The 57,671-nt window shown below is 63.6% G+C and carries 49 protein-coding genes and 1 pseudogene (2 of these 50 only partly in view); 21 read left to right on the top strand and 29 right to left on the bottom strand.

Annotation, left to right across the window (positions count from 1 at the left end; genetic code table 11):
* The 3 genes in view from AC1D1B_RS29925 to AC1D1B_RS29915 are tightly spaced (at most 28 nt apart) and all read left to right on the top strand, a layout consistent with a single transcriptional unit that may run on beyond the window.
* Positions 1-1,921: the 3' portion of an MGH1-like glycoside hydrolase domain-containing protein gene (locus AC1D1B_RS29925; RefSeq protein WP_477336967.1), read on the top strand. 308 nt of this gene lie to the left of the window's left edge; the window shows 1,921 of its 2,229 coding nt (coding positions 309-2,229); the start codon falls outside the window, past its left edge; its stop codon occupies positions 1,919-1,921.
* Positions 1,918-4,638, top strand: a complete 2,721-nt coding sequence (locus AC1D1B_RS29920) for a glycosyl hydrolase (RefSeq protein ID WP_477336965.1) — start codon at positions 1,918-1,920, stop codon at positions 4,636-4,638. The genes AC1D1B_RS29925 and AC1D1B_RS29920 overlap by 4 nt, the downstream gene beginning before the upstream one ends.
* 28 nt (positions 4,639-4,666) lie before the next feature.
* Positions 4,667-5,794 (top strand): serine hydrolase domain-containing protein, encoded by a 1,128-nt coding sequence (locus AC1D1B_RS29915; protein ID WP_477336963.1) that lies wholly within the window; start codon positions 4,667-4,669, stop codon positions 5,792-5,794.
* Between the two features lie 43 nt (positions 5,795-5,837).
* Here AC1D1B_RS29915 and doeB read toward each other — a convergent pair whose 3' ends face one another.
* The 10 genes from doeB to ehuR all read right to left on the bottom strand — a co-directional run bounded on the left by doeB (position 5,838) and on the right by ehuR (position 15,667).
* The gene (gene doeB / locus AC1D1B_RS29910) at positions 5,838-6,842 is read right to left on the bottom strand and encodes a N(2)-acetyl-L-2,4-diaminobutanoate deacetylase DoeB (RefSeq protein ID WP_477336961.1); all 1,005 of its coding nucleotides are present in this window, start codon (positions 6,840-6,842) and stop codon (positions 5,838-5,840) included.
* 2 nt (positions 6,843-6,844) lie between these two features.
* Entirely contained in the window at positions 6,845-8,023 is a 1,179-nt protein-coding gene (doeA, locus tag AC1D1B_RS29905; protein WP_477336959.1) for an ectoine hydrolase DoeA, read from the bottom strand.
* 132 nt (positions 8,024-8,155) lie between these two features.
* Positions 8,156-9,148, bottom strand: coding sequence for a cyclodeaminase (locus tag AC1D1B_RS29900; protein ID WP_477336957.1), 993 nt, complete (start codon positions 9,146-9,148; stop codon positions 8,156-8,158).
* Positions 9,145-10,131 (bottom strand): hydroxyectoine utilization dehydratase EutB, encoded by a 987-nt coding sequence (gene eutB, locus AC1D1B_RS29895; RefSeq protein WP_477336955.1) that lies wholly within the window; start codon positions 10,129-10,131, stop codon positions 9,145-9,147. The genes AC1D1B_RS29900 and eutB overlap by 4 nt, the downstream gene beginning before the upstream one ends.
* Before the next feature lie 5 nt (positions 10,132-10,136).
* Positions 10,137-10,916, bottom strand: a complete 780-nt coding sequence (gene eutA, locus AC1D1B_RS29890; RefSeq protein WP_477336953.1) for an ectoine utilization protein EutA — start codon at positions 10,914-10,916, stop codon at positions 10,137-10,139.
* A gap of 8 nt (positions 10,917-10,924) precedes the next feature.
* Entirely contained in the window at positions 10,925-11,584 is a 660-nt protein-coding gene (gene ehuD / locus AC1D1B_RS29885) for an ectoine/hydroxyectoine ABC transporter permease subunit EhuD (RefSeq protein ID WP_477336992.1), read from the bottom strand.
* 16 nt (positions 11,585-11,600) lie between these two features.
* A complete protein-coding gene (ehuC, locus tag AC1D1B_RS29880; protein WP_181061064.1) occupies positions 11,601-12,260 on the bottom strand; it encodes an ectoine/hydroxyectoine ABC transporter permease subunit EhuC in 660 nt (219 codons plus the stop codon).
* A 190-nt stretch (positions 12,261-12,450) separates the two neighbouring features.
* Positions 12,451-13,302, bottom strand: coding sequence for an ectoine/hydroxyectoine ABC transporter substrate-binding protein EhuB (ehuB, locus tag AC1D1B_RS29875; protein WP_477336951.1), 852 nt, complete (start codon positions 13,300-13,302; stop codon positions 12,451-12,453).
* 69 nt (positions 13,303-13,371) lie between these two features.
* The gene (ehuA, locus tag AC1D1B_RS29870) at positions 13,372-14,157 is read right to left on the bottom strand and encodes an ectoine/hydroxyectoine ABC transporter ATP-binding protein EhuA (RefSeq protein ID WP_210285109.1); all 786 of its coding nucleotides are present in this window, start codon (positions 14,155-14,157) and stop codon (positions 13,372-13,374) included.
* A gap of 124 nt (positions 14,158-14,281) precedes the next feature.
* Complete coding sequence (gene ehuR, locus AC1D1B_RS29865) at positions 14,282-15,667, bottom strand: MocR-like ectoine utilization transcription factor EhuR (protein ID WP_477336949.1); 1,386 nt, start codon at positions 15,665-15,667, stop codon at positions 14,282-14,284.
* 81 nt (positions 15,668-15,748) lie between these two features.
* Between ehuR and AC1D1B_RS29860 the strand changes: the two genes are divergently transcribed.
* From AC1D1B_RS29860 to AC1D1B_RS29840, 5 genes are all read left to right on the top strand, one after another.
* Positions 15,749-16,240 (top strand): Lrp/AsnC family transcriptional regulator, encoded by a 492-nt coding sequence (locus tag AC1D1B_RS29860; protein ID WP_477336947.1) that lies wholly within the window; start codon positions 15,749-15,751, stop codon positions 16,238-16,240.
* 129 nt (positions 16,241-16,369) lie between these two features.
* Positions 16,370-17,863: an NAD-dependent succinate-semialdehyde dehydrogenase gene (locus tag AC1D1B_RS29855; RefSeq protein ID WP_477336945.1), complete on the top strand. Its 1,494-nt coding sequence runs from the start codon at positions 16,370-16,372 to the stop codon at positions 17,861-17,863.
* Between the two features lie 32 nt (positions 17,864-17,895).
* Positions 17,896-19,275 (top strand): aminotransferase, encoded by a 1,380-nt coding sequence (locus AC1D1B_RS29850; RefSeq protein ID WP_477336943.1) that lies wholly within the window; start codon positions 17,896-17,898, stop codon positions 19,273-19,275.
* Between the two features lie 9 nt (positions 19,276-19,284).
* Entirely contained in the window at positions 19,285-20,394 is a 1,110-nt protein-coding gene (locus AC1D1B_RS29845; protein WP_477336941.1) for an alcohol dehydrogenase family protein, read from the top strand.
* A 177-nt stretch (positions 20,395-20,571) separates the two neighbouring features.
* Entirely contained in the window at positions 20,572-21,330 is a 759-nt protein-coding gene (locus tag AC1D1B_RS29840) for an SDR family oxidoreductase (RefSeq protein WP_477336939.1), read from the top strand.
* Positions 21,331-21,385: 55 nt separating this feature from the next.
* On the opposite strand, the gene betI is transcribed toward AC1D1B_RS29840, so the two are convergent.
* Complete coding sequence (betI, locus tag AC1D1B_RS29835; RefSeq protein ID WP_477336937.1) at positions 21,386-22,111, bottom strand: transcriptional regulator BetI; 726 nt, start codon at positions 22,109-22,111, stop codon at positions 21,386-21,388.
* A gap of 44 nt (positions 22,112-22,155) precedes the next feature.
* Between betI and choX the strand changes: the two genes are divergently transcribed.
* The 3 genes from choX to AC1D1B_RS29820 all read left to right on the top strand — a co-directional run bounded on the left by choX (position 22,156) and on the right by AC1D1B_RS29820 (position 25,110).
* Entirely contained in the window at positions 22,156-23,085 is a 930-nt protein-coding gene (gene choX, locus AC1D1B_RS29830; protein ID WP_477336935.1) for a choline ABC transporter substrate-binding protein, read from the top strand.
* Positions 23,086-24,123, top strand: coding sequence for an alcohol dehydrogenase catalytic domain-containing protein (locus AC1D1B_RS29825; RefSeq protein WP_477336933.1), 1,038 nt, complete (start codon positions 23,086-23,088; stop codon positions 24,121-24,123).
* Between the two features lie 81 nt (positions 24,124-24,204).
* The gene (locus tag AC1D1B_RS29820) at positions 24,205-25,110 is read left to right on the top strand and encodes an AraC family transcriptional regulator (protein ID WP_477336931.1); all 906 of its coding nucleotides are present in this window, start codon (positions 24,205-24,207) and stop codon (positions 25,108-25,110) included.
* 6 nt (positions 25,111-25,116) lie between these two features.
* Here AC1D1B_RS29820 and AC1D1B_RS29815 read toward each other — a convergent pair.
* From AC1D1B_RS29815 to AC1D1B_RS29785, 7 genes and pseudogenes are all read right to left on the bottom strand, one after another.
* Positions 25,117-25,227: pseudogene (locus AC1D1B_RS29815) on the bottom strand (SDR family oxidoreductase); the annotation flags it as partial.
* A 50-nt stretch (positions 25,228-25,277) separates the two neighbouring features.
* On the bottom strand, positions 25,278-26,399 hold the full coding sequence (locus AC1D1B_RS29810) for an NAD(P)/FAD-dependent oxidoreductase (RefSeq protein WP_477336929.1): 1,122 nt from the start codon (positions 26,397-26,399) through the stop codon (positions 25,278-25,280).
* A complete protein-coding gene (locus AC1D1B_RS29805; protein WP_477336927.1) occupies positions 26,380-26,796 on the bottom strand; it encodes a hypothetical protein in 417 nt (138 codons plus the stop codon). Before AC1D1B_RS29805 ends, AC1D1B_RS29810 begins: the two co-directional genes overlap by 20 nt.
* Before the next feature lie 2 nt (positions 26,797-26,798).
* Positions 26,799-29,447, bottom strand: coding sequence for a LodA/GoxA family CTQ-dependent oxidase (locus AC1D1B_RS29800; RefSeq protein WP_477336925.1), 2,649 nt, complete (start codon positions 29,445-29,447; stop codon positions 26,799-26,801).
* 41 nt (positions 29,448-29,488) lie between these two features.
* Positions 29,489-31,489 carry a tyrosinase family protein gene (locus tag AC1D1B_RS29795; RefSeq protein WP_477336923.1) on the bottom strand — a complete coding sequence of 667 codons (2,001 nt, stop codon included), beginning with the start codon at positions 31,487-31,489 and terminating at the stop codon, positions 29,489-29,491.
* Complete coding sequence (locus AC1D1B_RS29790) at positions 31,476-33,575, bottom strand: multicopper oxidase family protein (RefSeq protein ID WP_477336921.1); 2,100 nt, start codon at positions 33,573-33,575, stop codon at positions 31,476-31,478. Before AC1D1B_RS29790 ends, AC1D1B_RS29795 begins: the two co-directional genes overlap by 14 nt.
* A gap of 370 nt (positions 33,576-33,945) precedes the next feature.
* The gene (locus tag AC1D1B_RS29785) at positions 33,946-38,511 is read right to left on the bottom strand and encodes a putative Ig domain-containing protein (protein ID WP_477336919.1); all 4,566 of its coding nucleotides are present in this window, start codon (positions 38,509-38,511) and stop codon (positions 33,946-33,948) included.
* Between the two features lie 471 nt (positions 38,512-38,982).
* Between AC1D1B_RS29785 and AC1D1B_RS29780 the strand changes: the two genes are divergently transcribed.
* From AC1D1B_RS29780 to AC1D1B_RS29765, 4 genes are all read left to right on the top strand, one after another.
* Positions 38,983-39,513 (top strand): phage tail protein, encoded by a 531-nt coding sequence (locus AC1D1B_RS29780; protein ID WP_477336917.1) that lies wholly within the window; start codon positions 38,983-38,985, stop codon positions 39,511-39,513.
* 75 nt (positions 39,514-39,588) lie between these two features.
* Positions 39,589-40,119: a phage tail protein gene (locus AC1D1B_RS29775; RefSeq protein WP_477336915.1), complete on the top strand. Its 531-nt coding sequence runs from the start codon at positions 39,589-39,591 to the stop codon at positions 40,117-40,119.
* 61 nt (positions 40,120-40,180) lie between these two features.
* Positions 40,181-40,714, top strand: coding sequence for a phage tail protein (locus AC1D1B_RS29770; RefSeq protein ID WP_477336913.1), 534 nt, complete (start codon positions 40,181-40,183; stop codon positions 40,712-40,714).
* Complete coding sequence (locus AC1D1B_RS29765) at positions 40,714-41,253, top strand: GNAT family N-acetyltransferase (protein WP_477336911.1); 540 nt, start codon at positions 40,714-40,716, stop codon at positions 41,251-41,253. Before AC1D1B_RS29770 ends, AC1D1B_RS29765 begins: the two co-directional genes overlap by 1 nt.
* Before the next feature lie 34 nt (positions 41,254-41,287).
* Here AC1D1B_RS29765 and AC1D1B_RS29760 read toward each other — a convergent pair whose 3' ends face one another.
* Together AC1D1B_RS29760 and AC1D1B_RS29755 are read right to left on the bottom strand one after the other, a co-directional pair.
* Positions 41,288-41,581 carry a DUF6916 family protein gene (locus AC1D1B_RS29760; RefSeq protein ID WP_477336909.1) on the bottom strand — a complete coding sequence of 98 codons (294 nt, stop codon included), beginning with the start codon at positions 41,579-41,581 and terminating at the stop codon, positions 41,288-41,290.
* A 348-nt stretch (positions 41,582-41,929) separates the two neighbouring features.
* Positions 41,930-43,438: a winged helix-turn-helix domain-containing tetratricopeptide repeat protein gene (locus AC1D1B_RS29755; RefSeq protein ID WP_477336907.1), complete on the bottom strand. Its 1,509-nt coding sequence runs from the start codon at positions 43,436-43,438 to the stop codon at positions 41,930-41,932.
* A 135-nt stretch (positions 43,439-43,573) separates the two neighbouring features.
* Here AC1D1B_RS29755 and AC1D1B_RS29750 point away from each other — a divergent pair, with 135 nt between their 5' ends.
* Entirely contained in the window at positions 43,574-43,804 is a 231-nt protein-coding gene (locus AC1D1B_RS29750) for a DUF1127 domain-containing protein (protein WP_477336906.1), read from the top strand.
* A gap of 103 nt (positions 43,805-43,907) precedes the next feature.
* Positions 43,908-45,074 (top strand): MFS transporter, encoded by a 1,167-nt coding sequence (locus tag AC1D1B_RS29745; protein WP_477336904.1) that lies wholly within the window; start codon positions 43,908-43,910, stop codon positions 45,072-45,074.
* Positions 45,075-45,081: 7 nt separating this feature from the next.
* On the opposite strand, the gene AC1D1B_RS29740 is transcribed toward AC1D1B_RS29745, so the two are convergent.
* Positions 45,082-45,720 carry a TetR/AcrR family transcriptional regulator gene (locus AC1D1B_RS29740; RefSeq protein WP_477336902.1) on the bottom strand — a complete coding sequence of 213 codons (639 nt, stop codon included), beginning with the start codon at positions 45,718-45,720 and terminating at the stop codon, positions 45,082-45,084.
* Between the two features lie 165 nt (positions 45,721-45,885).
* On the opposite strand from AC1D1B_RS29740, the gene AC1D1B_RS29735 reads away from it, so the two are divergent.
* Both AC1D1B_RS29735 and AC1D1B_RS29730 read left to right on the top strand, forming a co-directional pair.
* Entirely contained in the window at positions 45,886-47,082 is a 1,197-nt protein-coding gene (locus AC1D1B_RS29735) for a TCR/Tet family MFS transporter (protein WP_477336900.1), read from the top strand.
* Positions 47,083-47,162: 80 nt separating this feature from the next.
* On the top strand, positions 47,163-47,585 hold the full coding sequence (locus AC1D1B_RS29730) for a hypothetical protein (protein WP_477336898.1): 423 nt from the start codon (positions 47,163-47,165) through the stop codon (positions 47,583-47,585).
* 136 nt (positions 47,586-47,721) lie between these two features.
* Here the strand turns inward: AC1D1B_RS29730 and AC1D1B_RS29725 are convergent, their stop codons facing one another.
* Together AC1D1B_RS29725 and AC1D1B_RS29720 are read right to left on the bottom strand one after the other, a co-directional pair.
* Positions 47,722-47,886 (bottom strand): DUF3309 family protein, encoded by a 165-nt coding sequence (locus AC1D1B_RS29725; protein ID WP_477266441.1) that lies wholly within the window; start codon positions 47,884-47,886, stop codon positions 47,722-47,724.
* A 225-nt stretch (positions 47,887-48,111) separates the two neighbouring features.
* Positions 48,112-49,086 carry a GlxA family transcriptional regulator gene (locus AC1D1B_RS29720; protein ID WP_477336896.1) on the bottom strand — a complete coding sequence of 325 codons (975 nt, stop codon included), beginning with the start codon at positions 49,084-49,086 and terminating at the stop codon, positions 48,112-48,114.
* Between the two features lie 131 nt (positions 49,087-49,217).
* Between AC1D1B_RS29720 and AC1D1B_RS29715 the strand changes: the two genes are divergently transcribed.
* Both AC1D1B_RS29715 and AC1D1B_RS29710 read left to right on the top strand, forming a co-directional pair.
* Positions 49,218-49,856: an HD domain-containing protein gene (locus AC1D1B_RS29715; protein WP_477336894.1), complete on the top strand. Its 639-nt coding sequence runs from the start codon at positions 49,218-49,220 to the stop codon at positions 49,854-49,856.
* 186 nt (positions 49,857-50,042) lie between these two features.
* A complete protein-coding gene (locus AC1D1B_RS29710; RefSeq protein ID WP_477336892.1) occupies positions 50,043-50,441 on the top strand; it encodes a hypothetical protein in 399 nt (132 codons plus the stop codon).
* Positions 50,442-50,482: 41 nt separating this feature from the next.
* Here the strand turns inward: AC1D1B_RS29710 and AC1D1B_RS29705 are convergent, their stop codons facing one another.
* The 6 genes from AC1D1B_RS29705 to AC1D1B_RS29680 form a co-directional block, all read right to left on the bottom strand.
* A complete protein-coding gene (locus tag AC1D1B_RS29705) occupies positions 50,483-52,369 on the bottom strand; it encodes an ABC transporter ATP-binding protein (protein WP_477336890.1) in 1,887 nt (628 codons plus the stop codon).
* A complete protein-coding gene (locus AC1D1B_RS29700; RefSeq protein WP_477336888.1) occupies positions 52,369-54,258 on the bottom strand; it encodes an ABC transporter ATP-binding protein in 1,890 nt (629 codons plus the stop codon). The genes AC1D1B_RS29705 and AC1D1B_RS29700 overlap by 1 nt, the downstream gene beginning before the upstream one ends.
* 212 nt (positions 54,259-54,470) lie before the next feature.
* Positions 54,471-55,085, bottom strand: a complete 615-nt coding sequence (locus AC1D1B_RS29695; protein ID WP_477336886.1) for a hypothetical protein — start codon at positions 55,083-55,085, stop codon at positions 54,471-54,473.
* Between the two features lie 139 nt (positions 55,086-55,224).
* Positions 55,225-55,998 carry an SDR family NAD(P)-dependent oxidoreductase gene (locus AC1D1B_RS29690; protein ID WP_477336884.1) on the bottom strand — a complete coding sequence of 258 codons (774 nt, stop codon included), beginning with the start codon at positions 55,996-55,998 and terminating at the stop codon, positions 55,225-55,227.
* A gap of 10 nt (positions 55,999-56,008) precedes the next feature.
* Positions 56,009-57,370 carry a dihydroorotase gene (locus tag AC1D1B_RS29685; protein ID WP_477336882.1) on the bottom strand — a complete coding sequence of 454 codons (1,362 nt, stop codon included), beginning with the start codon at positions 57,368-57,370 and terminating at the stop codon, positions 56,009-56,011.
* Positions 57,345-57,671 carry the 3' portion of a polysaccharide deacetylase family protein gene (locus AC1D1B_RS29680; RefSeq protein WP_477336880.1) on the bottom strand. It continues 597 nt past the right edge of the window, so only the last 327 of its 924 coding nucleotides appear in the window; its start codon lies beyond the right edge, outside the window; the stop codon is at positions 57,345-57,347. The genes AC1D1B_RS29685 and AC1D1B_RS29680 overlap by 26 nt, the downstream gene beginning before the upstream one ends.

Here is a 57,671-nt window from a genome sequence, read left to right as displayed (position 1 = left end):
CTACTGGGTCGTGCTTTGCCTGTCGGCGGAGGGTGGGGAAGAGGTCACCTACAGCCATGAAGAAGGCGCCGCGACCCTGGCCGTCGGACAGCGATACGTGTCGCTGGTTTCGCGCGACGCACCGGTACAGGTGACCGGTCACGAAAGCATCGAAGCCCTGGTCGCCGACATGGACGCCAACGGCTATTTCGATCTCTCGAGCCGTTCGAATTCGGCAAAAATCATCGCGCTGCGCTTCAACCTCGAAATGATGCCGGAGGCCCGGTTTGCCGCGGCGGTGGCTGACAGCCGCGTGCTTGCGGTGAAGACGGCGAAGAGAGCGCTGGTGGTGGACGCAGCACCCGCCGCGCCGCTTCACACCGGGCGCAACGAGGGCGCGCTCGACGCGGTGCGCGACGTGATCGGCTGGAACACGCTTTATGACCGCATCAACGCCCGACCTTACACCGCGATCAGCCGAATCTGGAATCTCGGTGGCTTCGCCGTCTGGTTCAACGACCAGACCTTCGCGGCGCTGATGGCGGGTCTTTTCGATCCATCTCTTGCGAGTGAAAATTTCGACGTCGCTATGGCCAGCGCGACCCCGCAGGGCAATTTCGCCTGCCTGCTGACATCGCGCGATTCCTGGGTCGACCGTAGCCAGGCGCCGCATGGTGCCTTTATCGCGTGGACGATGTATCTGCGCAGCCGCAACCGGTCCTTACTCGAAAACGCCTACGGCCCATTGCTGCGGAACAACCGGTGGTGGCGAGCCAGCCGCGATCCGGACGGGCGCGGGCTGGTTTCCTGTGGCACCTCGGACGTCGGCGACGCCCTCTACAAAGGCACAGCTTTCGGCGCGCGCAACGAAACCGGCATGGACAATTCCGCGACGCATGATGAGGCGGTCTACGATCCCGCCACACGCTCCCTGTCGACGTTTGACGTCGGGCTCAACTGCGCGCTGGCGCTCGACACCGAAATGCTGGGAAAGATCGCCCGCGAGCTCGGCCACGTCGACGATGCCGCAAGGTTCGAGGCTCTCGCGCAGGATACGCGCGACAAAATCCGGACCGAATTGTGGGACGAGGCGCGCGGGCTGTTCGCCAACCGGCAGCGCCATGGCGGTTTCGTCTCCAGCGTCGGCCCGACAACCTTCTATCCGCTGTTGTGCGGTGCAGCCAGCGAGGCGCAGGCAGCCCGGCTTCTTGAGCATCTCGCCGATCCCGCTACATTCGGCGGCCAGTTCGTTCTGCCCAATGCGTCGCGCAACGATCCCGCCTACAAGGAAAACGTCTATTGGCGCGGGCGCATCTGGGCGAATGTCAATTATTTCGTCTGGCAAGGCCTGCGCCGTTATGGATTCGAGCCGGAGGCGGCCGAACTTGCTCGCAAAAGCCTGGCTATGTTCGAGCAGTCCTGGACGACCGCGCGGCTTTGCGGTGAGAACTACAATGCCGAGACCGGCGAGATCGTCGATCAAGGCGATGCCGATCCCTTCTACACTTGGGGCGCCATGCTGCCGCTGCTCGGAGTCAGCCAGGTCATGGACATCGGCCCGTGGCACGGATGGGAGTTGGCAAACAGCGGCGAAACCGTGCGGCTGGGTCCCGTATCGAGCCCCGCCGGTGATGTCGTTGTCACTGTCGAAGCGGGGACGCTCACTCTCTCGGCTCGAGGCGCTGTGCTGTTTTCCACCGACTACAGAGGCCGCATCAGCCAGATCGTCGTGGAAAGAGGGCTGCTGTCAGTCCGTTTCCCGGAGGGCTGCTCGGGCAGTGCAAGCTTCCGGCTCGGGCCGGACATGGCCGCGCGCCTGGTATCAGCGCGCCTCGATGGGCAGGAGATCGCGACGGTGCCGGACGACGGATGCCGCGTCGTGGATATCTCGGGGGCAGGGGCCGGCGCGCGGCTTGACTTCCACCTCACGCCGACGCCGTGAGCGGCAAATTGCTTGATGGGCTCGAATGGTTCCGCAAGCCGGGGCCGAATTTTTGGCCGGCTGTCTTCTGGTTCTGGCACCGCATTCCGAACGTATCGGAGATTCGCCGGCAGTTGGCGGATATGCGCGAAAAAGGCGTCGGCACGGTGATGATCCAGGCGCGCCGCGCGCTTGCGCTCGAATCCTACATGTCGCCTGCATATCTGGACGCGTATTGGCGCGCGACCACCGAGGCGCAGCGGCTGGGCCTCAGGGTCACCATCTATGACGAGTATGGCTGGATGTCCGGCCATGGCGGAGGACGCACCGTCAATGGCGCGGATCATCTGCGCGAGCGCCATCTGTTCTGGACGCGTGGGGTGGTGAAGGGGGCGCGTACCGAACTCACGATTTCAAACATCCACTCGCCGTTCCTCGATTTCCTCGGCGAGGCCGGCCGCACCTGGTGCTACGAAGACGGCGTGCCGCGCTGGGGCGACTGGCAGGTGGTGCTCGCTGTCTCGCACCCGGACGACCAGACGGCAATTGCGGCCGAAAGCCCCGTCCGGCCAGTGATGGGTACGATGACGATCGAGGAAACCGGTGATGCCGCGTGCCGCATCGTGATCGAGCATGATGGCGCCGTTCCGGCTGGCAGCGCGGTTACCGTCTTTGCATCGGCGCGGTGCCTGACCTCCCGGCTCATCAATTATCTCCTGCCGGAAGCGGCGCAACGGTTCGCCGAAACCGTCTATGCGCCGCTGCTGGACGCCGCAGGTGGCGCGGCGGACGGCTTCTTCTTCGACCACCCCTATGCCGGGTTCCACGTCTGGGATGAGCACCATGGCAATCTCGGCAACAGCCTGCTCTGGGACGCTGCCGACCCGGCCGACCCAATGCAAATGCTGTCGCTGCTGCGCGATGTCGGTCCGCGCACGGCCGCGCTGCGGGCCGGCTTTTTCGAAGCCTATAGCCGACGCATGCATGAAGCCTTCTTCGGAACTCTATCGCGCTGGGCCACCGAGCGCGGCGTCGATTTTACCGGACACGAACTTCTGACCCATGTTGGCGCCTGGGGGCTGCATGCCGGCCTCACCGGCTTCGATCCGCGCAGCATGCCGGGCGTCGACTATTTCGGCGTCGACGCCTATCGCAGCGCAACGGCGGTCGACGCCGCCGACTATGCGCCGCAGCTTTCCGCCAAGCTCGGCGACAGCGTAGCGCGGGCGCATGGCCGCCGGCGCTGCATGATCGAGCAATATTCGACCGGGCGGGAAACCGGCGCGCCGGGCCTTGCCGGCCAATGGGGTCTGACAGCCGAGCGCTTACGCGCGCAAGCGATCCGCCATCTCCTGTTCGGCGCGCGGCAGATCCTGCTGCACGCCTGTAACGTCACCGATGGCGACAAGGGCGACGGGCTGCTCAGCGCACGTTTCGATTTTCCGCCAGCTTTCAACTTCGAGCCGTGGTGGGAGGACTGCCCTGCGATCTTCGCGGAACTGGCGCGGCTCTCGGCTTTTCTGGAGGATGGCGAACCGCTGCGGCCAGTGGCGCTTCTTTATCCGCTCGAGACGATCCGTGCAGAGGCGATGGCACCGGCCTGTGGGGACCATTTCGGCTGGTGGGCGGAAGCGCTGGCCCGCGCGGGGCTCGGCTATGACATTGTGGACGAGCGCTTGCTTGACACGGTGCTCTGTGCAGAGCCGCGCTATGAGACGCTGGTGCTGCCTGCGGTGACGACATTCGCCTCGATTGACACGGCCGAGATCATCGCCGCTTTCGTGCGAAACGGCGGCCGGCTGCTGGCGACAGGCCCGCTGCCGCACAAGACCAGAACCAAGGGAGACGAGCCGTCCGCGCTGTTGACCAGCTTTGCCGCGGCGTGCGGGCGTGTCGTGCATCTGCCGGATGCGGCACAGCTAGACATTGCGCGCCTTGTCGCGGCCGAACCGCGCGCGCTGCCTGACATCAGCTTCGAAGACGGCCCTTCCTGGAGTTCGGTTTCGCGGTGCGGCGACAGTTGGCGGCTGGCGGCTTTCAACGATCAGGCGATCGCGCAGCGTCTTAACATCCGATTCGCCGAGCCGGCGCCGGAAATCTCGTTCTGGAATTCCGAGACGGGCGAAGTAGCCGCCATGCCATACGCGATGATCGACGGAACGCTGACCCTTGATGTTGGTGCCCAGCGCCTGGTGTGCCTGTCGATCCGGAATGGCGACCAGGCATCATATCAGCCGGTCGATGCCGGCCGGCGTCACGCCGCCACGCTTGCCAATGCGCCGGCGCCGATCGTCCTTGCCGATGGCTGGACGCTGGAGATCGACGGTGGCGAACCCAGTCCGGTGGCCGTCGATCGCGGATGGGAGGTGCAAGGCCATGCCACTTTCGCCGGCACCGGGATCTACCGCCGGCAAGCAAATCTGCCTGACCTCGCCGACGGTCTCGTCTGGCATCTGCTGCTGCCAGGCCTGCATGAAACGGCGGAGCTTTGGCTCGACGGCGCGTTTATAGGCCGGCATGTCGCGGGAGACGCGCGCTTCGCGCTACCCGTCGTGCAGGGCGAGGTTGCAATCGAGCTTCGCGTCAGGAACACGGCGGCAAACCGCTATTATGCAGGCACGCCCTTTTGGGGCGGCACGCCACTGCCCTCGGGACTGACTGCGGCGCCATATCTCTGTGCTGGTCGCCACAGCCTGGTTGCCAATCCAAGGCCAGCCATTGAAACTGGGTTGCATTGAGGACCTCCTACCAAGTGAGAATTCGCGTATGAACATTGAGGGTATCTGCGATCCACGCTTTGCCGGCGTGCGCGAGGCGTTTGGTAGGTCTTTCGCACAGGGACTGGAGCATGGCGGCGCCGTGTCGGTTGTGGTTCGCGGCAAGACCGTCGTTGATCTGTGGGGAGGTCACGCTGATGCCGCGCGCACCCGCCCGTGGCGGCAGGACACGCTGATCAATGTCTGGTCCTGCACCAAGGGCGTTGTGGCCTTGGCCATCGCCATGCTGGTGGAGCGCGGCAAGCTCGATTATGCCGCCCCCGTTGCGCGCTACTGGCCGGAATTCGCGGCCGGCGGCAAGGAGCGCATCACGCTCGATCAGGTGATGTCGCATCAGGCCGGGCTGAACGGTCTCGCCGTGCCTATGGACGAAGCAGGGCTTCTGGCGTGGACGCCCTTTGTCGATGCGCTGGCGGCCATGCCGCCCTTGTGGGAGCCGGGCAGCCGCTGCATCTATCACGCCCTTACCTACGGCCACCTCGCTGGCGAAGTGTTGCGTCGGGTTGACGGACGCAGCATTGGCCGCTTCATCGCGGAAGAGATCGCAGGCCCGCTTGGCGCCGACTTTCATGTCGGTCTGCCGGCCAGCGAGGATCCCAGGGTCGCCGAGATGATTGAAGGTCCAAAGACTTCGGACTGGGTCGAGTTTGTCCGCGCCTCGCCATTTCCCCACGCTGGCGACAATCCCACACCCCGGGCATCGGCGCCCAACGACCGCGCCTGGCGCGCCGCCGAGGTGCCGGGCGGCAATGGCCAGTCGACCGCTCATGCACTGGCGCGCATCTACGGCATGATGGCGGCCGGTGGCGTCTGGAAGGGCAAGTCTCTGATCGGCCGTACCGCAATCGAAGAAGCAGCAAGACTTCGCATTCGCGGCATGGACGACAGCTTCGCGTTGCCGACAGCCTTCGCCGCCGGCTATCAGATGGAGGATCCCACCTATGCCGGCCGCGCGTCGCCGCAAACGTTCGGTCACAGCGGCTGGGGCGGCGCCATCGGCTTTGCCGATCCCGCCGCCGGTGTCGGGTTCGGCTATGTCACCAACCGTATGCTCGGTTTCGACGACCTCGATCCGCGCCGCAAGGGTGTAATCGACGCCGTTTACGACGCGCTCTGATGTAAGCACACACGCTGGCCGCTGATTTCGCTGACTCCGAACATCAGGAGACCAGAGCGCCAACCACCGCGGCACAGTCACCGGCTTTGACCAGGCCCGGAAAATGCCGCGCCGCCAGCATGCCGGACATTTTTGCCCTGATCTCCAGCGGAGCGATGCCGGTGCGGCCGGTGGAATGGATGCGCGCCAACACCGAGCCTTCTTTCACAGGCTCGCCGAGATCGACCATGGTTTCGATCATGCCGTCCTCCTCGGCGAAGGAGAAGCAATCGCCGGACGGCATGTCGAGCCATTGCGTCGGGCTCTTCTCGAGTGCACCCTCAACGATGCCGGCATGGCGCAGCACATTGAGGATGCCACGCCGCGCAATCCGCACGGTCTGGGCACGCGAGGTGCCGCCGCCGCCAAGCTCGGTGCTGACGAAGACCTTGCCCATTTCCTCCGCGGCCGTGTCGTACATGCCGACGGAGTCGATCTCGATCATGCGCATCGAGAACGGTGCGGAGAACGCTGCGACCGCGTCGAAGGCTTTCTGCTCCAGCGCCTTGTCGGGCACAGTGTGCGCGGCGCAGAACGGCACGAAATCGAGCGTCCTGCCGCCGGAGTGGAAGTCGAAAACGAGGTCCGCGCGCGGCAACAATTCGCGCTGAAAGTAATCAGCGATCTTTTCGGTCACCGTGCCGTCCGGCCTTCCTGGAAAACTGCGGTTCATGTTGCCCTTGTCGATCGGCGACGTCCGCGTGCCGGCACGAAATGCCGGATAGTTCATCGCCGGCACGATGATCACCGTGCCGCTGACTTGCTTCGGATCGAGGGTGCGGGCGAGATCGTAGAGCGCCAGCGGCCCCTCATACTCGTCGCCATGATTGCCGCCCGAGAGCAGCGCCGTCGGCCCCGCGCCATTGCGGATGACACAGATCGGGATCATCACCGAACCCCAGGCCGAGTCGTCGCGGCTGTAGGGCAGCCGCAGGAAGCCATGTTGCACGCCATCCTTGTCGAAATCGACGGTCGGCGCGATCGGCGATGGGCGGAGACTGGACGTCATTTTCAATTCTTCACCACCAGTTTGCGCGGCACATTTGCCAGGCACTCTACACCGGTTTCGGTGATCAGGATGGACTCGGTGATCTCCAGCCCCATCGTCTCCAGCCACAGACCGGTCATAAAATGGAAGGTCATGCCGGGCTTGAGTTCGGTGCGGTCGCCGGGGCGCAGGCTCATCGTGCGCTCGCCCCAATCCGGCGGATAGGACAGGCCGATCGGATAGCCGGTGCGGTTGTCCTTGACGATGCCGTATTTCTTCAAAACGGCGAAGAAGGCGTTGGCGATGTCCTCGCAGGTGTTGCCGGGTTTAGCAGCCGCAAGCCCTGCTTCCATGCCCTCCAGCGTCGCCTTCTCGGCGTCGAGGAATTCCTGCGTCGGCTTGCCCAGAAAAACGGTGCGCGACAGCGGGCAGTGGTAGCGGTTGTAGCAGCCGGCGATCTCGAAGAAGGTGCCTTCGCCCGACTTCATCGGTCTGTCGTCCCAGGTCAGGTGCGGTGCCGAAGCGTCGGCTCCCGACGGCAGCAGCGGCACGATCGCCGGATAGTCGCCGCCGATCCCGTCGACGCCGCGCGTGCCGGCATCGTAGATCTCGGCGACGAGATCGCATTTGCGCATGCCGACTTCTATCTTGTCGACGATGCGCTGGTGCATGGCCTCGACGATGCGCGCCGCCTTGCGCATGTAATCGATTTCGGTCGCGCTCTTGACCGCGCGCTGCCAGTTGACCAGCGCGGTCGCATCGACGAAACGGGCGTTGGGCAAATGCTTCTGCAGCGACGCGAAGGCGGCCGCCGAGAACCAGTAATTGTCCATCTCGACGCCGATGGTGAGCTTCCCCCAGCCGCGATCACTGAGCACGCTGGCCAAAAAATCCATGGGGTGGCGCTCGGTCGACTGCACGTAGTGGTCGGCATAGCCGACGATGTTGTCATGCGCGAGATAGGCGGTGCGCTTGGCGCCGTTGGCATCCTGGCCGCGGCCGTACCAGACCGGCTCGCCCGATGGCGGCACGATGACCGCCTGGTGCACATAGAACGACCAGCCGTCATAGCCGGTCAGCCAGGCCATGTTGGAGGGGTCGCTGACGATCAACAGGTCGACGCCCTTTGCCGCCATGGCTTGGCGAGTCTTGGCGAGGCGTTCCGCAAATTCGCCGCGCGAGAATTTCAGGTTCGGTTGCATTGTTCTTAGGTCCTCGTTTGTTGGGCCTCGAGCCTGTTTTCAACTGTGTTGAAACCGGCTCGTCGTTTTTGTTTGAGCGTGATCTTTTCGGAAAACCGGTTCCCACTTTTCCGGATCACGCTTTGGCCAGCATCAGCTTTCGAAAATGGTTCCGGCATTGGCCGCCCGCGCCCGGTCGCGGGCGAGCGTGGCGATCGCGGTATCCTGCACGCCGGTGCCGGTGAGGTCGGCGATGGTGATGTCGCTAGCCGAGCGCCTTCCGTGCTTTTCACCGGCGATGATCTGGCCGAGCTCAGTGACCTCGGCGTCAGCGCTCATCACGCCCGCCGCGATGGCGTGATGCAGTTCGCCAAGACGCCGCGTTTGCTTGGCGCTGTCGGCGACATAGAGATCGGCCATGCGCAGGATCGCCGGGGCGATCTCGTTCTTGTGCTCGGCGTCGGATCCCATGGCGGTGATGTGCTGACCGGCAACGACAAAGCCGGCCTTGATCAGCGGCTCGGTCGACGGCGTGGTGGTGACGATAATGTCGGCGCCGCCAACCGCCGTTGCCGCGTCCGGTTCGGCACGCACGAGGATGCCAAGCCTTTCACGCAAGGCGCGTGCAGTCGCCTCCGCCTTGACGGCATCGCGCGCCCAGATGCGTGCCTCGGCAATTGGCCGCACCAGTATGAGCGCTTCGAGCTGCAGGCCAGCCTGCACGCCGGCGCCGAAGATTGCGGCAACAGAGGAATCCGGCCGCGACAGATGTTTCGCCGCGACGGCGCCCGCCGCAGCGGTGCGGACATCGGTGAGGTAGCCATTGTCGAGCAGCAGCGCCTCGACCACACCGGTTCTTGCCGATAGCAGCACCATCATGCCGCCTCCGCTGGGCAGACCGAGTTTCGGATTATCGAAGAAGCCGGAACTTATCTTGACGGCGAAACCATCTATGCCAGGCACATAGGCCGACTTCACATCGACCTCGCCGCGATGCTCGTGAATGTCCAGCCGCAGGATCGGCGGCATCGCCACCGGCAAAGTGGCGAGCGCGCGGAAAGCGTTTTCGACACAGGCGACAGCGTCGAGATCGAGCCTCACGATTGTGCGCAGTTCTTTCTGGGTAAGGATCGTCATCCGGCTCATGCGTCGCGCTCCGCGGCTATCTCGCCGCAAACGACCTTGCGGTGCGTGTTCATGTCGATGTTTCGTCCGGACAGCAGCACAACCATCGGCCCGCTCGCCTTGACCTTGCCGGCGAGCAGCGCGGCGATGCCGACCGCGCCGGCGCCTTCGACGATCTCGCGTTCCTGTTCATAGGCGTGGCGGATGCCGGCTGCGATTTCGCCCTCGCTGAGCAGGATGACATCGTCGAGCAGATCGCGGCACATGGTAAAGGTCAGCCGGTTGTCGAGGCCGATGCCACCGCCGAGCGAATCCGCCAGCGTCGGCAATTCTTCCACCTCGACCGGCCGGCCGGCATCGAGGCTCGCCTTCATCGCCGCGCCGCGCGCCATCGAAACGCCGATGACTTTTGCCCCGGGGCTGACGCCCTTGAGGGCGGCGGCGATGCCCGAGGCCAGCCCGCCACCGGAGAGCTGCACCAGAACGAGAGCGGCGTCCGGAACCTGCTCGATCATCTCCAGCCCGAGCGTGCCTTGCCCTGCTATGATGGTGGGATGGTCGAAGGGTGGCAGCATCACCAGTCCCTCTTGCGCCACCAGCCGTTCGACCTCCTGTTGCGCCTCATCCTGGCTGTTGCCGATGATGCGGACGTCCGCGCCAAGCCGACGGATTTCGTCCAGCTTGTTCCGCGGCACCAGCCGCGACATGCAGATCACCGCGCGCATGCCTTCCAGCTTCGCGGCATGGGCAAGCGCCCGACCATGATTGCCGGTCGACGACGCAACCACGCCGCGCGCCTTCTCCTCGGCGCTCAGCGAAGCAACGGCGTTCGAAGCGCCACGCAATTTGAAGCTGCCGGTTGTCTGGCGGTGCTCAAGCTTGAGGTAGACGGGGACGCCTAGCTGCTCGGAAAGGCTCTGGGATAGCACCGTCGGTGTGCGCTCGATCTTGCCGGCAATGCGCTCCCGCGCGGCACGAATATCGCTGAGGGCAACTGTCGCCATGATCGTCAATCGCGCGGCAACGGCAGTGTCATCAGCCGGCCGAATTCGGGACGGGATGTCTCGTCACCGAAAAGGCGCAGGCAGTTCCAGGCGCTGGCCTGGTTGCTGGTCACGACCGGGCGGCCGATGGCCTCTTCCATGCCGGGAACCGCGAGCGCACCGCGCAGCGCGGTGCAGGACACGAACAGTGCATCGGCCTGCGCATGCGTTGCCTCCCGCGCCAGATCGACGATCGCTGCTGGCGCAATGCGCGCCATCTCGCGGTCGTCCTCGAAGCCGAGGCAGGTGAAGCTCAATATCTCGAAGCCACGCGCGGCGAAGTAAGCCGCCATCGGCCTGGAGGTTTCGACGGTGTAGGGGGTGAGGACGCTGATCTTCTTTGCGCCCAGCGCCTTCAGCCCCCGCACGCCGGCCATCGGCGGCGTGACCACGGGAACACCTGGTTTGGCAGACTGGATCGCCGCCTCGATCTCAGCATCGCCGATCACCACCGAGGCCGAGGTGCAGGAATAGCAGATGGCGTCGAGCTTCTCGTCGGGCAGGATGAGGGCGGCGCCCGCCGCCAGCTCCGGCTGCATCTTGCGAAGGTTCTCGGGCGTCGTCGGGTTCTTGTAGGGGATGCGCGCGACATAGACGCCGACCTGCTCGCTCGCCACCATGCGGCGGAAGTCCGGTTCGCTGGTGTGGTCGGTGGCAAGGATGATCAGGCCGACGCGCGCTTCCAGCGGACGCACGTCGAGCACCGGCCTTGTCGGCATCAGCCTGATTTCGGGCAGCGGTTTCATGCAAAAAATTACCTTTCGATCTTGCCGTAGCGATGTTCCAGCCAGCGCAGCAGCACGACCGAGAAGAGGCTGATGACGAGGAAGAAAGCGCCCACCAGCGTAATCGGCTCGATGTAGCGATAGTAGGTGTTGGCAACGCTCTTGGCCTGGTTCATCAGCTCCAGCACGGTGATCGCCGATAGCAGCGGCGTCTCCTTGAACATGGCAATGAAATAGTTGGCCAAAGCCGGGATCATCGGCGGGATCGCCTGCGGAATGATGATGTTGGTCCAGGTCTGCGTGGCGCTCAGATTGCAGGCCTTGGCCGCCTCCCACTGACCGCGCGGCACGTTGTCGATGCCGGCGCGATAAACTTCGGCTGTGTAAGTGCCGTAGTGCAGGCCAAGCCCAATAACGCCGGCGACCAGCGGCGGCAAAAGGATGCCGAAATCGGGCAGCACATAGAAAATAAAATAGAGCTGAACCAAAAGCGGCGTGCCGCGGATGAATTCGGCAGCCAAGCCGACGGTGCGCGACAGCACCTTGTTGGGCGAGCGGCGCGCCAGGGCGATGCCCAAGCCGACAATCGCCGCCAGCACGGAGCCGAGCAGCGTCGCCAGGATGGTGATCTTCACGCCCTGGATCAGCGTCGGCATGAATTCCCAGACGAAATTCCAATCCCAATCCATCATAGGGCCCAATCCATCAGACGCGCACCCCGTCTAGGCCGCGCGCCATACGGCGTTCCAGAGAACGCACGCCCCACGAGATGATCAGCGCCAGCGCGAAATAGATGATGAGAATGGTGGTGAACGGCACCAGCGTGTTGCCGGTCTGCGAGCGCACGACCTGCGCCTGGAAGGTGAGATCGGCGAGCGAGATCAGCGACACGACGGAGGTTGCCTTGAGCAGCTCGATGGCGTTGTTGCCGAAGGTCGGCAGCATGATCAGCAGCGCCTGCGGCAGGATGACGTGGCGCATGCCTTGCCAGCGGCCGAGATTGAGCGCGATGCAGGCCTCGTATTGTTCACGGCCGACCGACTGGATAGCGCCGCGCACCACTTCGGCCGCATAGGCGCCGACATTCAAGCCCAGCGCCAGCACGCCGGCTTGCAGCGGGGTCAGTTCGAGGCCGATCAACGGCAACACGAAATAGGCAAAGAACAGCTGCACGAAGATCGAAGTGCCGCGGAAGAATTCGATATAGACGGTCGCCAGCCAGCGCAGCGCGAAGAAGCGCGACACGCGCCCCATGCCGGCGAGGAAGGCCATGATCAGCGCGAGCACCGACCCCATCAGCGTCAGCTCGATGGTGACAAGCGCTCCCTGCAATATCAGGCCGAGATAGCCGGACCACTGGGTCATTGAATCGGAAACTTCCCACGTTTGCGGTTGTGCGAGGCGGCGACGAAGCTTCCTTCTCCCCGTTCACGGGGAGAAGATGCCGGCAGGCAGATGAGGGGCAGCGCTAGCCTCGCAGAAGTTGGCGCCGCCCCTCATCCGGCCCTTCGGGCCACCTTCTCCCCGTGAACGGGGAGAAGGTAGAAAGTGAGTGCTACTTCGCGGCGCAGAGCTTGTCGCGGGTCGTCGACATCGCTGCCGCCGCCGAGAAGCCATAGGGTTCGATGATCTTGGCGAACTCGCCGGATTTCTTCATCTTGGCGAGCTCGACGTCGAAGGCATCGCGCAAGGCCTCGTCGCCCTTCTTGAAGGCGGCGCCGTCGCAATAGACCGGCGCGCCCTGGACCGGTGCAATAACTTCGAGGTTCGGGTCGTTGGCCTTCTTGACCAGGTCATTGATCGACAGGACGGGCAGCGAGTAGGCGTCGATGCGGCCATCCTGCAGCATCTTCAGACCGCTCTGGCCGTCCGGAACGACGATGACGCGCTCGCGCGGCACACCGGCGTTGAGCGCCAGCTTCTCTTCGGTGCCGCCACCGGGCGCACCGATCGTGGCTGACGTGTCCTTGGCGACGTCCTCGTAGCTCTTGAAGCCCTTCGGATTGCCCTTCTTCACCAGCATCGCCTCGGCGTCGCACAGCACCGGTTCCGAATAGACGACCGCCGCGCAGCGCTCCGGCTTCATGAACAGGCCGGCGGTGACGACGTCGAAGCGGCCGGCCTGCAGGCCGGGGATCATCGCGCCATACTCCGAGATCGACGCGACGATGTCGCCAACGCCGAGACGCTTGAAGACCTCGCGCGCCACATCCGGCGCCGCACCCGAGACCTTGCCGTCGGCGGCGACCGCCGTATAGGGCGGCTCATTGGCGATCGCAACGCGGGCAAAGCCCTGTGCCTTAAGCTGCTCGAGCTTGCTGTCATCAGCCGAACCGGTGCTTGAAGCGGCCAGAACCGCCGTCAGTGCGAGACCGGCAACGCCGGCCAGAATGCCAAGTTTCTTCATTGTTCCCAACTCCTTGTTGTCTTCTTGGTTTTGTCGTTTCGGGACGACTGCGTCGCCTCGGCAAAGCGGTCAGACACGATGTCCGGCCGCGATGATCTTCTTCAGGAAGCCTTGCGTGCGCTCCTGCTTGGGATGGCGGAAAATCTCGTCGGGCTTGCCTTCCTCGACGATCCTGCCGCGGTCGAAAAACAGCACCCGGTCGGCGAAGTCATGGGCAAAGCCCATCTCGTGGGTGACCAGCAGCATGGTCATGTCGGTCTCGGCGGCGAGCTTGCGCATGACGTTGAGCACCTCCTCGACCAGTTCCGGATCGAGCGCCGAAGTCACCTCGTCGAACAGCATGATCTTCGGCGACAGCGCCAAGGCGCGGGCAATCGCCACGCGCTGCTTCTGGCCGCCGGACAATTGCGCCGGCATCGACTTCGCCTTGTCGGCCATGCCGACCATGTCGAGCAGTTCCATCGCCCGCTTCTCGGCAGCGGCGCGCGGCGTGCCCTTGGTCAGCATCGGCGCCAGCGTGACATTGTCCATGACGCATTTGTGCGGGAAGAGATTGAACAGCTGGAAGACCATGCCGATCTTCTGGCGCATCTTGGTCAAATGCCGCTCGTCGGCGGGCAGCAACTGTCCGTTGCGCTCCATGTGGTAGAGCTGTTCGCCATCGATCTGGATATGGCCGCCATCGATCTTCTCCAGCGTCATCAGGATGCGCAGGATTGTCGTCTTGCCCGAGCCGGACGGGCCGATCAGCGCCAGCTTCTCGCCGGGCATGACCTGCATCGACAGGCCGTCGAGCACCTTGAACGAGCCGAAGCTCTTCGAAATGGCGTCGACCTTGATGATGGGTGTGGACAAATGAATTTCCCCTGCTGGAGAAGCCTGTGCCCTTAACGATGCGGAACGCGCCAAATCATGTCAATTGGGAAAATAAAATCATGACAATATTTCCGAGGTCGCACAATTTCAGGGCAATTTCCGCTCAGATCGCGAGCAGCAAATGCTCCGGATCGCCAAGCAGCAGCTTGGTGACAACGCCAAGGCCGGCGCGCAGTTCCCCCTCGGTGGTCGAGCCCAGTGAAATGCGCACCGCCGGATGCCATGGCGCATCCGAGATGCGGAAGGACGTGCCGGGCGCGATCGCCACGCCTTGCAGACGGGCCTGGGCGACGAAGCTCTCTTCGGCACGGTCGGCGGGCAGCTGCAGCCAGACATGCAGCCCGTCGCGCCGGGCACGGTAGTCGACACCGGCCAACACTTCGGCTGCGATGTCCTGGCGCCGCCGCAAGGCAGCGCGCTGCCAGCGCACGAGCTCCATCGCGGTGCCGTCGGTGACCCATTTGGTGGCAATCTCGGCCACCAACGGCGTCGCCATCCAGTTGGACACCAGATGCCGGTTGGCCACCGCCGCGACATAGCGGTCGGGCGCCGCGAGGTAGCCGATGCGCAGGCCAGGCACGGTGATCTTGGTGAAGGACGTCACGTAGAGCGTGCGCTCCGGCGCAAAGGCAGCAACCGGTGGCGGCCGATCTTCAACCAGCGGACCCAGCACATCGTTCTCGATGATGGCGATGTCGTGCTTGCGCGCGACCGCGGCGATCTCTTCGCGCCGCCTCGCATCCATCAACGTCGCCGTCGGATTGATCACCGAAGGTTGCACGAATACCGCGCGAATGTCGGTGAGCTGGCAGGCCTCGTCGAGCGCTTCAGGGATCAGGCCGTTGCCGTCGATCGGCAAGCCTTCGAGGTTGAAGCCGAGATAGCGCGCCAACGGCACCAGCGTGTGGTGGCCGATGGCCTCGGTGGCGACGGTCGAGCCCGGCGGCGCGACACTCATCAGCGCCACAGTCATCCCGGCGGTGGCGCCGTTGGTCAGGCTGATGTTCTGCGCAGAGATATCCAGCCCACACAGTTTCAACCACTCCACCGCCACTGCGCGGTGGCGCGGAAACACCATGTTGGGCCGGAACGACAGCGCCGAGCTCGACGGCAGGTTTTCGGCCAGCCAGCCCAGCGCCTGCTTCAGCCGCTCCAGATGCATCGGCTCGCAGACCGGCTTCAGGATCGAGAGATCGATGACCTCGCCGAGGCGTTCGGGCAGATAAGGCGGCTCCGGTTCGCGGCGCTGCGTCTGGACGAAGCTGCCGCGGCCGATCTCGCCCGAAATCAGACCGCGCCGGATAAGTTCCTCATACGCACGGCTCACCGTCTGCACCGACAGTTTCAGATCGTCGGCCAGCCGGCGATGCGTCGGCAGCCGCGCGCCATTGGCCAGCCGCCCGTCATGGATGGCACGCGCGAACTGGTCGGCCAGCGATTGATAGGCTGGCCGGCGAAGGAGCGCGGGATCGGGTTGCCACAATGTCATGACTTATTAGGATCGAAATCAGTGCAATTGACAATCGAAATAATGCGCCGTCATGGTGATGCCGACAAAAAGTGGACGCCGATGACATCAGCGAAACTCGACGCGATCGACCTCAAAATCCTCGACGCCATCCAGCGCGACGGGCGCATCACCAAGCTGGCGCTGGCCGAACAGGTCGGCCTGTCGCCGACGCCGTGCTGGATGCGGCTGCGCAAGCTGGAGAAGGCCGGCATCGTCTCGGGCTATCACGCAAGGATCGCCATGCGTGTCGTGGCGCCGGTCGCCACCGTGCTGATGGAGGTGACGCTGGCCAGCCATCGCCAGGCCGATTTCGACCGTTTCGAGCGCGTCATCCGCGACATCCCGGAAATCGTCGCTTGCTGGTCTGTGGGTGGCGGCGTCGACTATGTCTTGAAGGTGATGGCGCGCGACATCGACGCCTATCAGCGGCTGGTCGACGGCTTGCTCGAGCGCGAGATTGGCATCGACCGCTACTTCACCTACATCGTCACCAAGACGGTGAAGGATGAAATCATTCTCCCGGTGGCCGACCTGCTGCCAGCATCGTCGTGAAGCCGGAGAGATTGTCTGCCGCGACGGCGCAATAGAGAGAGTCTCTCTCCTTCAAGGCGTGCAAACAGCCTCTCTGTCTGCTGACGGCAGATAGTCTTCCCGCATCGTCCGAACCGGGAGGCCTCGACCATGTCCGCGCATTTCGCCCGCTCGCATCGCCATGAAGCGCTCGACCGGCTCACCGATCGCCGGCTGCTACGCGAGCTTGCCTATGTCGATGGGCACTGGATGGCGAGCGAAGCGGCCGAAAGTTTCGAGGTGACCGATCCGGCGACCGGCAGCACGGTTGCGTTCGTCGCCGCCCTTGATGCGCACCAGACGACCAAGGCGATCGATGCCGCCGCGCGCGCCTTCCCGGCCTGGCGTTCGCTGTTGCCGCAGGAGCGGTCCAAGATTCTGCGAAAATGGTTCGAGCTGATCATCGCCGCGAAAGACGATCTCGCTCTGCTGATGACGCTGGAACAGGGCAAGCCGCTGCAGGAGTCGCTCGGCGAGATCGACTATGCTGCGTCCTTCGTCGAGTGGTATGCCGAAGAAGCAAAGCGCCTCAACGCCGAGAGCGTCACCAGCCATCTGCGCAACGCGGAAATGATGGTGCGGCGCGAGCCGCTTGGCGTTGTCGGCGTCGTCACGCCGTGGAATTTTCCGTCGGCGATGCTGACCCGCAAGGCCGCCGCCGCCCTTGCCGCCGGCTGCACCGTCATCGCGCATCCGTCATCGGAGACACCGCTGTCGGCGCTGGCGCTGGCTGAACTTGGCGAGCGTGCCGGCCTGCCCGCCGGCGTCTTCAACGTCATCACCGGCAAGGCGGCGACGATTGTCGGCCGGATGTGCGAGGATGCGCGCGTCCGCGCCATGAGTTTTACCGGTTCGACCGAGATCGGCCGACTGATCGCCGCGCAAAGCGCGCCGACGATGAAGCGGCTGGTGATGGAACTCGGCGGCCACGCACCGCTGATCGTCTTTGCCGATGCCGATCTCGACAAGGCAGTGAACATCGCCATCGATGCCAAATTCGCCACGTCGGGACAGGATTGCCTCGCAGCCAACCGTATCTATGTCCAGCGCCCGATCTACGATCGCTTCTGCGCCGCCTTCGCAAAGCGCATCGAGGCGCTGCGGACCGGCAACGGCCTTGCCGCTACGACCGACATCGGGCCGCTGATGCATGAGCGCGCTGTCACCAAGGTCGAAGAACAGGTCGCCAATGCCATCGCATATGGCGCGCGCTGCCTCACAGGCGGCAAGCGGCATCAGGCCGGGCCGCTGTTCTACCAGCCGACATTGCTGGCCGACGTCAGCGACGAAGCGCTGATCATGCGCGAGGAAACGTTTGGGCCGGTCGCCGCGGTGACGCCCTTCGACAGCGAGGACGAGGTGGTCGCCCGCGCCAATGCCACGGAGTACGGCCTCGTCGCCTATGTCGTCACCGAGAACGGCGCCCGCCAGCAGCGCATGGGTCGGGCCCTCGACTACGGCATGGTCGCCATCAACCGCGTCAAGATCACCGGCGCGCCGATCCCGTTCGGCGGCGTCAAGCAGTCCGGCATCGGCCGCGAAGGTTCGCGCCACGGGCTCGAAGCTTTCACCGATCTCAAATATCTCTGCCTGGACGTCGCATAAGTCCGTCCGGCTATCGCTCAAGGAGTCCAAAAATGCTCGACCAGTCCAACGAACTCAACGCCTGGGATCGCGACCACTTCTTCCACCCCTCGACCCATATGGGCACGCACGCGCGAGGTGAATCACCGACCCGCATCATGGCCGGCGGCGAAGGCGTCACCGTCTGGGACAACAATGGCAAGAAGAGCATCGATGCCTTTGCCGGGCTCTATTGCGTCAATGTCGGTTATGGCCGCCAGAAGATCGCCGATGCGATCGCCACCCAGGCCAAGAACCTCGCTTACTACCACGCCTATGTCGGCCACGGCACCGAAGCGTCGATCACACTGGCCAAGATGATCATCGACCGTGCGCCGAAGGGCATGAGCCGTGTCTATTTCGGGCTGTCGGGTTCGGACGCCAACGAAACCAACATCAAGCTGATCTGGTACTACAACAACGTGTTGGGCCGCCCGGAGAAGAAGAAGATCATCTCGCGCTGGCGTGGCTATCATGGCTCGGGTGTCATGACGGGATCGCTGACCGGGCTCGACCTGTTCCACAACGCCTTCGACCTGCCGCGCGCGCCGGTCCTGCACACCGAGGCGCCCTACTATTTCCGCCGCGCCGACCGTTCGATGAGCGAGGAGCAGTTTTCGCAACATTGCGCCGACAAGCTGGAGGAAATGATCCTGGCCGAAGGCCCCGAAACGGTCGCCGCCTTCATCGGCGAGCCGATCCTCGGCACCGGCGGCATCGTGCCGCCGCCCGCCGGCTACTGGGAAAAGATCCAGACCGTGCTGAAGAAGTATGACGTGCTGCTGGTCGCCGACGAGGTGGTGACGGGCTTCGGCCGTCTCGGCACCATGTTCGGCTCCGACCATTACGGCATCAAGCCGGACCTGATCACCATCGCCAAGGGCCTGACCTCGGCCTATGCGCCGCTGTCGGGCGTCATCGTCGCCGACAAGATGTGGCAGGTGCTGGTGCAGGGGTCCGACAAGCTCGGCTCGCTCGGCCATGGCTGGACCTATGCCGCGCATCCAATCTGCGTTGCCGCAGGTGTCGCCAACCTCGAACTGATCGACGAGATGGACCTGGTGACAAATGCCGGCGAGACCGGCGCCTACTTCCGCGCCGAGCTCGCCAAGGCCGTCGGCGGGCACAAAAATGTCGGCGATGTGCGCGGCGACGGCATGTTGGCGGCAGTCGAGTTCGTCGCCGACAAGGACGACCGCGTATTCTTCGACGCCTCGCAGAAGATCGGACCGCAAGTGGCGACGGCGCTTGCCGCCAGCGGCGTCATCGGCCGCGCCATGCCGCAGGGCGACATTCTCGGCTTCGCGCCGCCGCTTTGTCTCACGCGTGAGGAAGCCGACATTGTCGTCTCGAAAACCGCCGATGCCGTCAACAGCGTGTTTGCCAATCTCTGAGATCGATTCATGAATGCCATGACCAAGACCCTACCCGCCACCATGGCCGCCGTCCTGCTGACAGGGCACGGCGGGCCGGAGAAACTCGTCTATCGCACCGATGTGAAAGTGCCTGCGCCCGCCCCGGGTGAAGTGCTGGTCAAGGTCAGCGCCTGCGGCATGAACAACACCGATGTCTGGGTGCGCCAAGGCGCCTATGGCACCGAAGAGGACGCTGCCGCCGTGTCGACCTGGCGGCGGCAAGGCAACACACTTGCTTTCCCGCGCATCCAGGGCACCGACACGGTCGGCACCATCGCTGCCGTCGGTGAAGGCGTTTCGCCGGACCGTATCGGTGAGCGGGTGATGGTCGATTTCTCCATCTACAACCGCGACGACGATTCGCTCGCCGACATCGACTATATGGGCCATGGCCGCGACGGCGGGTACGCCGAGTATCAGACCGTACCGGCGCAGAACGCACATGTCGTTGACACCGACATGAGCGATGTCGAACTCGCCACCTTCTGCTGCGCTTACCTCACCGGCGAGCAGATGCTGGAGCGGGCGGGGCTCAAAGCCGGCGAGCGGGTGCTGGTCACCGGTGCCTCAGGCGGCGTCGGTTCCGGCATTGTGCAGCTGGCGCGGGCGCGCGGCACCATTCCCTATGCGGTCGTCGGTAAGGGCAAGGAACAAGCGGTGCGCGACATCGGCGCCGAGGCTGTTATCACCCGAGGCGTTGCCGACCTGCCAGCCGCTGTCAGCGAAGCGACCGGTGGCCAGCCGATCGACGTGGTCGCCGATCTCGTCGGCGGTGCGATCTTCAACGACTTGCTTCGCATTCTGCGACCCGAAGGCCGCTACACGACCGCCGGCGCGATCGCCGGCCCGGTCGTGCAGCTCGATCTCCGGACCATGTATCTGAAGCAGCTGCAACTGCACGGCTCTAGCCAGGGCACGCGTGCCGACTTCCGCCGCATCGTTGGATACATCGAGGCCAAGAAAATCCGGCCGCTGGTTGGCGGCGTCTACAAACTGTCCGATTTCCACAAGGCGCAGGCTGACTTCATCGCCAAGGATTTTGTTGGCAAGCTGGTGGTCGTGCCGGACGCCAAGTGGATCGATGGCCTGGGCTATTGACCCGGCGGGACGCGCCTTCGTGTAATTAGAAAAATCATCGCGAGCTGTCGGACCTTATCGATCTCGCCCGTCCAATCGCGCGATTTGGACTTATGCAAACGAGTCGCGGACTTGCGATTATATATAGTCCGGATTTGAACGGCTATCTTGGCATCATCCACAACGAAGGAGATTGCCATGAAGACCGCTTTCATCACTGGAACCTCGTCGGGCTACGGCCTCGAAACCGCCAGGCTTTTCCACGCCAAAGGCTGGAACGTCATCGCCGCCATGCGCACGCCGCGTGAGGATATCCTGCCCAAATCCGACCGCATCCATATCGTGCCGCTCGACGTCACCAATGCCGACAGCATCAAGGCCGCGGTCGAAGCGGCCGGGCCGATCGATGTGCTGGTCAACAATGCCGGCATTGGCATGTTCGGCGCCTTCGAGGCGACGCCGATCGATATCGCGCGCCAGGTCTTTGAAACCAACACGTTCGGCGTCATGGCCATGACCCAGGCGGTGATCCCGCAGTTCCGCGCCCGCCGCTCGGGCACGCTCATCAATGTCACCTCAAGCGCCGTGCTGGCGCCGATGCCGCTGGTTGCCATCTACACCGCCAGCAAGATGGCCATTGACGGCTTTACCGCGTCGCTAGCCAACGAGCTCAATCATTTCGGCATTCGCGTGAAGATGGTCCAGCCGGGCTACGGGCCGACGACCGCTTTCTCGCGCGATGCGGCATCCTGCATCAAACGCTTCATCCCCGAAGCCTATGCCGGCTATGCCGGCGAGATCTTCGCAGAGATGACCCGGCCGACGGCGCACACCGTGCCCGAAGACGTCGCCGAGGTTGTCTGGCAGATAGCGCATGATGACACCGCGACAATCAGCTTCCCCGCCGGACCCGACGCGGTGGCATTGAGCCAGGCGCGCCATGCTGTGGCTGCCTAGTTCCGCCGCCATGTCTGCCGCGCCGGCGAACATTGTCGCCAGGTGCGGCAGGGGCTCATTGCTGCCTTCGCCGGGCAGCCGCTCGCTTGGGTTCTCGGTCTGAACGCAGAAGCTTCTCTTCCTTGTCGCTCACCAAAGAGCGAATCCCCCGAAACACCAGGGTGATGGCCTCGTCGCGTCCGATATCGTCGGCAACCGCCTTGCGCAGCCAAAGTCCGTCGAGCAGGGCAGCGATGATCAGGCTCGCCTCGTGCAGGCGCCCCGCATCGAACATGCCGCCAAACACCGAAGCGAGGTTGGAGCGCAGCCGACGGTGGAACACGCGCTGGAGCCGGGCATATTGCTCGTTTACGCCGGCTTCGGCGCAGACGGATATCCAGGCGCTGGCGATGGGACGGGTGAAAGCCTGTGCGGGAAAGTTGCCCTCGACGACCGCTTCCAGCCGCGCCCAATTGGTTCGCGCTGCAGCGAGCCGCGCGATGACATCTTCCATCAGCAGCCGGTTATTGTAGCGCACCATGCCGAATAGGACTTCGTCCTTGCCCTTGAAATAATAGGCGAGAATGCCCGGAGACATGCCGGCCTCGCGGCATATGCGGGCCGAGGTCATGCCTTGCAGCCCATGCTCGAGGAATACGCGATGCGCGGCCGCGATCAGCTCGACGCGCCGTATGTCCTCGATTCTGGTTCGCTTGCCCTGAGTCGCCATTTCCCTTTCTAGCAAATAAGATTTTTGTACGCTCATACAAGATTCTATATTGACATACAGCGCAAACGCCATAGCGTTGGCTGGCAGTCGTCTCATCAAGAAAATGGGGAACCACAATGCGTACGACAGTCATCTTTGCCTTGATTTCGGGGTTGATCGCTTCACCCGCCATGGCCGCCGACGCGGCACAGTGCCAGAAGGTCCGCATGGCGGACCTTGGCTGGACCGATATCGCGCTCACCAACACCACTGCCGAGGTCATCCTCGATGCCCTCGGTTACGACGCCTCGCAGACCTTGCTCGGCCTTGGCGTCGCCTATTCGGCGCTGAAGGAGAACGACATGGATGTGTTCCTCGGCAACTGGCGGCCGGTCCAGGACGAGGAATACAAATCCTATTTCGACGAGGGATCGGTCGAAGTGTTGGGCGTGAATCTGGAGGGCGCCAAATACACGCTCGCCGTCCCGCAATATGTTGCGGACCAAGGGATCAAGAGCTTCGATGATCTCGCCGCCCACGCCGACAAGTTCGGCAGCAAGATCTATGGCATCGAGGCGGGTTCGAACAAGCCGCTGGTCGACATGGTGGCGGCCAACCGCCATGGGCTCGGCGACTGGCAGATTATCGAGTCCAGCGAGGCGGCAATGCTGACGCAGGTCGCGAACTCGGTGGCGGACAAGGGCTGGGTCGTGTTCCTTGGTTGGGAGCCGCATCCGATGAATCTCGACTACAAGATCACCTATTTGTCGGGTGGGGACATCGAGTTCGGGCCGAACTTCGGTGGCGCCACGGTGCGCACCATCGCCCGCAAGGGCTTTTCGGCGGAATGCCCCAACGCGGCCAAGCTGTTTGCCAACCTGGCCTTCGATCTCACCTATGAAAACTACGGCATGCGCATGATCCTGGGGGAGGGAAAGTCCGCCGACGAAGCCGCCCGCGAGATGATCAAGCGCAACCCCGACAAGCTGGCGAAATGGCTGGATGGCGTCTCGACCCTTGACGGTCAGCCAGGCCTGCCGGTCATGAAAAGCGCGCTGGGTCTCTAGATGAGTGAGAGCATGCTCGCAGCCGTGCTGGAGAGTGCAGGTCAGCCGCTGCGCGTCATGACTATGCCGCGGCCCGAACCTGGTCCGGGAGAAATACTGGTTCGCCTGGAAGCGAGCGGCATATGCCATACCGATGTGCATGTCTGGCAAGGTCATGTGCGGCCGGCATCGGGGCAGTCGACTTCTATCCTCGGCCACGAGGGCGTCGGCAGGGTGGTGGACCTCGGCGCCGGCGTTTCGGATTGGCGCCTGGGCGAGCGTGCCGGCGTCGCCTGGCTTCACGACACCTGCGGCGACTGCGACGAGTGCCACGCCGAAATGGAGTCTTTCTGTCAGCACCAGCGCGCGCACGGCTTCGATGTTGCAGGCACCTTCGCCGAATATGTCGTTGCCGATGCACGCTTTGCCGCGCGACTGCCGGAGGAGGGCGATGCGGCGGTGCTGGCGCCACTGATGTGCGCGGGCCTGACCGCCTTTGGCGCCGTGCAGCGGGCAGGGGTCAAGGAAGGAGAGATTTGCGCCGTCTTCGGCTGTGGCGGCTTGGGCCTCTATGCCATCCAGATCGCACGGCGACTTGGCGCAGTGGTCGTCGCGATCGATACGGATGAAGCCAAGCTTCGTCTTGCAGCTTCCCTCGGCGCCGAGCACACGCTTCTTGCCTCGCCCGAACTGGCCGGCAACTGGCCCGCCGCTTTGCGTGCCCATGTCTGCATCAATTTTGCGCCGACGCCGGCAAGCTGGGATGCCATGGTCGCGGCAATCCGTCCGCGCGGCCGGATCATCGCGGCGGCGATGGTCCCGCAGCCGGTGCCGCTCAGCCAGGAGTGGCTGACCGCAACCGGCGTCTGGATAACAGGGACAAGTGTCGGGACGCGCGCGCAGATGCGCGAGCTGATCCAGCTGCATGTGGCGCAACCCTTCGAGGCCCAGGTCCAGCGCGTCACGCTCGCCGAGGCAACAGGCGCATTGGAGCGGCTGAAAGCGGGAAGCGCCGAGGGACGGCAGGCGATCGTCTTTGGTTTCGACGACCGGCGCTGATACCGGAGCGCTGCGGCGGCATGTTGGTACGAAGACTATCGACAATTGACGGCCGGTCATCTGTTTGGAACAGTCCATTCCATGGTCGATCCGCTCTCCGAAATCATTGAACTGCTCCGGCCCCGGGCCGTGTTCACAAAGGGCATAAGCGGTGCCGGCCGCTGGGGCGTCCGCTATGGTGATTTTGGCCATCCCAGCTTCGCCATCGTAATCGAGGGCGCGTGCCGATTGGCCGTCGACGGACAGCAGGCGCTCACGCTGGAGGCCGGCGATTTCACCCTGCTGCCGAAGACACCGGGTTTCACCATGACTGGGTTTGAGCCCGTCATTCCAGAAGTGATCGATCCGCATGTCGCGGCCTTGATGGCGGAAGGCGAAGTTCGCCATGGCGCGCAGGACGGGCCGCCGAGCGTCCGCATCCTCGGCGGCTACTTCATCTTCGACAGCGAGGATTCCGGACTGCTGGTTTCACTGCTGCCGGATCAGGTCCATGTCCGTGGCGTCGAACGCCTGTCGATCCTTGTGAAGCTGTTGATCGAGGAGGCCGCCCGACGCCAGTCGGGACGCGAGCTGGTGCTGACCCGGCTGATCGAGATCCTGCTGGTCGAATCCTTGCGGCTGACACAAACGCCGGATGCACCCGCCGGACTGCTGCGCGGACTGGGGGATGTCCGGCTGGCCGAAGCCATCCGCCAGATGCATGCCGATCCGGCGCGTCCCTGGACGATGGCGGAGCTGGCAAAGGAGGCGGCGCTGTCCCGGTCGGCATTTTTCGACCGCTTCAGCCGCAGTGTCGGCGTGCCGCCGATGGAATATCTGCTGGCCTGGCGCATGGCGCTGGCCAAAGACATGCTGCGCCGGCAGGAGATTGACATCGCCGAGGTTGCCGAGCGCGTCGGCTACGGCTCAGCCAGCACCTTCAGCACCGCCTTCAGCCGCCATGTCGGCCAGCCGCCCGGCCGCTACGCCAAGGCGACGGCACACTGACGGCCGTCAAATCGAGGTGTAGCCGGCGTCGGCGGTGACGATGCTGCCGGTCATCAGGCTCGATGCGTCGGAGGCCAGGAACAGCACCACCGAGGCGATCTCCTCGGGCTTGCCCAAGCTTCGCTACTTCGCCTGATGCGCTGCGCCGCTTGGTAAGCTTTCGATTCTCAGGAGGCCGATGCGGACCGGCCTCTGACCGTGCCGGGCATCGCATGCCTTTCGGGCTGGCGCCGCTGCCAGAAGGCCGTATCCCACCGCGCGGCGGCGGCGTAGTGGGCCGCCAGTGCCGGGACGTAGTCGGCAAAGCCTTGCGCGGCGATCATTGCGTAGCGCCTGCGGGCGAGCTCGTCGCGGCCCTCGATCATATCCGAAGCGGCATAGGCGGCGAGGATGCCCGAGCGCAGCGCATGCACGATGCCGCGCGACGACAGCGGATCGGCGGCAAACAGGCAGTCGCCGGCCGCTACCCAGCGCTCACCCGCGGCCGGGTCGACGGTGGCCGTTCCCGCCGATTTCACCGACGCTGAGGTTTCGCGCGCGCCATCAGGCAACAGCGGTGCGATGAACCGTGTTGCCGCCAGTGCGCGGTACCAGGATTTCGGGTGGCGCAACACGCTGCCGAGATCAGGATCGGTCAGGCACGCCACCACCCGGCTGCCACCGGGCAGGTCGGCGCTGTACCACCAGCCTTCGGGCCTCGCCTCGATGACCATTCGGCAATCGCCCGGCGCGTGATCGAAGAAGCGTGTGTAGGCCGCAAGGTGAGCATGTACCTTGAGCGTCGCGCCGAAGGATCGCGCCAGCCGCCAGCTGCGGCCGGCCGCCCAGACCACGGCGTCGGCGACGATCTCTGCATCGGCGAGCTCAAGACGCCAGCCCTGGCCGTCACGCGCCGCCGAACGCACCGCGCAGCCAAGCCGCACCTCGACGCCTGCCGCCACTGCTGCCTCAACCAGCAGCCGGTCGAACCGCGCCCGGTCGAGTTGCCAGCCGGCGCCCTGGGCGGAAAAAATGCTGGGCCGTTCGTTGGGTGCTTCGTCGGCCCAGGCTGAAACGACCGCGCGGCTCTCTACAAAATTCTCGGCAAGGAACGGTTCCCAGGCCCCGAGCTGGCGCAGCAACCCTTGCGCCACTGCCGGCAACACCTCGCCTGGTTTGGCCCGGTCGTGCCGCCCGGCCTCGAACAGCACCACGCGCCGTGCGGGCGCGTGACGGCGCAAAGTCAGCGCCGCAGCGGCACCCGCCGGCCCGCCACCAATGATGACGAAATCAGCTTGCTCTGACGGCATAGAAGGATGCCACCACCCCTGCCGGGTTGGTGCTGCCGCCATCGCCCGAATGCGGGATGGTGCGCACCACCGAGCCGACGATCGCCGGTACTTCCAGCCGGTCGGTGCTGTTCGGCCAGACGGGAACGAGCCAGCCTATGTAATCGTAGATCCACTCCTCGCCGCCGACCACGCCCTTGCCCTGGAAGCGCACCTGCATCGGCGAGCCGTAGCCGAAGCTGCCGCGCAGATCGAGCGACCATCCGGGACCGCCGATTGTTCCCGAAAGCTCGGTCTGCGATTGCTCCACGATTGTCAGCGTGCCTTCGCCGAATAGGAGGTCGTTGGCCGCCTTGCTGATGTCAGGATCGTTGAGGAAGCTGCGATAGGTCCAGTTGCCGACAAAGGGATTGGTCATCGTCATTCTCCCGAATCTTCGACGCAGATGTATTTGATGCTGGGCGAGGGCTGATCGAGCCCGCCGCCGGGGTTACGCACCATGAAGCCGAGCTTCGACCACTCGGTCACCATTTTGAGGTCGCCCGCGAGCGTCTGCGGAATGCCGCGCGCCCAGTTGCGGAACTGAGGGTCGGGTTCGGCGGGGTAATAGACCTGCATCGGTCGATGCGCCGGCCACCACAGCGTCTCCCATACCCGCCGCTCGCGCGCCATCAGCGTGTTGCCGACGCTGTCGGGATAAAGGACGTTCCATTCCTCATAGGTGACGTCGATCGTCTGGGTGGAGCATTCGTTGAAATCGGCCTGCCAGGGCAGCCCGCTGAGCTTGGTCAGGTCGCCAGGCTGCAGCCCTATGTCGAAATCGCTGCCCAGCGACAGCGGATCGGAGGCGTAGGCGATGTAGCCCTCCTCGCTGACGCCCGCGCCCCAGCGGTTGGCGTTCTCCTGGGCGGCGGTCAGCGCGAACGTGTACCATTCGGGATCGGCCTTGATCCGATAGGGCTCGCGCCATATTGCCGGGTTGCGGATGATCCATGTCACCTCGCCGCCCGGGCAGAAGGCGCCGCCGAGCCCGTTCGAGAGCACGCCCTGGTCGAGGCCACGGCCGCCCGGCACATTCCAGTCCTTATAGGGTTGCCAAGGATCGATGGCCGGGGCGAAGCCGGCATCCACCTCGTCGATGAAAATACCCGCCGCCCATTGCCGCAAGAGGAACAGCTGCGTGTCGGTCAGCCGCAGGAATTTGCTCACCGTCTTGTTGGTGATCGGATTGTCGCCGGCCAGCAGCGGCATCAGCGGCAGATGATAGGTGCGCGTCGCTGGATTGGCCTCGAGCCGGAACAGGTTCTCTTCGCCCGGCTTGCGCAGCAGATCGAACAGATATTGCCGCGCTGAACGGCCGGGATCGGTGGTGGCGTCCTTTGCCGCCGCGGCAAGCGCGCGGTCGAACAGCTGGCCGGAGCGGTATTCGAACGCCAACCGCCGAAGTGCTGCCTCGATCGGCTCGTCGGGATCGGTGGTCCTGTCCGGTTCGCCCGGCTCCTGCCGCGACGAAGAGCGCGCGAGCTCCAGCATCGACTCCGGCGGTGGCGCAACGGCCGCGGCGATGCGCTCGATCACGCCCGTGACCGCCGCGTCGAAAGCACCGCGCGCCTCGGCATAGGCGGGATCGGCCACCGTATCATTATCGGCAAAGGTCTTTTGCCAGCGCGCGGCATAGGCGCGTGGCGCTTCGCCATCTTCCGGCGGGCAGACCGCGACGGTGAACGCCGCCGCTGCCGCCTTGAGCGTGGCGCCGGCTTCGCCGACCACGGCGTCCTTTGCCGCGCCCGGCGCCTGTGTTGCGTCGAGCAGCATCAGGCTCGGTTCCACCGCCGCTTCGAGCAGGCGTCCGCCGGCCTGATCGCCCCTGGCGCGCCCTTCCTTCGCCGCCAGTCCTCGCGGCGCGATGCGTGGCGGGATGCAAAGGCGATAGGGATCGAAGGTGCCGCGGCTCGACTGGTTGTGCGGAAAGTTCGACTGCTGGAGGATGTTGGCGAAATAGGAGAATTCGTCGGCGCGAAAAATGATCGGCCAGATGTCGCGCCAGAACCAAGGACGATAGGCCGGGTTCCACTCCACCGGTCCGGCCTTCCAATGCAGCAGGGCCGCCGTATCGGTGGGATCGATCTTCTGCGGCGCGTTGAAAGTCCCGGCCGTGCCGAACATGTCGGTGCGATAGGCGAATTCGCGGACCGACATGTCTTCGACCACGTCTTCCAGCGTGATCATGTCGAGCACTTCCGGCGCGTAACGGGGGTAGCCGACCAGCACCCAAGCCGGATATTCGACATCAATGTAGCGCAGCTTCTGGACGCGCTCCTCCATCATCACCAGCCGCGCCATCACCGGCCCGTCGGATATGTCGTCGAACCAGCCGTCGCTGTTGGCGTAGGTCTCAATGCGCGGATGACCGAAGCCTGAAAGAAACGAGCCGCTGTTGCCGTGCCCGCCGAGCACCAGCAGTCGCCCGTCATCGTCGGTCATCATGTCGCCCAGCGTGTCGATGTCGTTCGGCGCCATTCCGGTCGGCGGGAAGGTGACGGCATAGGCCGGATTGGTTTTGCGCCCAAAACTCGCCTTGCGCCGCGCGGTGGAACAGTCCACCGCCTGCGGGCCGGCGTCGATGACCAGATTCTGCCGTTCGATGAGGTCGGTGATATCAGGGTTGCGCAGCGGCGAGCCGTCGGGGTAGCCGGCTTCGCCGCGCAAGCCATCGAAGGTGAACCAGGCCGCCTTCTTGTTGGCGAGCTGCACGCGCCACTGGATGTCGACCAGCTTGCCGCGATTGCCGCCACCCTCGACAGGGTCGCCGATCTTCAGCGCGACGCCGTCGGGGTTGGCTTCGTCATACACGAAGATCTGGAAACGCGCCGCCTGGCGCTTGATGCGGCCCTTATTGTCCTTGAAATGCTTGATCGGCGCGTCGCCCTTGGCGGCATTGCCGTTGGCGTCGCACTCGATCGGCAGCTGCGCCGGCTTCTCCGGCGAGATGCAGAAGGCTTCGGGGCTGTCGCCGAGCCGGGCAATGCCGACCGCCGGGTGGATGCGATAGATTTTTGGGTCGGCCATTTGATTTCCCCTCGGTGCCAGTGCCGGCCGTGTCTGCTTAGTCAATCAAGAAAGTTGAGCGACACCCCGTCGAGCCGCAGAAGCTCGCGGTCTTCCTCATAGGAAGCGCCGATCACCACCAGGCTGACGGTAAGGCTGGTGGCGCCAGCCGCGATCAAACGTCGTGCCGCGCGCGTCACGTCGATGCGGTGGTTGCGCGGCGTGTTCATGCTGCGCTCACGCAAATCGAACTTGCGGTTTTCCGCTGGCGGCACCTCGCAATGTCCGGGCCCGCCATAGCATTCGCCATGGCCGAACACGGCGGCATAGCCGGCATAGCCCGGCACGTTGAGCGGCGTCGAGGCATCGGCATCCGGCGTGTTGAGGAAGACGCGGATGAAACAGGAGCGCGGCAGCTGCGGCACGCGGTGCAACCGCACTTCGGCCGAGCGGAAGCTCTTGGTCGCTTCGGGCACCGCGATCGGCGCCGAGACAAAGCGCCCCACCGGGTTGGTCAGGCCGACCGGCATCAGGCATCCGCCGCGAACATATTCATAGCCGAAGCGGTTCATGTCGAGCGTATCACGCACCGCGTAGCTCCACGGCGTCAGCGCCGAATCGAGGTCCGCCGGCAGGCCGTCGGGATGCTCCTGCTGCCAGCGCCACCACAGCCGGTCGATGTTGGCGTGCACCGGCCAGAAGATCGGGTCGTAGGACGCCGTCAGGTTCGAGAACATGTCGCCGAACTGCGGCTCGGAATAGAGATCGTCACGCTGGTGGAATTTGCGACCGGCAACACGCACCGCGCTGTTGCGATCGGCGGGAGCGTCGGTCTTGAAGGCCGGGTTCATGCCGCCGGTCCAGATATGCATGGTGTTGTGCGGGTTCTGGTCGAGGAAGCCGAAACTGTCGACATACAGACTGCCGCCGCCGAAGTCGCGGAAGGTGCGCAGCGACAGGATCTCGTCAATGTCCTCCTGCGCCGGGTAGTGGTAGTGGATGACGCTGTTGATCGAACCTTTGCCGAACTGGCTGGAATAGCGCAGCGGATACCAGAGCGAATTGGCGTCGAGCAGCGCATCGATCAGCCGCTTGCGGTTCTCGCCCGCCACATATTCCTTGCCGCAGGCCTTGCTGACAGCGTCGTAGACCTCGGTTGGATTGGCCCAGAGCTGGCCGACCAGCGTGTCGATCTTGGCCGGAAAACCCTTGTCGCGCAGGAAGCGCGCCGCGTCTGCCGTCAGAAAACCCTTGAACGCATCGGGGAGAATCGCCCCCTTACTCGGATCCCACGGCTTGTAGCGCTCGGCCGGGAAATCCCACCACGGCATGGTCACGTCGGGGCAGAAATCCTGCAAGGCCTGCTCGAATTCATAGAGGTACACGCGATGCCACGGCAGGAAGCGCTCCCAGCCATGTTGGCAGTGGTTCTGATGGATCAGCGCCAGATTGTTGTAGCTGCGCTTGTCGCCGACCCATTTGTTGAGCTTGTACAACTCGCGAAATGCATGGCGCAGCCGCTCTTTCTGCGGGTTATCAAGCACATCGACATCCATGCGCTGGCGCAATTCTCCCTTGGCATAGCGCCATGCCGCGGGATCGGATGCCGGGCCGAAGGTGGGGCCGGGAAGCCCCTTTACCTCGACGCGGGCCTCGGTCGCCACGCTGACTTCGCCGGCAAGCGCGACCGACTCGATCAGCTCTCCGGGACAGCCTTCCTCGATCCAGGTCTCGATCCGGTCGATGTCGTCGTCGGCGATCGGCTTTCCGCCCCAGGGCAGGCGAGGGAACTGCTTGCCGTCGAAAGGCGGCAGTCCGCGCAAGCCGCGGACCAGCACCGAGCGCGCGCCGCGCCCCTTGGCGTCGCTGGTGCCGCAGCACGTTGTGGTAAGCGGCGCGATCAGCGGCATGCCCTGCAGCTGGAGCGTCAGGAAATCCGGCAGCGTCAGTCCGGTCAGGCTGCCTGGCCCGTCTTTGCCGCCCGCAGCGGTGAGGATCGCCTCCACGTCGCTCCACGTAAACGGCGCATCGGGTTCCGGCGCCTGCGCCTTACTTGTGGGCATCGTGGCCACCCATGTCCATCTGCATGGCCTCGCTCTGCGTGGTGTCGCCCACCTGGTCGGGCAGCACCACGGCAACGTTCTGCATCATACCCTGGTCCTCATGGTCGAGGATGTGGCAGTGGAGCACGTATTCGCCGATATAGCGCTCGTAGCGAGTGCGCAGCGTGATCGTGTAGATGCCTGAAAAACCGGTGGGCAGGTTTTGCGGGATCAGGCTCTTGATCCACAGCGTGTCTTTCCACACGCCCTTCAGTCCAGGATATTGCGGGTCGGGAGTCCCGGCGATGTCGTCTATCGCCCCAGGAGCGCTGACGTCCTTGCCGAGAGGATCGGTGATCGAGACGATCTGGAACGGATTGACGTGGATGTGGAACGGATGGCTGACGAAATGCGATTGCAGCGTCCACACCTGCGCCTTGCCGAGCGGCAGATAACGGTCGATGTGGGTCGGGTCATAGGGCTTCACATCGGCTGTGTTGAGCGTGTTGCCGACCTCGAACTTCACATCCGGTCCTGATGTGTCGATGAAGAAGGTCAGCTCCTGCGTGCCGTTGCCCTTTACTTCCTCGTCGGTGACATCGGGGTGCGGCGTGAAGCTGGTGAATTTCATGCCAGCCTTGAGATCGGTCACCACCTTCGCCTTCACGTCGGCGGGCATGTTGGCCTCGGCGAGTGCAACCAGCTTGCCGTTGATGTAGGTCTCGACATTGTCTACCGGCTTGCCCGGCGCAACGTCGACCAGGCCGAGCAGTTGCGGGCCGACATCGAGCGCGTTGACGACGCCAGATTTCGGAGCTGAGGAATCGATCACGCAGTAGCGCCCGGCCTCCGGAAAGACCACCAGCGCGTCGAAGCGGTAGCCGGGCTGGAACGTCGCCAGCTTGGTCATTTGCGCCGCCGCCATCGTCAGGCCATCGGCGGCGACCAGCGCATAGGGCACTGGTTTGGTGTCGCAGGTGTCTTTGATGAAGGAAGCCGTGGCGTCAGCCTCGAGCAGCGTCTTGACGCCGGGCTTGAGCTTGCCGTCCAGCACCTTGAAGAACTGCAGGCTGATCGTATCGCGCACGCCGGCATGGATCACGCGCCAGCGCTCGATCTGACCCTGCGTCGCCTTCATCGGGTCGGCGGGATTGAACACCTTGCCGTTGAGCGAGGTGTAGCGCCCCGATGCCGGCCAGGTGCCCGGGCCGAACTGGTCGTAGCCTTCGATGCCGGCGACATCGCCGGGGTCGCAGAAATAGCGACCCTTGATGTTCTGCTTGATTGGGCCGAGGTCGCCGGGCTTGGCCGCCGGTCCGCGGCAGGCATACTGGATCTGCTGCATCACCAGTACCCGCTCGGGGATAGCCGAGGTCGGGATCAGCGTGTCGAGGTCGCCATGCGCTGTCGGCGTTGGCGGTCGGTTGCCACGGATGATCAGCGCGCCGGCCATGCCGCTCGATACCTGCAGCGCTGTCGAGCCATGGCGGTGAGTGTGGTACCAGAATGTGCCGGAGGGATGGTCCGACGGCAGGTTGTACTCGTAGGTGAACTTGGTCTGCGGGTTGATCGACAGCAGCACGTTGTCGCTGTTGCCGGTCGGGCTCACCCAGAGACCGTGCGTGTGCAAATTTGTGCCGTTGAAGCAGTGCGGAATGTCGGGCATCTGACCGCCGGGCATGCAGCCAGGATCGCCGGGCTGCGGCCCTGCCGGCAGCTGGTTGTCGAGGGTAATGCGCACCGTGTCGCCGGGGGCCGCCTCGATCGTCGGCGAGACATAGGGCGCGCTGGGATCGACGCCTTTGCCAGTGTAGCCGCGCAGATGCACCTTGTCGTAGCCGCCGGTGGACGGATTGTAGATCTGGTTGTCGATATACTGGATCTTGAGATCGAGCAGGCGGTCACCGCGAACCGGCGCGGTGTTGCCGGGCAGCGGCGCGGGGGCTTCCTCCGTCAGGATAGGCTTGGCAACCGCCGGGCGTTCATCCTGCAACACCGGCGGATTGAGGATCTCGGCTGCCGCGGGCAGCGCCGCGATTGAACCCAGGCTGCCGCCGAAAACACACGCGAAAATCCGCGCACGCGCCATCCATCCACCACACGACATGGTGCCCTCCGCCAATTTGACTCTAGATTGCGTTCGGAAAGCATAGTGCGACAGATCAGGAAGTATGTCCAGATTGCGAAGTTGTTAAAATCAAATTTACTTCGCAAAAAACTGTACGAGCGAGTTTGCCGGCTCGTTTATACGGCTAATTGTCGATTCGCTCCAATTTCGGTCTATTTTTAACAAGTTTACACGCAGAAGACGATCTCTGAGAACTATGGGTTCGGGGCGTTGTTCTCGCGTGTGTACATCGTCGGCTACGGCGTCGCCGCCGCTTTCCGCAACGCGCTCCGGCAAAGACAACACCCTCGCGGCCGCTAGGCCGCGAGGGTGAACATGAGGGACGACGGGTTTTCAGGCGCGCCCGAGATCAGAACGTTTTGCCCAGATTGACCAGGAATCCGTTGTCGGTATCGCCATCGCTGCCGAACAGGCCGCGATATTCCAGCCGCATGTTGAAGTCCTGCACCGTCTGCACATTCACCCCGAGGCCGAGCATGAAGCGGTCCTTGCCCAATCCGTCGATCGAGGTGTGATAGATAGGCCCGCCGAACATGTCAGCGTAGTTCATGGTGATCGCGCTGTCGCCCTGGAAGTCGTGCTGGTACTCCAGCCTCACCTGCGGCGAAACAACTCCGAAGTCGGCGGCGAACTTGTAGGCGAGCGTCAGGCCGAGATTGCCCGTCGTGGTGCTGATGTCCTGCTCGCCATAGTGCAGGGCCGAGGACGGATCACCACTTTCGGTGAAGGCATCCAGCGTCGCCTTCGCGACATCGAGACGTGCATAAGGCGAAATCTGCCATTCCTGGATCTCGAACTTCTTGCCGGCCGAAACCGAAGCGAACCATTGGCTACCATCGCGCTCGCCGTTGGCAAAGCCGCCACCGGACGTCAGATAACGCTTTGAGTCGAACGACAGCCACTGATATCCGACCAGACCGTCGATGAAGTAGTCCTGGCCGGGATGATAGCTGGCGTAGAGACCCGCCGTGTAGGCCTTGCCGGTGCTGCGGCTGCCATTGTCACCGATGTCGCTGACATCGCGGCCGTAACCCATGCCGAGACCGATCGCGAAAGCGCGGCTGAAGCGATAGTCGACGCCGGCGCTGAGGCCTGTGGTCTCGAACTTGTAGCCGTCATCGCCGTCACGCTCGCCGATATTGATCGAGCCGCCGGTCCAGATGGTTACCTTGCTTTGGCCGAAGCTGCCGGTGCCGAAGCCGCCGGGCGTGCCCGATGTGGTGGTGTCGTCAAGGGACGATTTGAACGGCCAGTCCGGGTCGGACGCCTTGCTGCGACCGCAGTCAGGTCCTTTTGCCGCTTGTTCGGCTTCGCCGCAGGTGCTGTCGAAGGAGAGCACGATGCCCTGGACGAAAGCCAGGCCGTCGGTGGGTTCCTGGCCATTGTCGCTGTCATGCAGGCCTTCCAGGCGCTGCTGGAAGTTGCCGATCTGCGAGGTGGCGAAACGGCGGGTCGCGGCGGTCTCGGCGTTGAGGATGCCCATGACCTCGCTGTCCAGCGTCGGATCTGGACGCTCGACGACCTCGATAGTGATCGCCGTCACCGCCGACGTCGCATAGGCATTGCTCAGGGTGAAGGTTACCGTTTCCGTGCCCTGGAAGGTCGCCGTCGGCGTGAAAGTCATCTGGAACCCGTTCAGCACCGTCGTGCCGGACGAAGACGGAGGCATCGAAACCAGGCTCGCACTGGTAAACGGCCCGCCGACCGCATCCTTGGTCAGGTCGACGACGACGGCCTTGCCCGACACCGTCGTTACATGCTGCGCGACCGGGACGGGGAGAGGCCTGACGTTGATCGTGACGGTGGCAGGCGCCGAGGTTCCGCCTGGTCCGGTCGCTGTGTATGTCAGTGTGTCCGACCCGTTAAAGGACGCTCCCGGTGTGTAGGTGATGTCGGTGCCGCTGGCGGTCGCGGTGCCGTGCGCCGGTGCAGTGGCGATCGCAACCGAGGTGATGGTCCCGCTATCGTTGTCCGCGACGTGGATAATCACGGGCTGCCCTTCAAGCGTATCGGCCGTATCCGGATTGGCGACCGGAGGGTTGTTTCCGATCGCCAGCGTGTAGGCGGCCGCGCCGGTGAAGCCGAAGCTGTCGGTCGCCGTGACGGTGATGTTGAACGAGCCGAACTCTGCCGGCGTGCCCGAAAGCACGCCCGCTGATGACAGCGTCACTCCGGTCGGCGGCGTGCCGGTCATCACGTAGGTGTAAGGGCCAGTGCCGCCATTGGCCGTCAGCGTCTGGCTGTAGGCAACGCCGAATTGACCCGCAGGCAGGGTAGCCGGAGCCAGCGTGATGGTCGGCGCGGCGATAACCAGCGTGTAGGGCTGGGATCCGGTCGCCGCAGTACCCGTCGTGCTGTCGGTCGCCGTCACGGTGAAGGAGAAGGAGCCGGCAACGGTCGGCGTGCCCGAGAGTGTTCCGGCTGCAAGCGTCAACCCCGCGGGCAGCGTGCCCGAAGTCACCGCAAAGCTGTACGGGCTGGTGCCGCCGCTCGCCGAAAAAGTCTGGCTGTAGGCGGTTCCGGCCGTGCCGCTGGGAAGGCTGGCGGGCGACACGGCCAGGCCGGGCACCAGGACCTGCAGGCTGTAACTCTGGGTGCCTGTCTGGCCATTGGCATCTTGCGCCTGAACCGTGATCGGAAATGTGCCGGACTGCGTCGGCGTTCCCGAGACGACGCCCGCCGTGCTGATCGACATACCAAGTGGCATCGGGCCGGAAGACAGCGTGTAGCTGTAGGGACCGATGCCGCCGGATGCGACAAGGGAGACAGGTGTGTAGGCAGCCCCCGCGGTCGCAGCCGCCAGCGTGGCCGGCGCGATCGTGATAGTCGGTGCGCCGACATTCAGCGTGTAGCTGGCTATGACGGCGAATGGCGCCCCGGTTCCAGTGGAGCTGTCGGTTGCCGTGACCGAAATCGGAAAGCTTCCGGGCTGGGTCGCCGTGCCTGACAACAGGCCTGTCGTGTCATCGAAGGACAAGCCGTTTGGAAGCGTCCCGGTGAGGGCGAAAGCATAGGGGGCTACGCCACCGGACGCCGAAAACTGCTGGCTGAACGGCGCGGCATAGGGAACGTTGAGAGTTCCCGCCGCCGGCGTCATGACAAGCGTTGGCGCAGCGACAGTGAGCGTGAAGGGCTGGGAAATCGGGAATGGGCCATTTCCGGTGCTGCTGTCGGAGCCTGTGACACTGAGGCCGAAGCTGCCTGCTGCGGTCGGCGTACCGGAAACGGTCACGCTGTTGGCTGTCGTCCCCGTGGCGGAAAGACCCGCCGGCAAGCCGCTCACCGACAGCGTGTAAGGCGCAGCACCTCCGGATGCGGTGAAGGTCTGCGTGTAAGCCACGCCAACTTGCGCGGTCAAAGCCCCGGATGCCCCGACGACGATCGTCGGATTGCTGACGGTAATGGTGACGGTCGCCGGTGCGGACGTCCCGGCCGTATTCGTTGCCGTGTAGGTGAACGAGTCGGCACCGGCGTAGCCGGTGGTGGGAGTGTAGCTGATCGTTGTGCCGCTGGCCGTGGCCGTGCCGTGGGTGGCCGCTGTGCCAACCGCAACCGACGTCGGTGCGCCGCCGGTGATGTTGAGCGTGATCGGATTGGCGCTGCTGTTATAGGCAACCGTGGCCGACACGGGATTGGCAACCGGCGGAATGTCGACGATGGTGAGGGTGTAGGCGCGGGGCGGGCTAGAATAGGGTCCGGTTCCCGTGCTGTTGTCGGTCGCGGTCACCGTGAAGTTGAATGTGCCGACCGCGCTTGGCGTGCCGGAGAGGCTGCCTGAGGCGGACAGCGCTATGCCCGCCGGCAGCGCTCCGCCTGTCACTGCATATGTGTAGGGCGAGGTGCCTCCGGTCGCCGGATTGAGGGCCGCCGAATAGGCGCTGCCGGCCGTGCCATCTGCTAATGTCGTCGCCGGCAAGCTGATGGTCGGCGCGGCAACAACCAGCGTATAGGCGCGGGTGCCGCTGAATGGCCCGGGCCCGGTGCTGCTATCTGTTGCCTGGACGGTGAAATTGAATGTGCCGCCGGCGGTTGGCGTGCCTGAAAGCGCGCCTGTCGTGTTCAAACTCAGCCCGGATGGAAGCGCCCCTGCGCTGATGGTGAATGTATAGGGGCCCGTGCCGCCGCTGCCGGTCATGGTCGCGCCGCTGTAGGCGACCCCGACTGTACCGCCAGGCACGGTCGTGGGGTTGACGACGATGGTCGGAGCGGCATTGATGACGACGGTTATGTCCTGGGTAACGAACCAGACGCCGCCGGTCGAGATCGTTGTGCTGTCCTGCGACTTGACCTTGAATGTGACGGTGCCCTGAGCGCTCGGCGTTCCGGAAATCAGGCCGCTGGAAGACAAGCTCAGTCCAGCCGGGAGTGGGCCAATCTCGACACTGTAAGTATAGGGCGCGGTGCCGCCGCTGGTGCTGAGTTGCTGGCTGTATGCAAAGCCTACGGCGCCTGCGGGCGGGTTGGTCGGCGAAACGACCAGGGTGGGCCCAGGGACGATGAAGCTGTAGCTTTTGTCGGTCGTCAAAGGTGTGCCGGCCGTGGAATCCACCACATGCACAGTGTAATTGTACGGGCCCGAGCCCGTCGGCGTGCCTGAAATCCTGCCGTTGGACGCAAGGCTGAGCCCCGGCGGCAAGCTGCCGCCACCCGACGTATAGGTATAGGGCGCCACGCCTCCACTGGAGGAAAGTGTCTGGTCGTAGAAAACGCCGACTGCCGGGGTTGGCAGGCTTGCCGGGGTGACGGTGATGGGCGAGCTGGCAGGCAGGACGGTCACATTGACGGTGACGACACCAGCGGAGGCGTCTTCAAAGGTGAAGCTGTCCGACAGGGCGCCGTCGCCATTGTTGACATAAGTCAGGAGTCCGGCAGACGGGTTGTCGATGGTGACATGGCCGTGTGCGGGCTGCACCACCTGGCTCTGCGGGTTTGTTCCGAAAGGATCGCATGACGACGCGTCGATCTGATGAGAGCCGCCGGATGCCACGGTAAACGTTATCGGGGCGGGGCAGCCTACGGATGGCGCGGCCTGTGCCTCGGATGGCGCCAAGGCAGCCATGCCAACAAGCGCAAGCATGGCAACCCACAGCAGGAACCCGCTGGCAATCGCGCCCGAACGCTCGGCGCAATACTTTACCGTCCGATCCAATGCATGCCCCCCGTGCCGCAAATCGATGCGCTTTAGTGTCGAGCCGAAAAATATCGACCGATCAAATCTTTAGCTGGCGCAGAATCCGAGTGCGATCATCCCATTCGGATTCGAAGGCAAAGTAAATCACACAGTCTTCACCATGTCTACTATGTAGAAAAACTCCCCTTGCAGAATCCATGGTTTATGAGCAATGATGAATTCAACGAACTTGCTGCACAATATTAGGGGGAGCTAATGGCCGAATATTTCCTCGGGCAGATCATGATGACGGGGTTCGGGTTCGCGCAAAAGAGCTTCGCCTTTTGCAATGGCTCGCTAATCGCCATCGCTCAGAACCAGGCGCTGTTTTCGCTGCTCGGCACCACCTATGGCGGCAATGGCACAACGAACTTCGCCCTGCCCGACCTGCGGAGCCGTACCCCGGTCGGCTTTGGCCCATCCGCCGATCCGAACTGGAACCCATCAGCCTATCAGTGGGGCGAAACCGGCGGCGTTGAAAACGTCACGCTGCTGTCTCAGCAACTGCCGGCCCACAACCATCTGGGCAACGCAACCACGGCGGCGGGTGCGGCGCGCAATCCCAGCGATGCCCTCTATGGCACCACCACAAATGCCATCTATGCCGCGCCGAATGGCCGTCTGGTTCCCCTGGCGGCTCCGACCGTCACCTATGTCGGCGGCAACCAGCCGCACCCGAATATACAGCCCTACGAGACCATCAACTACAACATCGCGATGGCCGGGATATTCCCGTCACGCAGTTGACGCCTGCGAGCCATCGCCAGATCACTGCGCGCCAAATTACTGTCCGCCAAATTACTGCCCGGAGGAGATTCATCGATGACCACGCCCTTTGTCGGAGAGATCCGCATGTTCGGGTTTTCGCGCGTGCCGAACGATTGGTTCGCCTGCGACGGGAGGTTGTATCCCATCTCGGAATATGAGGTGTTGTTTACACTGATCGGCACCACCTATGGCGGCGATGGCCAGTCTACGTTCGCCGTGCCCAGTCTCTCCGGTCGTGTACCCATTCATCAGGGCACCGGGTCTGGCCTTTCGAACTATGTCCTGGGCCAGATGGCCGGCAGCGAGAACGTCACCCTGCTCCCCCAGCAGATGCCGCAGCACAATCATTCGATGACCGCGACCACGTCGAGCGCCGATGGCAAAGCGGTTAACACGACGGCCGAACTTGGTGCCATCTCAAACGACACCATGTATGTGACCGATATTACCGGCGCGACGCCTTATGTCACCGCCCCACAATCGACGCAGTCCGTCGGCGGGACCTCGCCGCACGACAATACAATGCCGACGCAGACAGTGCAGTTCTGCATTGCCTGGGCGGGAATTTTCCCATCGCAGGGCTGAGCCCCGCGCTCGGGATTGTTTATGGAAACCGGTTCGCCATCCAGATCGCAAGGACATTCCAATGACTGAGCCCTTCCTCGGTGAGATACAGGTCTTCGGCTTCAGCTTCGCTCCGCGCGATTGGGCGTCCTGCAATGGCGCCGTTGTTCCGATCCAGCAAAATTCGGCGCTGTTCGCGCTGCTTGGCACCAACTACGGCGGCAATGGCTCGACCACCTTTCAGCTGCCCAATTTTACCAACCGCGCCGGCTGCAACCAGGGCACAGGCCCCGGGCTTTCAAGCCGCACCATCGGTGAGACGTTTGGCGCAAGCAGCGAGACGCTGACGGTGGCGCAAATGCCGGCGCACATGCATCAGTTCACCATATACAACCAGCCGGATCTGGCCAAGAAAACGGGGTCGCCCTCTGCCGGCAATTCATTGGCTCCGCCGGGAAGCACCAGTCCTTTTGTGGCCGACGCGCAGGTGAACGCGCAATTCCTGCCCACCATGCTTGGCATTACCGGGGGCAGTCAGCCGCACGAGAATCGCCAGCCTTACCTCGCGCTGAACTACAGTATAGCGATGTCGGGGGTCTTTCCGTCCTTCGGTTGATGGTCTCGATCGCAGCAGAAGAGTTGCCGGCATTTCCTGCCGGCGAAAACTCTCGGCTGGGCTTTGCGCGTGGCGCGTCCCGCAGTGCGAGGCTCGCGGACATTCCATTTCTGCGCCAGCTCTATTGGTCATTCCGCATGGAGGAAATGGAACCCGTGCCGTGGCTGCAGGAGATGAAACGGGCATTCATCGACGGGCAATTCAACCTTCAGCATCGCCACTATGTCAGCGTATTTTCAAACGCCGAGTTCCTGATACTGCAGGACAAGGGCAAGGCGATCGGACGGCTCTATGTCGATACAAGTGTCGAGCGTTGGCACATCATCGATATCGGTTTCCTGCCGGAGTGGCGCAATGGTGGCCGGGGGCTTGCCATGCTGAAGGCGGTTCAACGCCAGGCACAAGCCTCCGGGGCATCAGGTGTGTTCCTGCATGTCGAGCGGCGTAACGTCCGTGCGCAGGGCCTCTACCGCCGCCTTCAGTTTCAAGAAGTCGATGCTACCGATACCCATATCGGGATGGAGTGGTCGACCGCCTGACCGGCTGGCTCTTCTTCCCAACCGCGTTGTCGCCTCAATTGAAGATCGCCTGATAAACAATGCCTTCCTTGTCCCTGGCGACAGGGACCAGGAATATTTCCAGATTGCCCAGTGTCCCATTCTTCAACCTGTAGAGCTTCTGCGGCAGCACGACCTGCGAGCCGCTTCGAAACATCAGGGAAAAGGGCGATCGTCGCATTCCGGGAAATCCGCTTTCCGGCAGCGGCCGCGCCTCCGACAGCGTCATGGGCAGCGAACTCTCCCCCATATCGAGGTCGAACGCAGTGCCGACGCACCCGGCGAAATGCTCCAGCGTCACAAGTCCCATGAGCCCTCCACGTTCCCGCACTTTGCGCCGATCAGGCAACCGTTCCCCGTCTGATCATGGACGGCATGCCGATCGGGTCGATTGATACCGTGTTTTGGCACGGCATGAAAGTTCTGGCGAGCCCTTCCTCTTTAGCAAGACTTGGTCTTTCGCTCCAATCACTGTTAGCCGACTGCACGCGAAAGCAACATCGGTCGAGTGGCTTCGCGACCTGCAAACATTGGCCAGGATTGGACCGTGCCCGGCATCATATCGGGTGCAATGTCACCGATCGAGCGCGTGCTCTGGATCAGAGCATGATGTCATCCGAAAACCGCCGCACATTTTTCGGCATCATGCTCTGTGGCGTCACTCTGGAAGGCCGGCCTTGCGGAAGCCATCGACGAAATGGTCGAGCGTGGCCGTGTCGCGGAATGGCTCGGTCTGGACCCAGTGGCGGGTTGTGAAATGCGGGTTGGCGACAAGGAACAGGTCGACCTCAGCGCGCGCATCGTCGAGCTGGCCGAGTTGGGCAAGGCTTGCCGCCAGGAAACGGCGCGAGCTTGTCCGATACGTCTCGTCCCGGCGCAGCGTCTCGACGGCGGCTTCATAGTCACGCGCCGCATATTGCGCCTGGCCGAGCGTCAGATAGTACCAGCTTGCCGGAAACGGATTCAGCCGGAACGCCTTGCTGATATACTCGAGACCTTCCTCGACGCGCCCGGCCAGGACCGCGATGTCGGACAATGTCGCCCAGGCATCGGCCTCGTTCGGGTCGAGTTCGAACGCCCTGGCAAATTCGGCATCCGCCTCGTCGAACCTGCGCTCATAGGCAAGCAGGTTGGCAAGCACCCAGTGGCAGCCGGCATCGTTGGGGTCGATCGCCACGGCCTTGTGCGCCAGGTCCAGGGCAACGCTACGGTTCGGTTCAATGGGTTCGCCCCAATGCACCCATCCCATCCAGTGGTTCATGGCAAGCCAACGATACGCCTCGGCATAGTCCGGATCGAGCGCAACCGCGCGAGTGAGCATCAGATGCGCTTCCCGCGCCGTCTGCGGCGAATCGTCTATCAGCTTGCGCGCCCGCACGCACAGATCATAAGCCTCGAGATTTCCCGGCCGGTTGCGCGGCAGCGGCGCGCGCAGCCGGCCAAGCAGCGCCTCGACGATCTTGGCCGTCACCTCGTCCTGGACGGCGAAGATATCTTCCAGGCCGCGATCGAAGCGGTCCGCCCACAAATGCTCGCCGCTCAGCGCGTCGACCAGCTGCGCGTTGATGCGCACGCGCCCGGCGGCACGTCTGGCGCTGCCCTCCAGCAGATAGCGCACGCCAAGTTCCCTGGCGATCGCGCGAACATCCACCGCCTTGCCCTTGTAGGCAAAGGTCGAGTTGCGCGCGATGACGAACAGGCCGCCGATCCGGGACAGGTCGGTGATCAGGTCTTCGGTCAACCCGTCGGCGAAGGCTTCCTGCTCGGGGTCGTTGCTGAAATTGGCAAAGGGCAACACGGCTATCGATGGTTTGGCGGGCAGAGGCAAAGCCTGTCGTTTCGCATCGTCGAGCTGTTCGATGGCGCCGGTGAAGCGATAGCCGACGCGCGGAACCGTCGAGATCCATTCACCGCCATTGGCGGCCGGACCCAGCAGCTTGCGCAATTGCGCGATCTGGACGGTGAGGTTGCCTTCTTCGACGGCCGTGCCTGGCCATGCCGCGTCCATCAACTCGGCCTTGGCCAGGATCTCGCCGGGCCGGGCGACGAGCGCGGCCAGCAGTTGCAGTCCGCGGTGACCGGCTGCAACGGGAACATCGTCCCGAAGGAGCGTTCCCGCACCGGGATCAAGCACGAACGGACCAAAGGCAAAGCGCGATCCTTGCATAGCCGCGCATCTATAACCGGTTTGGAACTTTTGAGAACTATTTGGCTGCGCTTAATTACGGCGCCGTCCGCATGCTGCAGAGTTCAGCCTCTTACAAACCGAGGGCTCGTGCCCCTCAACCGAATGGAGGTTGCCATGAACGATACCCTTGCTTCTGCTCCGGCAGCCTGGCCGGAAAAACCCGCCGCGCCGACGCGCCGGCATCTGATCAGCCCGCGAAGCATGATTGCGGCCTGGCGTGAGCGGATACGCTTTCGCTGGGACCTGAAGCAGATGGCGGAGGCCAATCCGCATCTGATCGATGATATCGGCCTGACCAGACGCCAGGTCGAGGCCGAGATCGTCAAGCGCTTCTGGCAAGTGTGAGCCGAATGTTGCGGATAACACCGGACCGCCTGTTTGGGCGTGCCGCGGCGCTTCGCCGGACTTTGCACTTGCCGGAATGTGCCGATCCTGCTTCGAAGGCTGCATGAGCGCCGAAGACGCGACGTCACCACGAACGGACCGCATCCCATGGGCCGCGATGGCCGCCATCATCGCGACCGTCACGGTGTTCGCCGTGGCGCAGGGGCTGACCTATCCGCTGCTCAGCTTCATCCTGGAACGGCAGGGGACGACACCGGGCCTGATCGGCCTCTCGGCGGCGATGACGCCTCTGGGTTTCATTGTCTCGTCGCTGTTCACGCCGGCGCTGGTCCGGCGCGTGGGGGCGGCGCGCTTTGCGGTCCTATGTTCGATCCTGGCGGCAACCGCCCTGATCGCGATTGCCTGGACGCAGGACGTCTGGGCCTGGATGCCGCTGCGCTTCCTGCTCGGCTTCTTTGCCAATCCGCTCTACGTGATCAGCGAAACTTGGCTGGTCTCGATCACGCCCGCCGCACGCCGGGGCCGTATCATGGGCCTTTATTCCTCGATCGTTTCTGCCGGCTTCGGCCTCGGCCCGCTATCGCTAGGCCTGGTCGGAACGCAGGGGTGGCCGCCCTTCATCATCGGCAGCGCGGCCTTCCTCGTCTGCGGCCTGATCGTGCTTGCGGTGGCGCCGCGCCTGCCCGATATGCCCCGTGAGGGCGAGGCGGTGTCGGTCGGCGGCTTCTTCGCCCTGGCGCCACTGCTTCTGTTCGCGGTTTTCACCGCTGCCGCCTTCGAACAGGTTCTGCTGTCCCTGTTCGCGGTCTATGGCGCCGCGCTCGGCAGCGCCGAACAGCGCATCGCTTCGCTCATCACCTGTTTCATCGCCGGCAATGCCGTGCTGCAGATCGTCCTCGGGCGCGCGGCCGAACGGTTTGGCTCGACGCGGATGATGCTGTTCTGTGTCCTGGTGTGCCTGGCCGGTTGCCTGCTGTTGCCGTTGCTCTTCAACAATTGGCTGATCTGGCCGCTTTTCTTCATCTGGGGCGGAGTCTCTTTCGGGATCTACACGCTATCGTTGATCCAGCTCGGCGAGCGTTTCACCGGCCAAGCCTTGATCGCCGGCAATGCCGCCTTCGGGTTCGTGTGGGGCATAGGCGGCATCGTCGGCTCACCCGTGGCCGGGCTGGCAATGCAGCTGACCGGACATCAGGGACTGCCATCATCGCTTGGCCTGCTGTGCTGTGTGCTGGTGGTGTTTCTGATGGTGGAGAGAAGGCGGGTTTGAGCGAAGTTCAGGCGTAAGGCGTGCCTGCCATTGCGGCGTTCAGGCCGATGCTGCCCTTGTCGACAAGAGCGAGAAAGGCAGCACTCGCTTGGTCACTGTCCCGTGTATCTCGAAAAGTCCGGTGAGCCTGGATGAACGCCACGCTCCACGTCGTAAGGAGCAGGGCGGCCGCCAGACGGGCGTCGGGGTCGGCGGCGTCACGCCCCGCGCCTTCGGACAGCGCCACCGTCAGGACGTCTGCCAGCTCATCACGTATCGCCCGCGCCCGCGCCTTGAGCGTTTCGCTGCCCTCGACCGTTCTGATCAAGCCCTGGCTCCTGGCGGAGAATTCGACGACGGGGCTGCGTTCGGCAACCAGGCGATGCGCGAACAGCCGTAGCGCCTCGATCGGCGCGACGCCTGGATCGCGCTGCCGCAAAGCTTCGCGCAGCATCTCGCGGCCTTCCTCGTCGCGATCGAAGAGCATGTCCTCCTTGCGCGGGAAGTGATTGAACACCGTCATCCGCCCGACATCGGCGGCCGCCGCGATCTCGTCCACCGTCACATGATCGAAGCCCCGCTCGAAGAACAGGAGCGTGGCGGCATTGGAGATGGCTTGCCGCGTGGCGAGGCGCTTGCGGGCCCGGAGGTCGGACGGGGTTGACATGGCGTTCCTGACTTAATAGGTACTGAGTACAAGTTTGGATCGAGTATAGTAAGAGCTGAGCCGAAAAGCAAGCTTCTCCGCTCGATCTGACTGCTGAGACCCAGGACGTCAGCGCAAGGCGCGCGTCATGGGCCAGCTCATCATTTTCATCGTCTGGATCTCACCATGAATAAATCCCTCACTGTTATCTTCGCCGCGATCGGCCTCGACGCCGTCGGCATAGGCCTCATCTTCCCCATCCTTCCGCGCCTCCTCGAAGAGGTGACGCACAGCCCTGACATCGCACCTTACATCGGCATCATGACCGCGCTCTATGCGCTCATGCAATTCGTCTTCGCGCCCATGCTCGGCGCCTTGAGCGACACTATCGGCAGGCGTCCAGTGCTGCTCATTTCGCTTGCCGGTGCGGCCATCAACTACGTCGTCATGGCGTTCGCGCCACAGCTCTGGATGCTGTTCCTTGGCCGCGCCATTGCCGGCCTGACCAGCGCCAACGTCTCCGTCGCCATGGCTTACATCACCGACGTGTCGCCGCAGGACAAGCGCGCCCGTCGCTTCGGCTTGTTCAACGCCGTGTTCGGCGCCGGCTTCATCATCGGGCCGGTTCTCGGCGGCCTGCTCGGCGAGCACTGGCTGCGCCTGCCTTTCATCGCCGCCGCCGTGCTCAACGCCTGCAATCTCCTGCTGGCCTTCTTCATCCTGCCGGAGTCCCGCACACCGGCCCGCCAGAAGATCGATCTGGCCGCACTCAACCCGCTGGCGCCGCTGCGCTGGGTGATCTCGATGAAAGGGCTCCTGCCCATCATCCTGGTGTTCTTCATCATGAGCGCTACCGGAGAGGCCTATGGCACCTGCTGGGCGCTGTGGGGCATCGACACGTTCCAATGGAACGGTGTCTGGATCGGCCTTTCGCTGGGTGCCTTCGGCGTCTGCCAGACGCTGGTGCAGGCATTCTTGCCCGGCCCGGCGGCCAGACTGCTCGGCGAACGCTGGGCGGTTGTCGCCGGCATCGGCTTCGCCTGCATCGCGCTTCTGTCCATGGCTTTCGCCAGCCACGGCTGGATGGTGTTTGCCATCATGCCGGTCTTCGCTCTGGCAGGCATTGGCGCGCCGGCGTTTCAGGCCTTTGCGACAAGGCAGGTCGACCCGGCCCGCCAGGGCCAGCTGCAGGGCGTGCTGGCATCGGCGGTCAGCCTGGCCTCGGTCATCGCCCCGCTTGGTTTCTCAACCTTCTACTTTGTCGTCCAGAGGCAGTGGCCCGGAGCCGTCTGGCTCTCGGTGCTGATCGTCTATGCCATCGCCATCCCGCTGGTTCTTCTCGGCACCCGGACCGTTCGCTCCGCAGAGCCCGCGATCGCGTAGATCTCGCTCAGGTAAAGCGAGCTCGCGCGTCGGATCTGGAAGTATGGTATGCTCACCCGGATGTAACAGGAAGAGTATCGATGAAGAAGGCTTTCCTGACTGCTGTCATTGTCGAGATGGCATTTCTGGGCGCGGCGACAACGGCATCATTGGCAGATGATCTTCCCGCCTTGAACTCGAAGTGGCGCGAACCGCAACGCGGAACCTGCCTGGAGATTACTCAAATCTCGGATGCACTTCCTGGACCGGCAGGCTGCGCTCAGATTGCCGGTCGGATGAAAGACGATCTGATGATCGGTTATGCCTGCAAAAGCGGATCGGAAATCAGTTTTTTCTCCGGACTGCAAACCGACAATTCGATAAAGCCCGATATTTTCATCGGCCGGTATAGCGCGGAAGCCATAGTCGCCCAATTTTGCACCAGAATTAGCAACGACTGGCCTCCGGATTATGATTGCAAAAATGAAATGACGTTCAAAAGCGTCGCCAGTTGCGGACCCTAAAATCCGCCGCTGCGCAGATCGAGTTTGTGCGCCACCAATGTCTCAAGACGCCAGCAATGTCTTCAACTGCCAATCATGTCTTCAAACGAAGAACGGCTGCCGTACTTGGGAGGTCCGGCGGCCGTTGATGGCGGCGCTATATTCGCCCGAGAACAACCAGAATGATGATGATGATTAGCACCAGCCCGAGGCCGCCGCCGCCATAGTAACCGGTGCCGTAAAACGGTCCGCCGCCGAGGCCGCTGAAGCCACCGAGCAACGCGATGATCAGGATGATAATAAGAATGGTACCCAGGCCCATATGCCGTCTCCTTGCGCTGCCGCGCCATTCACGCCGCGCGGCTCGAAGACACAAACTCCCAGCAAGCCATCCTGTTCCCCGGCGATATTCATGCGACGGCTAAGGAACGAAACCCATCATGATGGCGTTTGCTGAGGTTCAGGCGCAAGCCGCAGCGCGCATCGCGCGCGCTAGGCGGCGCGGTAGAATTCACGCGGTAGATTCAGAGTTTCGGCGGGATCGCCCTTAAGACACGGCCTGCGGCTCATCGACCTGAACGCGCCGGTAGGCGGCGGGCGTGACGCCGAGCTTGCGCTGGAAGGCGCGCCGAAAAGTGTCGACGTCCGAGAAGCCGCACTGGTCGGCGACGAGTTTTGGCGCCGCACCGGTTTCCAGCAGGCGCTGCGCCGCCTCGACCCGGATCGCCTCGACCCAGGCGGAAGGCGTGATACCGACTTCCTGGCGAAACAGTCGGGCGAAGTGGCGCGGGCTCATGCCGGCGCGGCCGGCAAGCTGGTCGACGCCATGCTCTTCAGCCGGGTTGGCGATGACCCAGCGCTGCACCTGCTGCAGCGCCGAGCGTCCGGTTGGGCTGCCGGCACCCTTGCGGCTGTATTGAAGCTGGCCGCCGCTGCGGCGGAAATACATGACCAGCTGCGCCGCGACGCGCCGCGCGACATCGACGCCGAGATCCTCCTCGACCAGCGCCAACGCCAGGTCGAGCCCGGCGGTCACCCCGGCGGCGGTCCTGATCTTGCCGTCGCGGACATGGATCGCGTCGACATCGAGCATCACCTCGGGAAAGCGCTCCGCGAGCCGGTCGGCGACGGCCCAATGCGTGGTGGCGCGGCGGCCGTCGAGCAGGCCGGCTTCGGCCAAAAGGAATGCGCCGGTGCACACCGATCCATAGCGCCGGGCCGTGGTGCTGACAGAGCGCAGCCAGTCGAGCACAGGCCCACTGGGTTCCGTCCGCGCCAGATGCGGGGCACCCGCCACCAGCATCGTGTGGAAGCGTGGCATGCCGGCCTCTCCGATGACGAGATCGGGCAGCAACCGCGCGCCCGAGGAGCAGGTTATCGGGCCGTCCACAGCCGCGACGATCGATATGACGTAGGCTTGCCGGTCAGCCTGCAGATTGGCTTCGGCAAATACATCGAGCGGCCCCGAGACATCGAGCAACTGCGCGCCGTCCATGGCGAGGATGCCGATCCGCAAGGCCATCAGTCCATTCCTTCAACTTCGCCGCCAAGTCCGCATTGTGCGCGATTTGGCAGAAATCGTCGTAATAAAACAATTTCTGCCATAGCCGACCAGGCCTAGTTTGTCATCACCCATCAACAGGAGACGACATCATGGCCACCATTCCCGACGGCGCCGCCATTCCCGACAGCAAGCTGGCGCGCGCCATCACCGCCTTCATCCGCGACACAGAAACCGAACTGCTCTTCAACCATTCGAGCCGCGTCTATCATTTCGGCGCGCTGGCCGGTGTCCATCGCGGGCTCTCATTCGATCGCGAGCTGCTCTATGCCGGCGCGATGTTCCACGACCTCGGCCTGATGCCGGGCCATAGCAGCAAGCATGACCGTTTCGAGGTCGATGGCGCGCACGCCGCGCGGAATTTCCTGCGCAGCCACGGCATTCCCGAGGACGACGCCTACACGGTCTGGACCGCGATCGCGCTGCACACCACGCCGGGCGTACCGGTCCATATGCATCCGGTCGTGGCGCTGGTGACCGCCGGCGTCGAGATGGACGTGCTCGGCCTCACGCACAAAGACTATTCCGACGTGGAGCGTGAGACAGTGGTGAAGGCCTTCCCGAGAACGCCTGATTTCAAGGAGGATATCATCCCGGCCTTCTACGACGGCATCAAGCACAAGCCCGACACCACCTTCGGCAACGTCAAGGCCGATGTGATCGCCGACAAGGAACCGCATTTCCATTGCGGCAATTTCTGCTCGGTTATCCGCAACTCCGCGTGGCGTTAGAGCAGCATCATTCTCGACGCGCATGATCAAGATCGGCGGCGGGCTGCTGCTGTTCTACGCTATGGGGATCGAAGCCGCTGTCGTAGATTGAATTGCGGCCTGGGAAATGATCGCATGCAACCCGCGATGCAAGGACCTTGACCGGATCATGCAAAGGTCGGGATGCAACGAGGCGCAGGAGGATCAATGGCTGACGCGTCGTCCGAGGGAAATTTCGGCTGCCAGCGCTGCTGGCCGGTGTCGCCGGACGACGCCTGGGAGGCGCGCGCCGGCCTGTCTCACCAGGCCACGCGCATCGACGAGTCGCATCTGATCGCCTCGGTGCTCGGCTGCCCCGTCTGCTCGCAGCGCTTCGTTTCCGTCTTCATCGAGACCATTGACTGGGTCGGCGGCGACGATCCGCAATGCTGGGTCCAACTGCCGTTGACGCCTGAAGAAGCCGAGCGTCTGACGCGCGAGCCTGTCACGGAAGCCGATCTTCACGGCCTCGGTGGCGACAGGCGCTCTCTCCTGAAAGGCTTCCTTAGGGGAGGTGTCGAAAAATGCATGTGGACCAAGGGCCTGTCCATTGGCTGGCACGACTAGCCGCGAAGGCGACCATGGGCTGAGCGCAGCGTCCGTCCTGCTCACGTCGCCTTGCCGGCCGGCGCGCCTGTGTCTTCCTCCGACATGTCGTCGAACGAGGCGTAGTTCATATTGTAGAGCCGCGCATAGAGCCCTTTGGCCGCCATCAGCTGCTCGTGGTTGCCGCTTTCGACAATCTCGCCATTCTGCAGCACGATGATGCGGTCGGCGCCGCGGATGGTCGCCAGCCGATGGGCGATGACCAGCCCGGTGCGGCCTTCCAGCAGCGTGACCAGGGCCTTCTGGATCAGCATCTCGGTGTAGGAGTCGATGCTCGCCGTGGCCTCGTCGAGCACCAGGATTTTGGCGTCCGCGACCAGCGCGCGCGCAAAACTGATCAGCTGGCGCTGGCCGAGCGAGAGATTGCCGCCCCGTTGCTCGAGCTCGGTGTCGTAGCCGTCGGGCAAATGCTCGATGAAGTCGTGTGCGCCGACTGCCTGTGCTGCGCGCACCACTTCCTCGCGGGTAGCACTGGTCTTGTGGTAGCGGATGTTTTCCAGCACCGTTCCGGAAAACAGGAACGGCTCCTGCAGCACCATGGCCACCTGGTCGCCGAGCGAATCCTGCGTTACGTCGCGGACATCGTGGCCGCCGACCCGCACCTCGCCCGACCAGATATCGTAGAAGCGGTGCACCAGCGCCATGCAGCTCGACTTGCCCGAACCGGTAGGGCCGACCAGGGCGACGGTCTCGCCGGGATTGACGCGGAAGGAGACATTTTTCAGCACCGGCTGGTTCTGCCGGTAGCCGAAGGTGACGTTCCTGAACTCGACCGAACCGTCCATGTCGCGCGACAGCGCGACGGCGCCTTGCTTGTCGCTGACGTCGACCGGTACGTCCAGCACCTCGGAGATGCGCTGGCCCGACGCCATGGCCCGCTGCATGACTGAGTACTGCATGGTGAGCGAGCGGATCGGGTCGAAGAAACGCTGGATGTAGAACAGGAACGCCACCATGACGCCGATGTCGAGGCTGTGCGACAGCACCATCGAACCGCCGACGACGATGACCGTTGCCATGGCGATACCGGTCAGCGTGTCGACGATCGGCACCATCACCTGCGCATATTTCGCCGAGGTCAGATGCGTCCTGAGATTGGCCAGCACCTTCTCGTCATAGAGATCGAAATTGACGTGCTGGCGTTCCAGGCTCTGCACCGTACGCACGCCATGGATGCCTTCGGCGAGCGCGCCATTGGCGATCGAATTGGTCTCGTGCGCGGCCATGAACGCGACCTTGGCCCGCGGCAGCCAGAACAGGCGCACGATGAACAGCGCCGGCATGGTCGACAGCGTCAAAAGCCCGAGCCGGAAATCGAGCCACAACAGCACGCTGACGATGCCGAACAGGAGCACGATATCGCCCACCGACATGACAGAGGTCTCGAGGAACTCCTGCATCGAATTGACGTCGCCCTGCAGGCGCGACATCAGCCGGCCCACTTCGGTCTTGTCCATGAAGCTGAGCGACACGCGCTGCAGATGGCTGAACATGGCGCGGCGCAGGTCCGACAGCACGTTTTCGGCCACCTTGCCGACCACGCTTTCCTGCACATAGCTGGCGCCATAGTTGATCAGGATGATCAGCGCGAAGGCGCCGATCGCCCAGTTCATTACAGAGCGGTCGGGTCGGCCCGCCGCCATGCCATGGTCGATGGCGTAGCGGATGACCAGCGGGATCGCCAGCTGCGTCAACGTGAACACCAGCACCGCGGCAACCGAGATGAAGATCCGGCCCTGATACGGTTTTACGAAGCTCCAGATGCGGCGCACGATGCGCGGATCGTAGGCCTTGCCGAAAACCTCTTCCTCGTCGCGATGCGAGCCGACGACGGCCTTGGTCGGCCGCCGGCTGGTGTCTTCTTTCTCGTCGTCATTCTGTGTCGACATTATGCGGCTCCCACGGCCACCGGCAAATCGTCTTCTGGCCGCAGCTGCAGGTCGTAAAGCGCGCGGTAGCGCCCGTTGAGCGCCAGCAATTCCTGATGCGTACCGCGCTCGGCGATGCGGCCGTTCTCGACGAACAGGATCTGGTCGGCATGCATCAGCGAACTCAGCCGGTGCGAGATGATCAGCGTCACGCGGTCCTTGGCGAAGCGTTTCATCGCCGTGCGGATCCGCTGTTCGGTGCCGGCGTCGACGGCCGCGGTGGAATCGTCGAAAACCAGAACCGAAGGCCGCAGCATCAAGGTGCGGGCGATTGTCAGGCGCTGGCGCTGGCCGCCGGAAAGCGATGCGCCGCGCTCCCCGACGACCGTGGTGTAGCCGGCGGGAAGCCCGATAATGTAGTTGTGCAGCTGGGCGTATTCGGCGGCCTGCCCGATGCGGGTCTCGCGCGCCCAGGGGTTGCCATAGGCGATGTTGTTCTCGATCGACGTGGTGAACAGGAACGCGTCCTGCTGCACGACGCCGACCGCCTTGCGCAGCGATTGCAGAGTGACCTCGCGGATGTCCTGCCCGTCGATGGTGATCGCGCCCGACGTCACGTCGTAGAAGCGCGGGATCAGGTGCGCGATGGTCGACTTGCCGCTGCCCGGCGGGCCGACAATGCCCACGGTCTCGCCGGACCTGGCTTCGAAGGAAATGCCCGACAGTGCCGGCCGGCCGCCTGTGCCCGCATAGCGGAAGCCGACAGTGTCGAAGCGCAGCACACCTTCGCTGACGACAAGGTCCTTGGCGCCGGGTGCATCCTCGATGTCGAGTTCGGCGTCGAGCAGTTCGAACAGCCTTGTGCCGCAGGTCGAGGCGCGAGCAAACGAGTTGACCATCAGGCCGAGCTGGCGCACCGGCATCTGCAGGATCGTCATGAAGGTGAGGAACTGGGCCAGCGTACCGACGCTGATCTCGCCCGCAATCACCTTCTGGCCGCCGAACCACAGCACCAGGCCCATGGCGGCCAGGAAGGAGAAATTCATGGCGCTGGTGTTGGAGACGCGGATGTCGACGCGCTGATCGGCAAGCTCCAGCGCCAACTTTTTGGCGCGGTCGAATTTTTCCAGCTCATGCCGTTGCGCGGCGAAGGCGCGAACGACGCGGATGCCGCCGAGATTCTCATCCATCACCCGGCTCAGCACCGACAGCCGCTCCTGCAGCGTCAGCCAGGTGCTGCGCAGCCTGAGCTGGGTGACCGAGGAGCGCCAGGCGACGAACGGCACGAAGCTCAGGCTCAAGAGCCCGAGCTCGAGATCGGTGCTGATCAGCAGATAGGATCCGACCCCGATCAGCACACCGAGCAGCACCACGCGCAATATGCCGGTGGAAAAGAACATACGCACGCCGTCGAGGTCGAGCAGGCCAAGCGTGATGAGGTCGCCGGTGTGGACCCTGTCGTGGAAGGAAAAGCTCAGCCGCTGGATCTTCTCATAAAAGGCGAGGCGCAACTCATAGCCGGTGCGGTGGCCGACAGCTTCGCCGTAATAATTCTGCGCCATGGTGAAGAGGCCGCGCAGGATGCTGACGACGAGCAGTGTCAGCGCCGTCGTCCACAGCGCCTGCTCCGCTGCCGCACTACCCCCTGCGGCCACCACACCTTGCGCTTGATCGATGGCGCGTCCGAGCAGGCGTGGAATGAACAGCTGCAGCGTCGCGGCGATGAAAGTCGATATGATCGTGATCGCCACCTGCCAGGGATGGCGCAATGTCATGCGCACGATGCGCAGCAGCGTGCTGAGGCCCTTGCCCCAGGAAGCCTCCGCCACATGGGCAAACGATTTGCCGCGCTTCGCCGCGCCGCTGGTTACATCCGTATTCAAGGAAAATATCCAACCCGATCCGGACATTAGTCCGGACGAATGAAAGCAGACTCAGTTCCAGATGCTACGATGTTACGCCTCCATTTTGACCGTTCAAGGGCCAATGGCGGCATCGCACTGTGCCTGGACGGGCATGCCGCCAATTGTTGTGCGGAGAGGTGGCTCAGCGCCGCCTGCGTATCCTAGCGGCGATGGCCGCGTCCCACTCTCGTGGCAGTCGTATTCAGTCCCAGGTTGAACTAATTGGGAGAGTCTGGCGCGGACGTTTTCTCTACGATTTGTGTACTGTTACCAAACATCAAGGACACCGTCTGGTACGGCGCGCAGCTAGGGGACAGGCTTTGCTTTTCTTGAATTTGCGAGGCCACCAAATTCACATATCGACCTATAAGGTCTTTGAAAAACGCGATGTTGTAATCCGGAAACCCAGCATCGTTAGGCGGAACCACGTTGTCCAAAAGTTGATACAGTATGCCAATGGATTTTGGGTCGAAATCTTGACGAATTCCATCTCCGATACTGACGTAAGGATATATCCTGTACGCCGTCTCATTTTCGAGATAAAGTAGCTCTTGCGTTTTCTTATCTTTAAAATCGCTAAGAAAATAATCTCGCTTCGGAAACTTATCATAAAGTTCTTTTGCGGTTTGACTATTGCCAATTGCAGTGGCTGTAGCGAAGGCGCGATTGCTAATCTCGCCAATTATACGATTGTAACTAGTAATAGTATTGGCTGCATCTATGTTGCATTGCTTGCTGGTGTTATAGTAAATGGTGAAGGCCCCACCTATACCGGCGACAATCGCTCCCGCCATCCCGGTTTTTATAGCTGTAGATATTCTGCTGTCGCCCACCAGCTTCTATCCTTCGACGCAAGCCATTCCGGATGGGTTATATATACCATGCTTTGGATGGAAAGCATCATGCAAGTATTGAGAGATGCATGATATCCGTGCAATCCGCCGGCTTTGTCCACAAAGCTGGCGTACCGTGTCAGCCCGCCATCCAGCCGCCATCCACCATCAAATTGATGCCGGTGACGTAGGTGGCCATGTCGCTGGCAAGGTACAGCGCGGCACCCGCGACGTCGTTCGGCGTGCCGAGCCGCGGCCAGGGCGTGCGGCTGTGTGAATAGGCGAGCGCGTCGGGGTCGTTGGCGACACCCGGCTTGCCGGTGATGATCTTGCCAGGCGCAATCGCGTTGCAGACAATCAGGTCCTCGGCATGGTCGACGGCGATCTGTCGCGTCATCTGCACGATCGCGCCTTTGCTCACCGCATAAGGAAAATCGCCAGGGCAGGCGACCATGCCGTGCTGCGAGGAAATGTTGATGATACGGCCGCGAACCTCGTTGACAGGCGCCTGTCCGAGCATCTGCATGACGGCGCGCTTGGAGCAATAGAAGAACCCCGTCAAATTGACGCCGATGACGCGGTTCCATTGCTCAGGCGTGGTCTCGACCAAATTGGTGCTGGTGTAGATGGCCGCATTGTTGACCATCACGTCGAGCCGGCCGAAACGCGCGGCCGTTTTGCCGACAAGCGCATCGACCGCGTTCCAGTCCGAAATGTCCGTCGCGACATGCATTGCCGTCCCGCCAGTCGACTGGATCAGGGCGACGGTGCTCTGGCCGCCTTCGATCGGCACTTCGACCGTGTCGGCAATGACGACGGCGGCGCCTTCGGTCGCGAATTTCAGGGCGATGGCGCGGCCGATGCCGGAGCTTCCTCCGGTGACGATTGCGACCTTGTTCTCGAGCAGGGGCATTTCTTCTCCCTCAGTGTTCCCGGCGCACGACCTTGCCTTGCCCCGCACCGATCAGCGCCTGATCGCGTACGATCTCTCGCCCGCGCAGAAACACATTGGTCAGCCGCGCTTTGACGCTCCAGCCGTTGAATGGCGTGTAGGCCGCGCGGGAAACCTGCTCGACGTCGGAGATGGAGCTGGATACGCGCGGGTCGACGATCAGCAGGTCGGCGTCGTAGCCGGTGGCGATGCGTCCCTTGCGCCGGCCGAGCCCAAAACGCTCGGCCGGATTGCGCGCGCACATCCGCACCACATCGGGGTACGTGATCAGCCCCTCGTCGACCAGCTTCAGCATCACCTGCAGCAGCGTCTGCAATCCGGGCATGCCGCCGGGGATATCGGCGAAAGCGGCGTAGGCGGCGGCCTTCTCGGCCGGCGCATGCGGTGCGTGATCGGTGGCGACGATGTCGATCAGCCCACCCTTCAGCGCAGCGCGCAAGGCTTCGACATCCTGCCGCGACCGCAGCGGTGGCGAGCCCTTCAGCCTGGCGCCTTGCGTCTCGTAATCGTCGGCGGTGAAGAACAGGTTCTGAGGTGTCGTCTCGACACTGGCGTCCGCCCGGTCGCGCAGCCGGCTCCAGGCCTCGACACCCGGTTCCGAGTTGATCTGCCGGACATGGATGCGCGCCCCTGTCGCGGCGGCGGCAAGCACGGCGCGCGCAACGCCGCCGGCTTCCGCCAGCGGTGGCCGGCTGTCGAGAAAGGCGGCGATAGTCCCCGTGTTGTTGCGCTCATTGGCGCCGGTCAGCATCGACTGGTCGCCCGGCGAAATGCCGATCAGCGTATCGGCATGGCCAAAATGTCTGAGCGCCTCGGCAACGGCGTCGAAATTCCGAAACAGGAAGGCCTCCGGCACATCGGCGGTGAACAATTCGAACGACACCGGTGCGAGCTTGAGCAGGCCGGCGACCAGCGACAAATCGCGGCTGACCATGGCCTGGAAGCCGACATCGACATGGAGCCGGCCTGTCGCCATCGCCATCTTGTCGGCGAGCTTTTCGGCGCTGGCCGTCCACGGTTCATCGGTCGGCATGTCGAGCACCGTTGTGACGCCGCCGAGCGCTGCGGCATGCGTGCCCGAGGAAAAGTCTTCCTTGTGCGTCAGGCCCGGCTCGCGCAGATGCGCATGCGCGTCGACCAGCCCGGGAAGCAGCAGGCAGCCGGAAGCATCCAGCACCGTCGCGGCTTCCGCCGTTCCGCCGGGCGTGATCAGCGCCGCGACGCGGCCACCGGCGATGCCGACATCGCGCCGCTCTTGCCTGTCGGCATTGACGACGGTCGCGCCTCTGATCAGCGTCTCGAACATCTCAGCTTCGCCGCTCGAAGCCGGCACGGTTCTCCAGCCAGAAGCGGGCGATGTCCTCGCGCCGCATGAAGGCGGCAGTCGGTTTCGTCTTCACGTGTTCGATCACCTCGCGCAGTCCTGAGGCACGGTTGGGCTGGCCCATCCAGCGCGCATGGATGCCGATCGTCAGCATGCGGCCGCCGGTCTCGTCGGCTTCGTCGAGCATGTAGTCGATGGCCGAGCGGCAATCTTCGGCGAAGTCGCGCGGATTGCTGTAGCCCGGCGCGACAAGGTAGCGGCTGTCGTTGAGTGTCTTTGAGTAGGGCACGACCAGGATCTCGGTGCCCTG

Source organism: Mesorhizobium sp. P2_C5_2 (assembly GCF_056404535.1).
Note: the sequence above shows the minus strand (reverse complement) of the source record. Positions and strands in the feature narration are given on the sequence as shown.

Coding starts and splice junctions, on each gene's coding strand:
- AC1D1B_RS29915 (WP_477336963.1), top strand. CDS start 4,667: ATGAACATTGAGGGTATCTGCGATCCACGCTTTGCCGGCGTGCGCGAG.
- doeB (WP_477336961.1), bottom strand. CDS start 6,842: ATGACGTCCAGTCTCCGCCCATCGCCGATCGCGCCGACCGTCGATTTC.
- doeA (WP_477336959.1), bottom strand. CDS start 8,023: ATGCAACCGAACCTGAAATTCTCGCGCGGCGAATTTGCGGAACGCCTC.
- AC1D1B_RS29900 (WP_477336957.1), bottom strand. CDS start 9,148: ATGAGCCGGATGACGATCCTTACCCAGAAAGAACTGCGCACAATCGTG.
- eutB (WP_477336955.1), bottom strand. CDS start 10,131: ATGGCGACAGTTGCCCTCAGCGATATTCGTGCCGCGCGGGAGCGCATT.
- eutA (WP_477336953.1), bottom strand. CDS start 10,916: ATGAAACCGCTGCCCGAAATCAGGCTGATGCCGACAAGGCCGGTGCTC.
- ehuD (WP_477336992.1), bottom strand. CDS start 11,584: ATGGATTGGGATTGGAATTTCGTCTGGGAATTCATGCCGACGCTGATC.
- ehuC (WP_181061064.1), bottom strand. CDS start 12,260: ATGACCCAGTGGTCCGGCTATCTCGGCCTGATATTGCAGGGAGCGCTT.
- ehuB (WP_477336951.1), bottom strand. CDS start 13,302: ATGAAGAAACTTGGCATTCTGGCCGGCGTTGCCGGTCTCGCACTGACG.
- ehuR (WP_477336949.1), bottom strand. CDS start 15,667: ATGACATTGTGGCAACCCGATCCCGCGCTCCTTCGCCGGCCAGCCTAT.
- AC1D1B_RS29860 (WP_477336947.1), top strand. CDS start 15,749: ATGACATCAGCGAAACTCGACGCGATCGACCTCAAAATCCTCGACGCC.
- AC1D1B_RS29855 (WP_477336945.1), top strand. CDS start 16,370: ATGTCCGCGCATTTCGCCCGCTCGCATCGCCATGAAGCGCTCGACCGG.
- AC1D1B_RS29850 (WP_477336943.1), top strand. CDS start 17,896: ATGCTCGACCAGTCCAACGAACTCAACGCCTGGGATCGCGACCACTTC.
- AC1D1B_RS29845 (WP_477336941.1), top strand. CDS start 19,285: ATGAATGCCATGACCAAGACCCTACCCGCCACCATGGCCGCCGTCCTG.
- AC1D1B_RS29840 (WP_477336939.1), top strand. CDS start 20,572: ATGAAGACCGCTTTCATCACTGGAACCTCGTCGGGCTACGGCCTCGAA.
- betI (WP_477336937.1), bottom strand. CDS start 22,111: ATGGCGTTTGCGCTGTATGTCAATATAGAATCTTGTATGAGCGTACAA.
- choX (WP_477336935.1), top strand. CDS start 22,156: ATGCGTACGACAGTCATCTTTGCCTTGATTTCGGGGTTGATCGCTTCA.
- AC1D1B_RS29825 (WP_477336933.1), top strand. CDS start 23,086: ATGAGTGAGAGCATGCTCGCAGCCGTGCTGGAGAGTGCAGGTCAGCCG.
- AC1D1B_RS29820 (WP_477336931.1), top strand. CDS start 24,205: ATGGTCGATCCGCTCTCCGAAATCATTGAACTGCTCCGGCCCCGGGCC.
- AC1D1B_RS29810 (WP_477336929.1), bottom strand. CDS start 26,399: ATGCCGTCAGAGCAAGCTGATTTCGTCATCATTGGTGGCGGGCCGGCG.
- AC1D1B_RS29805 (WP_477336927.1), bottom strand. CDS start 26,796: ATGACCAATCCCTTTGTCGGCAACTGGACCTATCGCAGCTTCCTCAAC.
- AC1D1B_RS29800 (WP_477336925.1), bottom strand. CDS start 29,447: ATGGCCGACCCAAAAATCTATCGCATCCACCCGGCGGTCGGCATTGCC.
- AC1D1B_RS29795 (WP_477336923.1), bottom strand. CDS start 31,489: ATGCCCACAAGTAAGGCGCAGGCGCCGGAACCCGATGCGCCGTTTACG.
- AC1D1B_RS29790 (WP_477336921.1), bottom strand. CDS start 33,575: ATGTCGTGTGGTGGATGGATGGCGCGTGCGCGGATTTTCGCGTGTGTT.
- AC1D1B_RS29780 (WP_477336917.1), top strand. CDS start 38,983: ATGGCCGAATATTTCCTCGGGCAGATCATGATGACGGGGTTCGGGTTC.
- AC1D1B_RS29775 (WP_477336915.1), top strand. CDS start 39,589: ATGACCACGCCCTTTGTCGGAGAGATCCGCATGTTCGGGTTTTCGCGC.
- AC1D1B_RS29770 (WP_477336913.1), top strand. CDS start 40,181: ATGACTGAGCCCTTCCTCGGTGAGATACAGGTCTTCGGCTTCAGCTTC.
- AC1D1B_RS29765 (WP_477336911.1), top strand. CDS start 40,714: ATGGTCTCGATCGCAGCAGAAGAGTTGCCGGCATTTCCTGCCGGCGAA.
- AC1D1B_RS29760 (WP_477336909.1), bottom strand. CDS start 41,581: ATGGGACTTGTGACGCTGGAGCATTTCGCCGGGTGCGTCGGCACTGCG.
- AC1D1B_RS29755 (WP_477336907.1), bottom strand. CDS start 43,438: ATGCAAGGATCGCGCTTTGCCTTTGGTCCGTTCGTGCTTGATCCCGGT.
- AC1D1B_RS29750 (WP_477336906.1), top strand. CDS start 43,574: ATGAACGATACCCTTGCTTCTGCTCCGGCAGCCTGGCCGGAAAAACCC.
- AC1D1B_RS29745 (WP_477336904.1), top strand. CDS start 43,908: ATGAGCGCCGAAGACGCGACGTCACCACGAACGGACCGCATCCCATGG.
- AC1D1B_RS29740 (WP_477336902.1), bottom strand. CDS start 45,720: ATGTCAACCCCGTCCGACCTCCGGGCCCGCAAGCGCCTCGCCACGCGG.
- AC1D1B_RS29735 (WP_477336900.1), top strand. CDS start 45,886: ATGAATAAATCCCTCACTGTTATCTTCGCCGCGATCGGCCTCGACGCC.
- AC1D1B_RS29730 (WP_477336898.1), top strand. CDS start 47,163: ATGAAGAAGGCTTTCCTGACTGCTGTCATTGTCGAGATGGCATTTCTG.
- AC1D1B_RS29725 (WP_477266441.1), bottom strand. CDS start 47,886: ATGGGCCTGGGTACCATTCTTATTATCATCCTGATCATCGCGTTGCTC.
- AC1D1B_RS29720 (WP_477336896.1), bottom strand. CDS start 49,086: ATGGCCTTGCGGATCGGCATCCTCGCCATGGACGGCGCGCAGTTGCTC.
- AC1D1B_RS29715 (WP_477336894.1), top strand. CDS start 49,218: ATGGCCACCATTCCCGACGGCGCCGCCATTCCCGACAGCAAGCTGGCG.
- AC1D1B_RS29710 (WP_477336892.1), top strand. CDS start 50,043: ATGGCTGACGCGTCGTCCGAGGGAAATTTCGGCTGCCAGCGCTGCTGG.
- AC1D1B_RS29705 (WP_477336890.1), bottom strand. CDS start 52,369: ATGTCGACACAGAATGACGACGAGAAAGAAGACACCAGCCGGCGGCCG.
- AC1D1B_RS29700 (WP_477336888.1), bottom strand. CDS start 54,258: ATGTCCGGATCGGGTTGGATATTTTCCTTGAATACGGATGTAACCAGC.
- AC1D1B_RS29690 (WP_477336884.1), bottom strand. CDS start 55,998: ATGCCCCTGCTCGAGAACAAGGTCGCAATCGTCACCGGAGGAAGCTCC.